At 68.0% G+C, this 56,427-nt stretch carries 54 protein-coding genes, 2 tRNA genes and 1 pseudogene (2 of these 57 running past the window's edge); 35 read left to right on the plus strand and 22 right to left on the minus strand.

The genetic code is table 11. From position 1 onward, the window contains the following. Positions 1-300: the end of a uracil phosphoribosyltransferase gene (upp, locus tag G1H11_RS11245; RefSeq protein ID WP_163818646.1), read on the plus strand. 342 nt of this gene lie to the left of the window's left edge; only the last 300 of its 642 coding nucleotides appear in the window; its start codon lies beyond the left edge, outside the window; it ends in the stop codon at positions 298-300. Positions 301-396: 96 nt separating this feature from the next. Here upp and G1H11_RS11250 read toward each other — a convergent pair whose 3' ends face one another. From G1H11_RS11250 to G1H11_RS11260, 3 genes are read right to left on the minus strand one after another with little or no spacing between them, the layout of a single operon-like run. Continuing rightward, the gene (locus tag G1H11_RS11250) at positions 397-1,767 is read right to left on the minus strand and encodes an NAD(P)(+) transhydrogenase (Re/Si-specific) subunit beta (RefSeq protein ID WP_163818647.1); all 1,371 of its coding nucleotides are present in this window, start codon (positions 1,765-1,767) and stop codon (positions 397-399) included. Then, positions 1,764-2,168, minus strand: coding sequence for an NAD(P) transhydrogenase subunit alpha part 2 (locus G1H11_RS11255; RefSeq protein WP_163818648.1), 405 nt, complete (start codon positions 2,166-2,168; stop codon positions 1,764-1,766). The genes G1H11_RS11250 and G1H11_RS11255 overlap by 4 nt, the downstream gene beginning before the upstream one ends. Further along, on the minus strand, positions 2,168-3,295 hold the full coding sequence (locus G1H11_RS11260) for an NAD(P) transhydrogenase subunit alpha (RefSeq protein WP_163818649.1): 1,128 nt from the start codon (positions 3,293-3,295) through the stop codon (positions 2,168-2,170). The genes G1H11_RS11255 and G1H11_RS11260 overlap by 1 nt, the downstream gene beginning before the upstream one ends. A gap of 177 nt (positions 3,296-3,472) precedes the next feature. Between G1H11_RS11260 and G1H11_RS11265 the strand changes: the two genes are divergently transcribed. After that, on the plus strand, positions 3,473-3,667 hold the full coding sequence (locus tag G1H11_RS11265; protein WP_163818650.1) for a hypothetical protein: 195 nt from the start codon (positions 3,473-3,475) through the stop codon (positions 3,665-3,667). A 101-nt stretch (positions 3,668-3,768) separates the two neighbouring features. On the opposite strand, the gene G1H11_RS11270 is transcribed toward G1H11_RS11265, so the two are convergent. Next, a complete protein-coding gene (locus G1H11_RS11270) occupies positions 3,769-5,310 on the minus strand; it encodes a fibronectin type III domain-containing protein (RefSeq protein ID WP_163818651.1) in 1,542 nt (513 codons plus the stop codon). A gap of 226 nt (positions 5,311-5,536) precedes the next feature. Between G1H11_RS11270 and G1H11_RS11275 the strand changes: the two genes are divergently transcribed. Together G1H11_RS11275 and G1H11_RS11280 are read left to right on the plus strand one after the other, a co-directional pair. Beyond that, complete coding sequence (locus G1H11_RS11275) at positions 5,537-5,716, plus strand: hypothetical protein (RefSeq protein WP_163818652.1); 180 nt, start codon at positions 5,537-5,539, stop codon at positions 5,714-5,716. Between the two features lie 63 nt (positions 5,717-5,779). Continuing rightward, positions 5,780-6,265 carry a hypothetical protein gene (locus tag G1H11_RS11280; RefSeq protein WP_163818653.1) on the plus strand — a complete coding sequence of 162 codons (486 nt, stop codon included), beginning with the start codon at positions 5,780-5,782 and terminating at the stop codon, positions 6,263-6,265. Between the two features lie 54 nt (positions 6,266-6,319). Here the strand turns inward: G1H11_RS11280 and G1H11_RS11285 are convergent, their stop codons facing one another. Next, positions 6,320-7,978, minus strand: coding sequence for an LCP family glycopolymer transferase (locus G1H11_RS11285; RefSeq protein ID WP_163818654.1), 1,659 nt, complete (start codon positions 7,976-7,978; stop codon positions 6,320-6,322). A gap of 168 nt (positions 7,979-8,146) precedes the next feature. Beyond that, entirely contained in the window at positions 8,147-8,836 is a 690-nt protein-coding gene (locus G1H11_RS11290; RefSeq protein WP_163818655.1) for a phosphoribosyltransferase, read from the minus strand. Between the two features lie 59 nt (positions 8,837-8,895). On the opposite strand from G1H11_RS11290, the gene G1H11_RS11295 reads away from it, so the two are divergent. Both G1H11_RS11295 and G1H11_RS11300 read left to right on the plus strand, forming a co-directional pair. Next, positions 8,896-8,987, plus strand: a tRNA-Ser gene (locus G1H11_RS11295). Positions 8,988-9,313: 326 nt separating this feature from the next. Further along, positions 9,314-9,691: a RidA family protein gene (locus G1H11_RS11300; RefSeq protein WP_163818656.1), complete on the plus strand. Its 378-nt coding sequence runs from the start codon at positions 9,314-9,316 to the stop codon at positions 9,689-9,691. Between the two features lie 179 nt (positions 9,692-9,870). On the opposite strand, the gene G1H11_RS11305 is transcribed toward G1H11_RS11300, so the two are convergent. Both G1H11_RS11305 and G1H11_RS11310 read right to left on the minus strand, forming a co-directional pair. Next, complete coding sequence (locus G1H11_RS11305; RefSeq protein WP_163818657.1) at positions 9,871-10,596, minus strand: LmeA family phospholipid-binding protein; 726 nt, start codon at positions 10,594-10,596, stop codon at positions 9,871-9,873. Positions 10,597-10,676: 80 nt separating this feature from the next. Beyond that, complete coding sequence (locus tag G1H11_RS11310; RefSeq protein ID WP_163818658.1) at positions 10,677-11,690, minus strand: substrate-binding domain-containing protein; 1,014 nt, start codon at positions 11,688-11,690, stop codon at positions 10,677-10,679. 157 nt (positions 11,691-11,847) lie between these two features. Here G1H11_RS11310 and G1H11_RS11315 point away from each other — a divergent pair, with 157 nt between their 5' ends. The 5 genes from G1H11_RS11315 (at position 11,848) to G1H11_RS11335 (ending at position 19,985) form a co-directional block, all read left to right on the plus strand. Continuing rightward, on the plus strand, positions 11,848-13,902 hold the full coding sequence (locus tag G1H11_RS11315) for a beta-galactosidase (RefSeq protein ID WP_163818659.1): 2,055 nt from the start codon (positions 11,848-11,850) through the stop codon (positions 13,900-13,902). Between the two features lie 110 nt (positions 13,903-14,012). Continuing rightward, a complete protein-coding gene (locus G1H11_RS11320) occupies positions 14,013-15,299 on the plus strand; it encodes a sugar ABC transporter substrate-binding protein (RefSeq protein WP_163818660.1) in 1,287 nt (428 codons plus the stop codon). Between the two features lie 3 nt (positions 15,300-15,302). After that, positions 15,303-16,913, plus strand: coding sequence for an ABC transporter permease subunit (locus tag G1H11_RS11325; RefSeq protein ID WP_163818661.1), 1,611 nt, complete (start codon positions 15,303-15,305; stop codon positions 16,911-16,913). Beyond that, a complete protein-coding gene (locus G1H11_RS11330) occupies positions 16,913-17,815 on the plus strand; it encodes a sugar ABC transporter permease (protein WP_163818662.1) in 903 nt (300 codons plus the stop codon). The genes G1H11_RS11325 and G1H11_RS11330 overlap by 1 nt, the downstream gene beginning before the upstream one ends. Before the next feature lie 76 nt (positions 17,816-17,891). Next, positions 17,892-19,985: a glycosyl hydrolase 53 family protein gene (locus G1H11_RS11335; protein WP_163818663.1), complete on the plus strand. Its 2,094-nt coding sequence runs from the start codon at positions 17,892-17,894 to the stop codon at positions 19,983-19,985. Between the two features lie 27 nt (positions 19,986-20,012). Here G1H11_RS11335 and G1H11_RS11340 read toward each other — a convergent pair whose 3' ends face one another. The 3 genes from G1H11_RS11340 to G1H11_RS11350 form a co-directional block, all read right to left on the minus strand. Further along, entirely contained in the window at positions 20,013-21,854 is a 1,842-nt protein-coding gene (locus tag G1H11_RS11340) for a glycoside hydrolase family 15 protein (protein WP_163818664.1), read from the minus strand. After that, a complete protein-coding gene (locus G1H11_RS11345; protein WP_163818665.1) occupies positions 21,851-22,816 on the minus strand; it encodes a TIGR03885 family FMN-dependent LLM class oxidoreductase in 966 nt (321 codons plus the stop codon). The genes G1H11_RS11340 and G1H11_RS11345 overlap by 4 nt, the downstream gene beginning before the upstream one ends. 108 nt (positions 22,817-22,924) lie before the next feature. Continuing rightward, entirely contained in the window at positions 22,925-24,763 is a 1,839-nt protein-coding gene (locus G1H11_RS11350; RefSeq protein ID WP_163818666.1) for a phosphoenolpyruvate carboxykinase (GTP), read from the minus strand. A 364-nt stretch (positions 24,764-25,127) separates the two neighbouring features. Here G1H11_RS11350 and G1H11_RS11355 point away from each other — a divergent pair. Further along, positions 25,128-25,200 (plus strand) — tRNA-Arg (locus tag G1H11_RS11355). A 60-nt stretch (positions 25,201-25,260) separates the two neighbouring features. Here the strand turns inward: G1H11_RS11355 and G1H11_RS27020 are convergent. Further along, a pseudogene (locus G1H11_RS27020) lies at positions 25,261-25,461 on the minus strand (tyrosine-type recombinase/integrase); the annotation flags it as partial. 113 nt (positions 25,462-25,574) lie between these two features. Between G1H11_RS27020 and G1H11_RS11365 the strand changes: the two are divergent. From G1H11_RS11365 to G1H11_RS11385, 5 genes are all read left to right on the plus strand, one after another. Then, the gene (locus G1H11_RS11365; protein WP_163818667.1) at positions 25,575-25,802 is read left to right on the plus strand and encodes a FitA-like ribbon-helix-helix domain-containing protein; all 228 of its coding nucleotides are present in this window, start codon (positions 25,575-25,577) and stop codon (positions 25,800-25,802) included. Further along, entirely contained in the window at positions 25,799-26,242 is a 444-nt protein-coding gene (locus G1H11_RS11370; protein WP_163818668.1) for a PIN domain-containing protein, read from the plus strand. The genes G1H11_RS11365 and G1H11_RS11370 overlap by 4 nt, the downstream gene beginning before the upstream one ends. A 127-nt stretch (positions 26,243-26,369) precedes the next feature. Further along, entirely contained in the window at positions 26,370-26,741 is a 372-nt protein-coding gene (locus G1H11_RS11375) for a hypothetical protein (RefSeq protein ID WP_163818669.1), read from the plus strand. After that, the gene (locus tag G1H11_RS11380; RefSeq protein WP_163818670.1) at positions 26,729-27,274 is read left to right on the plus strand and encodes an alpha/beta hydrolase-fold protein; all 546 of its coding nucleotides are present in this window, start codon (positions 26,729-26,731) and stop codon (positions 27,272-27,274) included. The genes G1H11_RS11375 and G1H11_RS11380 overlap by 13 nt, the downstream gene beginning before the upstream one ends. A 41-nt stretch (positions 27,275-27,315) precedes the next feature. Continuing rightward, positions 27,316-27,663, plus strand: coding sequence for an Ig-like domain-containing protein (locus G1H11_RS11385; protein WP_163818671.1), 348 nt, complete (start codon positions 27,316-27,318; stop codon positions 27,661-27,663). 100 nt (positions 27,664-27,763) lie between these two features. Here the strand turns inward: G1H11_RS11385 and G1H11_RS11390 are convergent, their stop codons facing one another. Further along, complete coding sequence (locus tag G1H11_RS11390; protein ID WP_163818672.1) at positions 27,764-28,540, minus strand: IclR family transcriptional regulator domain-containing protein; 777 nt, start codon at positions 28,538-28,540, stop codon at positions 27,764-27,766. A 143-nt stretch (positions 28,541-28,683) separates the two neighbouring features. On the opposite strand from G1H11_RS11390, the gene G1H11_RS11395 reads away from it, so the two are divergent. The 3 genes from G1H11_RS11395 (at position 28,684) to G1H11_RS11405 (ending at position 30,635) form a co-directional block, all read left to right on the plus strand. Beyond that, on the plus strand, positions 28,684-28,986 hold the full coding sequence (locus G1H11_RS11395; protein WP_163818466.1) for a hypothetical protein: 303 nt from the start codon (positions 28,684-28,686) through the stop codon (positions 28,984-28,986). A 20-nt stretch (positions 28,987-29,006) separates the two neighbouring features. Beyond that, complete coding sequence (locus tag G1H11_RS25755) at positions 29,007-30,194, plus strand: fumarylacetoacetate hydrolase family protein (RefSeq protein WP_216843670.1); 1,188 nt, start codon at positions 29,007-29,009, stop codon at positions 30,192-30,194. Between the two features lie 153 nt (positions 30,195-30,347). Continuing rightward, positions 30,348-30,635, plus strand: coding sequence for a hypothetical protein (locus tag G1H11_RS11405; RefSeq protein ID WP_163818673.1), 288 nt, complete (start codon positions 30,348-30,350; stop codon positions 30,633-30,635). Between the two features lie 94 nt (positions 30,636-30,729). On the opposite strand, the gene G1H11_RS11410 is transcribed toward G1H11_RS11405, so the two are convergent. After that, positions 30,730-31,614: a sigma-70 family RNA polymerase sigma factor gene (locus G1H11_RS11410; protein ID WP_163818674.1), complete on the minus strand. Its 885-nt coding sequence runs from the start codon at positions 31,612-31,614 to the stop codon at positions 30,730-30,732. 122 nt (positions 31,615-31,736) lie between these two features. Between G1H11_RS11410 and G1H11_RS11415 the strand changes: the two genes are divergently transcribed. After that, entirely contained in the window at positions 31,737-32,561 is an 825-nt protein-coding gene (locus G1H11_RS11415) for an SDR family oxidoreductase (protein ID WP_163818675.1), read from the plus strand. Between the two features lie 65 nt (positions 32,562-32,626). Further along, positions 32,627-33,487, plus strand: coding sequence for an undecaprenyl-diphosphate phosphatase (locus G1H11_RS11420; RefSeq protein WP_163818676.1), 861 nt, complete (start codon positions 32,627-32,629; stop codon positions 33,485-33,487). Positions 33,488-33,592: 105 nt separating this feature from the next. Here G1H11_RS11420 and G1H11_RS11425 read toward each other — a convergent pair whose 3' ends face one another. Further along, complete coding sequence (locus G1H11_RS11425; RefSeq protein ID WP_163818677.1) at positions 33,593-34,366, minus strand: TetR/AcrR family transcriptional regulator; 774 nt, start codon at positions 34,364-34,366, stop codon at positions 33,593-33,595. Between the two features lie 195 nt (positions 34,367-34,561). Between G1H11_RS11425 and G1H11_RS11430 the strand changes: the two genes are divergently transcribed. Beyond that, positions 34,562-36,805, plus strand: a complete 2,244-nt coding sequence (locus G1H11_RS11430) for an MMPL family transporter (RefSeq protein WP_163818678.1) — start codon at positions 34,562-34,564, stop codon at positions 36,803-36,805. 201 nt (positions 36,806-37,006) lie between these two features. Then, entirely contained in the window at positions 37,007-38,608 is a 1,602-nt protein-coding gene (locus G1H11_RS11435) for a family 10 glycosylhydrolase (protein ID WP_216843671.1), read from the plus strand. 39 nt (positions 38,609-38,647) lie between these two features. On the opposite strand, the gene G1H11_RS11440 is transcribed toward G1H11_RS11435, so the two are convergent. Then, on the minus strand, positions 38,648-39,115 hold the full coding sequence (locus tag G1H11_RS11440; protein WP_163818679.1) for a pyridoxamine 5'-phosphate oxidase family protein: 468 nt from the start codon (positions 39,113-39,115) through the stop codon (positions 38,648-38,650). 62 nt (positions 39,116-39,177) lie between these two features. Here G1H11_RS11440 and G1H11_RS11445 point away from each other — a divergent pair, with 62 nt between their 5' ends. Continuing rightward, positions 39,178-40,167 carry a WYL domain-containing protein gene (locus G1H11_RS11445; RefSeq protein ID WP_163818680.1) on the plus strand — a complete coding sequence of 330 codons (990 nt, stop codon included), beginning with the start codon at positions 39,178-39,180 and terminating at the stop codon, positions 40,165-40,167. A gap of 16 nt (positions 40,168-40,183) precedes the next feature. Here the strand turns inward: G1H11_RS11445 and G1H11_RS11450 are convergent, their stop codons facing one another. Continuing rightward, a complete protein-coding gene (locus tag G1H11_RS11450; RefSeq protein ID WP_163818681.1) occupies positions 40,184-40,513 on the minus strand; it encodes a DUF202 domain-containing protein in 330 nt (109 codons plus the stop codon). Beyond that, a complete protein-coding gene (locus tag G1H11_RS11455; protein ID WP_163818682.1) occupies positions 40,510-40,899 on the minus strand; it encodes a YidH family protein in 390 nt (129 codons plus the stop codon). Before G1H11_RS11455 ends, G1H11_RS11450 begins: the two co-directional genes overlap by 4 nt. Positions 40,900-41,110: 211 nt before the next feature. Here G1H11_RS11455 and G1H11_RS11460 point away from each other — a divergent pair, with 211 nt between their 5' ends. The 7 genes from G1H11_RS11460 to G1H11_RS11490 all read left to right on the plus strand — a co-directional run bounded on the left by G1H11_RS11460 (position 41,111) and on the right by G1H11_RS11490 (position 48,126). After that, positions 41,111-41,980: a glycosyltransferase gene (locus G1H11_RS11460; protein ID WP_163818683.1), complete on the plus strand. Its 870-nt coding sequence runs from the start codon at positions 41,111-41,113 to the stop codon at positions 41,978-41,980. A gap of 125 nt (positions 41,981-42,105) precedes the next feature. Beyond that, positions 42,106-43,134, plus strand: coding sequence for a glycosyltransferase family 9 protein (locus G1H11_RS11465; RefSeq protein ID WP_163818684.1), 1,029 nt, complete (start codon positions 42,106-42,108; stop codon positions 43,132-43,134). Then, complete coding sequence (locus tag G1H11_RS11470) at positions 43,131-44,351, plus strand: glycosyltransferase (protein WP_163818685.1); 1,221 nt, start codon at positions 43,131-43,133, stop codon at positions 44,349-44,351. The genes G1H11_RS11465 and G1H11_RS11470 overlap by 4 nt, the downstream gene beginning before the upstream one ends. Before the next feature lie 5 nt (positions 44,352-44,356). Then, positions 44,357-44,983: a D-sedoheptulose-7-phosphate isomerase gene (locus G1H11_RS11475; protein WP_163818686.1), complete on the plus strand. Its 627-nt coding sequence runs from the start codon at positions 44,357-44,359 to the stop codon at positions 44,981-44,983. Beyond that, positions 44,980-46,425 carry a PfkB family carbohydrate kinase gene (locus tag G1H11_RS11480; RefSeq protein ID WP_163818687.1) on the plus strand — a complete coding sequence of 482 codons (1,446 nt, stop codon included), beginning with the start codon at positions 44,980-44,982 and terminating at the stop codon, positions 46,423-46,425. The genes G1H11_RS11475 and G1H11_RS11480 overlap by 4 nt, the downstream gene beginning before the upstream one ends. Next, entirely contained in the window at positions 46,422-47,105 is a 684-nt protein-coding gene (locus G1H11_RS11485; RefSeq protein WP_163818688.1) for an SDR family oxidoreductase, read from the plus strand. Before G1H11_RS11480 ends, G1H11_RS11485 begins: the two co-directional genes overlap by 4 nt. A 16-nt stretch (positions 47,106-47,121) precedes the next feature. Continuing rightward, entirely contained in the window at positions 47,122-48,126 is a 1,005-nt protein-coding gene (locus G1H11_RS11490; protein WP_163818689.1) for a glycosyltransferase family 9 protein, read from the plus strand. Here the strand turns inward: G1H11_RS11490 and G1H11_RS11495 are convergent. Both G1H11_RS11495 and G1H11_RS11500 read right to left on the minus strand, forming a co-directional pair. After that, on the minus strand, positions 48,069-49,085 hold the full coding sequence (locus tag G1H11_RS11495) for a UDP-glucuronic acid decarboxylase family protein (RefSeq protein WP_163818690.1): 1,017 nt from the start codon (positions 49,083-49,085) through the stop codon (positions 48,069-48,071). The genes G1H11_RS11490 and G1H11_RS11495 overlap by 58 nt on opposite strands. Positions 49,086-49,157: 72 nt before the next feature. Next, on the minus strand, positions 49,158-50,147 hold the full coding sequence (locus G1H11_RS11500; protein WP_163818830.1) for a glycosyltransferase: 990 nt from the start codon (positions 50,145-50,147) through the stop codon (positions 49,158-49,160). A 142-nt stretch (positions 50,148-50,289) separates the two neighbouring features. On the opposite strand from G1H11_RS11500, the gene G1H11_RS11505 reads away from it, so the two are divergent. Together G1H11_RS11505 and G1H11_RS11510 are read left to right on the plus strand one after the other, a co-directional pair. After that, the gene (locus G1H11_RS11505) at positions 50,290-51,924 is read left to right on the plus strand and encodes a carbamoyltransferase family protein (RefSeq protein ID WP_163818691.1); all 1,635 of its coding nucleotides are present in this window, start codon (positions 50,290-50,292) and stop codon (positions 51,922-51,924) included. Positions 51,925-51,931: 7 nt separating this feature from the next. Next, positions 51,932-53,380, plus strand: coding sequence for an HAD-IIIA family hydrolase (locus G1H11_RS11510; protein WP_163818692.1), 1,449 nt, complete (start codon positions 51,932-51,934; stop codon positions 53,378-53,380). A gap of 13 nt (positions 53,381-53,393) precedes the next feature. On the opposite strand, the gene G1H11_RS11515 is transcribed toward G1H11_RS11510, so the two are convergent. Continuing rightward, positions 53,394-53,690 (minus strand): hypothetical protein, encoded by a 297-nt coding sequence (locus G1H11_RS11515; RefSeq protein ID WP_163818693.1) that lies wholly within the window; start codon positions 53,688-53,690, stop codon positions 53,394-53,396. Between the two features lie 263 nt (positions 53,691-53,953). Here G1H11_RS11515 and G1H11_RS11520 point away from each other — a divergent pair, with 263 nt between their 5' ends. Then, positions 53,954-55,810 (plus strand): transketolase, encoded by a 1,857-nt coding sequence (locus G1H11_RS11520; RefSeq protein WP_163818694.1) that lies wholly within the window; start codon positions 53,954-53,956, stop codon positions 55,808-55,810. On the opposite strand, the gene G1H11_RS11525 is transcribed toward G1H11_RS11520, so the two are convergent. Continuing rightward, on the minus strand, positions 55,776-56,427 hold the 3' end of the coding sequence (locus tag G1H11_RS11525; RefSeq protein WP_163818695.1) for a YyaL domain-containing protein. Its footprint extends 1,298 nt past the window's final position; only the last 652 of its 1,950 coding nucleotides appear in the window; its start codon lies beyond the right edge, outside the window; its stop codon occupies positions 55,776-55,778. The two genes, G1H11_RS11520 and G1H11_RS11525, sit on opposite strands and share 35 nt — an antisense overlap.

The following is a 56,427-nucleotide window of genomic DNA, read 5'->3' on the forward strand; positions in this document are numbered from 1 at the left end:
AATCGGCTGCCGGACGACCTCACCGGCCGCCAGTGCTACCTCCTGGACCCCATGCTGGCCACAGGCGGAACGCTGGCTTCATCGATCGGGTATCTCGTCAGCCGTGGCGCCGATCACATCACGGCGGTATGCCTGCTGGCGGCGCCGGAGGGACTGGAACTCGTCGAGCGTGAGACGTCGCAGTTGGGGGTGCCCGTCACCGTCGTCACGGCCGCCGTTGACGAGCGGCTCAACGAGAAGGGGTACATCGTCCCGGGTCTCGGCGACGCCGGTGACCGGCTCTACGGCGTGGCCGACTGATCGACCGCCCTATCCCAACCCCTGGCATGGGTTAAGGTCGTAAATCCGCCCGAAATATCCGATTCCAACGACCTCAACCCATGCCAGGGGTTGGGATCAGAGGGATTTGAGGGCCGCGACGATTCCGGTCAGCGAGGCCTTCGCGTCGCCGAAGAGCAACGACGTCCGCGGATCGTAGAGCAGCTCGTTCTCGATGCCCGCGAATCCCGGCCGCATCGAACGTTTGAGGAAGACGACCGCCTTGGACTGGTCGACGTCGAGGATCGGCATGCCGTAGATCGGCGAGCCGGGCGAGGTCCGGGCGGCGGGGTTCACCACATCGTTGGCGCCCACGACGAGTGCGACGTCGGTGGTGCGCAGCTGGCCGTTGGCCGTATCCATCTCGAGCAACTGCTCGTACGGGACGTTGGCCTCGGCCAGCAGCACGTTCATGTGCCCGGGCATCCGGCCCGCCACCGGATGGATCGCGTAGGTGACTTCGATGCCGCGCTGTTCGAGGAGCTCGGCCAGTTCGTGAATGGTGTGCTGGGCCTGGGCGACAGCAAGTCCGTAGCCGGGCACGATGATCACCTTCTGGGCGTAGCCCAGCATGATGGCGACATCGTCGGCACCCGCCGAGCGAACGGGCCGGTCCGACACTGTCCCGCCACCGGCCGTGGAACCGCCCTTGAACGCGCCGAACAGGATGGAGCTGATCGACCTGCCCATCGCCTGAGCCATCAGCCTGGTCAGGATGGTGCCGCTGGCCCCCACCAGCGTGCCGCCGATGAGAAGGAGGGCGTTGCCGAGGATGTACCCGCTGGCGGCGACCGCGATCCCGGTGGCCGCGTTCAACAGGGAGATGACGATGGGCACGTCCGCGCCGCCCACCGGTAGCACCAGAAGGACGCCGACGATCAGCGCCACCGCTCCGAGGACGGCGCCCAGCCAGGCGCTGGTGCCGTCGCCAGCGTAGAGGAAGCCCGCGAGGACGAGCACGGCGACGAGCGACACCGCAAGCAGCGTCGGCCCCGCCGGCGGAGTGACCGGCCGCGTGGTGATGAGTTCCTGCAGCTTGAGGAAGGTCACCACGGAACCACTGAACGCGATGGCCCCGACGGGAACCGTGAGTACCGCCGCGGCCAGTGGGAACACGGTCTCCGCATCGGAGAGCTCGAGGAAGGCGACCAGGCCGGCGGCACCGCCGCCCACGCCGTTGAACAGCGCCACCAGCTGGGGCATCGCCGTCATGGCGACGCGGCGCGCGGCGGGAATGCCGACAGCGCACCCGACGGCGATGGCCCCCAGGATCCAGGGCAGGTTGTCCAGCTCGTAGACGATGAAGGTGATGATCATCGCCGCGAGCGCGGCCACCGCGCCCAGGAGGTTTCCGGCCCGGGCGGTCTTCGGCGAGGACAACCCCTTCAGGGCCAGGACGAAGCAGACAGCGGCGACGAGATACGCCAGTTGCGCCCAGATCGGAATCACGCGGCGCCTCCCGCCGACGCACCGTGACCGGGTCCGGCCGACCCGCCCGGTCCGGTGCCGTTGCCGTTGCCGTTGCCGGTGGCTGGTGGACTCGTGGTGGCCGCATCGGCGCCCGGCGGTGTCTTCTTTCCCCGGAACATCTCCAGCATGCGATCGGTCACCACGAAACCACCGACGAGGTTGAGGGTGGCCAGGACGACGGCGAGGAGGCCGATGGCCAGTTCCACCCCGCCGTCGGCATGCCCGGTCACCAGGACAGCGCCGACCAGGATGATGCCGTGGATGGCATTGGCGCCGGACATCAGCGGCGTGTGCAGGGTCGAGGAGACCTTCGAGACCACCTCGTAGCCGGTGAATGCGGCCAGCACGAAGACCGTCAGCAGGGCGATCTCGGAATCCATCAGCCGTCCCCTCCGAGCAGTTCGCGCGTGGCCTCGTGCCGCACGGCGCCCTCATGGGTGACGCAGGCGCCGTCGATAATCTCATCGGACAGGTCGACGGTGATCTCGCCTTCGGCGGTCATCAGGAGCGTGAGGTTCACCACGTTCGCGGCGTACAGCCTGCTGGCGTGCACCGGCAGCTGACTGGGTACGTTGCGTCCGCCCCACAGCAAGGTCTGTCCTACCCTGATCTCTTCTCCTGGGACGCTGCCCTCGACGTTCCCACCGGACTCGGCGGCCAGGTCGACCACCACGCTGCCCGGCTTCATCGCCTCGAGGGCCGCGCGTTCCACCAGGAGCGGCGCCTGCCGGCCCGGGACCGCCGCGGTGGTGATGAGGACGTCGGCGGACGAGACATGCGGAGCCAGCCGGTCCCGCTGCAGTTGGGCGCGTTCCTCGGTCATCTCCCGGGCGTAGCCGCCGGCACCCTCCAGGCTGGGCAGATCGAGCTCGACGAAGCGGGCGCCGAGGCTGCGGACCTCCTCCGCGGAGGCGGCCCGCACGTCGTAGGCCTCGACCTTGGCGCCCAGCCGCTTCGCGGTGGCGATGGCCTGGAGCCCGGCGACCCCTGCGCCGAGGACAAGCACCTGTGCGGGCGGCACCGTCCCGGCCGCGGTCATGGACAGCGGGAAGAACCGGGGGAGCCGCTCCGCGGCTATGAGCACAGCGCGATAGCCGCCGACCAGCGCCTGCGACGTCAGCGCATCCATCGACTGGGCGCGAGAGATGCGTGGCACGAGTTCGACGGAGAGCGCGGTGACCCCGGCGTCGCGCGCAGCCCGCACCACATCCAGCTCACTCGATACCGGTAGGAAGGAGATGGTGACGGCGCCCGGCTTGAGCCGGGCGATCCGGTCCGGCTCCAACGGCTGTACGGAGAGGACGACGTCGGCGCTTTCCAGCACGTCGGACGGTGAAACCTCCGCACCGGCGGCGACATACTGGTCGTCAGGATGGAACGCCCACTCACCCGCGCCGGGCTCGACGACGACCTCGAGGCCGGCGCCGGTCAGCCGGCCCACCAACTCGGGTACGAGCGCGACGCGGCGCTCGTGCTCTCGGACTTCTCGAACTACGGCGGCTCTCATCGCGGCTTGACGCTAACAGAATGGATGCCCGGTCCGGTAGGCCTTCGGCGCTCTGGGTGATCGTTTCACACCGGTCGCCGCACTGATCGTCAAATCCGCATCGCGCGTCCGGATGCAATGCGGGGTGTGCATAGACTGGGCTCGACGACGCACATTTGTCGCAAGGAGAGGTCGGTCATGGCGAAGAGCACCCCGGTTGTCGTAGGCGGCATCGCCGTCGGCTTGATCCTCTTCCTTCTGCTACCCACGGCCCTGAAGTGGATCGCGATCATCGCGGTCATCGGTGTCCCGGTGGCCGGGTATCTGATGCTCGACCCGTCTCAGCGCCGCCGGCTGCGGGAGCAGCGGCGCAGGCGGCGCATAGGTCCCTGACCCAGGAGCTCCCGGCTCTCCCGCCGGTCCGTGTGCTGCGGCCGGCGGGCGGGTATGGGCCTGGCCGGGCCGTTCCCGTCCCGTTTCAGCGACGGCCGTTGTCAGATCTCGGCCTTGGTCTTGATCTCCAGCACCGCGGACGGGCTGAGGTTGCCCGCGGCGTCGTAAGCCGACACGGAGATGGTGTAGTCGGTGGCTCCTCTGAGGCCGGAGACGGTCGCCCCCGTGCCGCTGGTTGTGGTGACGCGTCGTCCGTCGACATAGACCGCATAGCCGGTGACACCCACGTTGTCGGTGGACGACGACCAGTCGAGCACCACCTGGCGGATGCTGGACCGGCCGGTGAGATTGCCGGGCCTCGTTGGCCGGACGGTGTCCAGCGTGGTGCCCTTCGCTGACGCCCGTCCGCTCGTGTTTCCGGCAGCGTCGACTGCCATGACTGAGACCTGGTAGGAGGTGGCCGGGTCCAATCCACCAACGGTGGCCGAGGTCCCGTTGACCGTCTTCACTCTCGTGCCGTCCAAGTAGACGACGTATCCCGTCACTCCGACGTTGTCGGACGCCGCACCCCAGGAAGCCGTCAGCGATGAGCCGGACCGGTCGGAGATGTCGACGCCCGAGGGCGCGGAGGGTGCCTGTGTGTCCAGCGTGGTCGCGGTGATCGAAGCCTGGGCGCTGACGTTGCCCCCGGCGTCGATCGCGGCGACGGAGATGACGTAGGACACGGCGTTCCGGAGCCCGCCGATCGTCGTGCTGGTGCCCCCGACCGTATCCGTGCGTACACCGTCGACGTACACGGCGTAGCCGGTCACGCCCAGCTCCGCCGCCGACGCACGCCACGAGACGGTGAGCGACGAGCCGGTCCGCTCCGCGACGCTGAGGCCACCGGGGGTGGTCGGCGGAGCGGGCGGTTCCGGTTCGCGCGGCGGTGGCTCGTCGTCCGTGGTGTTGTCGGTGCCCCCGCCGGGTGGCGGGGCGGTGGTGGGTGCCGATGTCGGCTCGGACGTCGGCGACGACGTCGGCGTGGCCGATTCGGTGGGGTCGGGCGTGCTTGTGGCCGTGGTGCTCGGTTCTGGCGTCGGCAGGAGCGGCGTACTCGTCGGTGGCTGCGGAGAGTCGGTGACCGGCCGCGGTATCTCCAGCGGCCCGGTGTCGACTTCGGAGCTGATGACCTGGTCGTGGTACTCGTCGGTGACAGCCGTCCCGGGACGGTCGGAACTCGTCAGGGCCAGGACGGCGATCGAGACGGCCGCAGCGCCGACAAGCCCGGAGCGCGCCACCGCGGCGCGAGGCTTCTGGCGTGCGGGCACGACGGCTCGCGCGGGGGCTGGATCGGATCCGTCCACGGTGGGGAAGCTGTCAGGCATGAACGGCCCGCCGGTCCGGCGGCCCATGGTGAGTTCTACCCGGGTAACCGTGCCGTCCGGCTCGAACTTGTGCAGGGATCGATGACCGCTGGGGTAGTGTGTGGCAGCCGTGATCGGGCGGCCCAGGTGAGCCGCGTACTCCAGCAGTATCCGGATGACCTCGGCGTTGGTGGTCGCCTCGGCGCGAGGCTCGGCAGCGGCACCGATGAACAGCGTGACCGTGCCGGCGTCGTCGACCAGGATCACAGCGTCGGCCGCACCCGAAGGATTGGTCATCACCGCCGACCTTCACCTCCCGTCCGCGTCAGCTACTTGATCGGACAACCAACGGGACACGATAGGCGTTCACGGCTGCATTGGGTACCTGCCGTTCGTGCAGTGGACGCCATGCGGTGCTGACCTGGCATGATGGCGAGCTATCGGAACAAGCTGGCATCGAGGCCCGCGGTCAGGCATTCTGAGGCGGGAGCCCAAATGGGGCACGAGGCACATGGGGGACGTCATGAGCGCACAGGTGGCTATTGTCTGCGATCGCTGTGGCGATATCGGCGGTGTGGGTGCGGCGGCGCAGGAGCTCCGAGCCAGCCTGACCGGATGGAGCTGGCGCAACGGCCTCGACACCTGCCCGCTGTGCCGGCTCGTCACGCACCGAGGCGAGGAGCGCAGCGGTACCCAACTCTAGGGTCCTGCTGCGGGATGGCCTGGTGAGGCTCACCTCGTCACCCGGGGATGGGACACTGGTCTGGTGAGTCGTTCGGTATATCGCGCCCCGGTGGCGCTGGCAGTGCGCGGGATCGGATTCGGTGCCGTCGGTCTGGGTGTGGCCCTGATCGCGGCGATATCGGTCGCCGCCGTAGACCCCGCAGGGGTGGCGGCTGTTGTCCTATGGGTGCTGGTCGCGCTGGTGGCGGCCGCGGCCGTCGTCGTCCTGGCCACGGGCGTTCTCCGGGCGGCAGGGATGCGGACGCGGCTGGTTCTCGACGACGACGGTTTCACCAACGCCACCGGCCCGCGTTCCGGAGTCCGCCGGGTGCTCTGGCGCGACGTGCGCAAGGTGCAGTCCGACGGTCCTGTCGTTCTCGTCGACCTGGCCGGCGCCAAGCAGAGCGTGATCCGGACCGAGATGCTCGACGTCGAGCCCCGTGAGCTGGCCCGGGAGCTGCGCTCGCGGCTGAACCGGGACCGCGGATACACGCCGTTCGGCACTGCCGAGGTGGACCCCCACCCATGACCATTGACGATCGGCGCTGCGATGGCAGGGCCAATCGTCTGTGATCATGGGAGTTCAGCAGATGGCGTCGGTCTCGACCGGCTCGTCGTCGGGGAGTTCATCCTCCGTTTCGCCTTCGCCGGCGGGGTTGTCGCCTGTGTCGTCCGGCGCGGTCTCGGTTGCGCTGGGTGAATCGAGGCTGCCGTCCACGCTGTTCTCGGCGCCGTCGTCGGCCTGAGGGTCGGCGGAGGCGTCGTCGCTCTCCGAGTCCTCGCCGGTGGCCCGGCTGGTGTCCGTATCCGACGCGTCATCCGGGTCTGTCGCCTCGTCCGGGTCCGAAGGCTCGAGGTACTCGGCGATGCGGGCGTGCAGCTGCTCATAGTCCGGATTCGCCGATGTGGTGCCCATGCTGCCGAAGAAGCTACGATCCAGGGTCAGGCTCTCCAGCGTGCCGCTCTGCACCGTGATCATCAACTCGATCAAGGCCGGGAAGAGTTCTTCGGGAACGTCGGTCTCCACCATGTCCTTGGTGGCGGCGGCCAGACTCTGGTATTGCGTGAGCAGCCTGGTCGGTTCGATCTTGTCCACCATGGCGCTGATGACGCACTGCTGACGCGCCATCCGGTCGTAGTCGTCGGCGCCGCACCTGGACCGTGCGAACCACAGCGCCTGAGTGCCGTCGAGGTGCTGGTTGTCCCCGGCGTGCACGTAGCCGCGGGGGGTGGTGCAGCCACCGCCAGGCAGCTCCTTGTTGCCGATCGGGATGTCGCGAGGGACGTCCATGGTCACCCCGCCGAGCGCGTCGACGATGGCCGAGAAGCCATCCAAATTGACCATCATGAAGTAGTCGATATCGATGCCCAGCGCACCCTCGACGGCCCATTTGGTGGCATCGGCGCCGCGCTTTTCACTGCCCTCGAACGCCTCCGGGTGAAGGGCCGGCAGGTTGCGGAACGTCGCGTTGAGCATGTACTCGAGGTCGTCTTCACCGGCGGGCTTGAGCCAGCCCTGGGGGTAGATCGCCGACAGAGGGCTCTCTTCAGGAAATGGGAAGCCCATGAGGTTCCGCGGGAGCGAGATGGTGGTGGTATCGCCCGTGTGGGTATCGATGCTCGCTACGATCAGGGTGTCCGGTCGGGCACCCTCGCGTCCGTCGCCGGCATCGCTGCCGAGTAAGAGCAAGTTGAGGGTGGGGATGTCCGCCCACGGATCCTTGTTGTCGGCGATCTCCGGTGTGGTGAGACTGGCTCCTCCGGAGATGGCGCCGATCAGGTCCCGTTGGGTGAACGCGTTGTTCGCCCCCACGCTCATCGGCGCGACCACCAGTGACGTCGCCATCACCACCACCAGCGCGCCGCCGAGGCGCTTGCCCGGTGGCAGCCCGTCCGGTTCCAGGAGCCGGTGGGAGATCAGCGCGACGACGAGCCAGACGAGCGCGGCGGCTACCAGTCCGGCCCCGAGCAACAGCAGCATCTGGCGGTCCCCGCCATACGAGAGCAGCCTGGTGTTCGGGATCAGGACGACGGCCATGAGCGCGGCTGCCGCAACGAAACCCAGCATGACGAGGAGGAACGTGCCGAGGCGACGTTTCCCGGCGGCGATCAGCCCTACGCCGGGAATCAGCGAGCCGAGCGCGGTGAATCCGATGAAGCGGCCATAGCGCTGCTGTCGCTGCCGTCGGCGCGACTGCAGGCGGGCTGCACGTGCCCCGCGTCGGCCCCGGGCTCGATCCACGCCAACTCGCCTTTCGGTATACGATCAACAGGCCGCGAGCCAGTCTAGAGGGTGTGCGCCAAATGTGTCCCTTGGCCCGCTCGTGCCTTTCTCAATGTCAGACGATCGACGGACCTCGAAGGTTGCACCACGGGTCGCCGCGGGCGAGACGGACAATGGGGTGGCGAGCTAACGGCGAGCCAGGAGAAGCTCCCTGACCTGGTCATCTTCCACCTGTGTGAAGTCGATGAACCATTCGCCGACCGCCATGAAGTCTTCCGGCTCCCGCATGGTCACGACGGTGTCGACGTGTCGCGAAAGGCGGCGCACAGTGCTGGGCGGTGCGACCGGCACGGCGAGGATCACGCGCGCGGGCGGCGGATCGGCGCCTGAGATCGATTGTGCCGCGGCGAGAGCCGTGGCGCCCGTGGCGACACCGTCGTCGGTGATGACGACCACGCGCCCGGCGATGCCGGCCGCCGGCCGGCCGGCCCGGAGCTCGTGCTCACGCTCGTGGGCTTCGCGTTCGGCGCGCTCGAACGCTTTCTCCAGGTCGTCGTCGGTGACGCGACTCATGGCGATGACGTCGGTGTTGTGGACCCGCATCCCGGAGGCGGTCACGGCACCGAGGGCGAGTTCACGATGCCAGGGCACGCCCGCCTTGCGTACCACGAGGACATCAAGGTCCCCATTGACGACGTCTGCCACTGCGGCGGCGACCTCCACGCCGCCTCGGGGCAGCCCCAGGACCAGGGGACGGTCTCCTGCCGGTGGGTTGGCGTCGGAGCGCTCGGCCAGGACGGTTCGCACCGCGTCTCCCAGCTCCCGGCCGGCTTCAGCGCGGTTTGCCCATGGCCCTCGGTCGGATTCGATACTCATGACTTTGCCCTGTCGTGGTTTCTACAGGTACCCTTGCGACGCTGTGACATTCACGGTGTGGAGGCGTCGCCTAGTCCGGTTTATGGCGCCCGCCTGCTAAGCGGGTTGAGGTTCACCCCTCTCGCGGGTTCAAATCCCGCCGCCTCCGCCACCACCAGCACCAACGCTGGGCCAGTGCCCTCATCGAACTGGCCCAGTACTGGTTGCAGGAGATTTCTACGGAAGGGTCTTTGCTTTCGGCGCGGGCTGGCTACCGTTCCTTGCATTCGATCAGGAGCTGTGCGGTATCCGGGCCGACCTGGGGAGCTATGGCACAGCGATGTCGACCTTGAATCCTGCAGGCCGCCGACGAGGTGCTCACCGGCATGGTCAAGGATAGATCTTTCGGATGAGCGCCCGGCATTGGGTCGCTGCAGGCAGCGGCACCAGAGCGCATCGTCCCCGCACCGAATGTCGATCACTCGCACGGAGGAAACCATGTTCCAGGCCATCAGCTCGCCCGACGCGCCACCGCCCGCGGGACCTTATTCTCCGGGGGTCGTCGTCGGGAATCTCCTGTTCCTGGCCGGACAGGGTCCCTTCGACGCGGCTGGACGCAGGGTGGGAGAGACCTTCGCGGATCAGGTCCGGCAGACGTTCCGGAATCTCGAGGCGGTGGCGAAGAACGCGGGGACGAGCCTTGAGTACACCGTCCGGTACGGCGTGTACCTTCGCTCCCTCGATGACTTCGCCGAGTTCAACGAGGTGGCTCGGGAGTTCCTGAGCGATCCGCTCCCGGCCAGAACGACCATCGAGGTTGCCCTGCGTGGCTTCGACGTCGAGATCGACGCGGTCGTCGCGGTCCCTTCGGCGTGACGCGCTGAGGCCAGGCCGAGCGGGCAGGTCCTACGCGGGCTCGGCGTCGCTGAGGTAGGCCTCCGGCGCGGCCGAGGATCTCAGCCTCGGCAGATGAACCGCGACCGGTCTCCTCGCCCGCCGGCCTCGGCGGCCGCATCGGCCCTTCGTTCCTGCGACGAGTCGACGCGGCGAAAATGTCATCGGGACAGGGGCACGTCCGTGGCGCTGAGGCTGACGGCGAGCCCCGACTCGGCCGGCCGCACCGAATCGATGGTCAAGTCGTAGGGAAGCGCCGGCAGTGGCACGTCCACGGACACAGAGCCGGCGATCTGGTCGATCTGAGCTTGAGCTGCCTGCGGGAGGCCGGCCGTTTCGTCGGAGCCCAGCTCGGTCACGCGAAGCTGGACAACGTTCCCGTCGACGCTCACGGTCGCGGCGCCTGTCAGGGTCAACGATGCTCCCAGCACGTCGACGGGCAGGCGCACCGCGACCTCGCCACCGCTTGCGGCGGCCAACTCGAGGCCCTCCATGCCGCTCAGCGCGGCGACGGTGCTGTAGTCGACGAGGCCGGTCCCGTCGAGGCGGCCAGCTCGGACCGGGCCGGAGCGTTCGATCAGTGTGGACATCGACGCGCTCACCTCGGTGGCGACAAGCTCGACGTCGCGCATCCTGACCTCGTCCGCGCGGACGTCGGGCAGTTCGATGGTGATCTCCTCGTACTCCCCGGAGACGACCTGGGTCAGGAAGGGGAAACCGCCGACGCTGGCATCCGGTGATCCGGAGTCGACGTCGTATCGGGTCAGCTCTCTGGACACCTGGTCTGCCACCATCCGGCCGGCGACCCAGGCGCCGATCCGATCGACGGCGACGGCCAGCGCCGCGAGCACCAGCAGCACGATGAGAATTCGCCGAAACGTCCGCACAGGGGACAACTCTCTCACCTGTACGTGGGTGCTCGTTCTCGGCCCTGGTGCGCCCAGCACAGGTGAGCAGGACACCGTGCTCAGGTGCTCTCTCGCACCACCAGGTCGGCCGGCAGCGTCACGGATCGGCGCGGCGCGCCGTCGATGATGTCGAGCAGCACCGTCACCATCTCGGCACTGATCCGATCGAATGGCTGGTGCATCGTGGTCAGAGGAGGGTCGAGTGCCGCGGCAAGGCCGGAGTCGTCGAATCCGGCGACGGCGACGTCCTCGGGCACCCGCCGTCCACGCTCGCGCAGCGTGGCCAGAGCTCCGGATGCCATGAGGTCGGAGGCGGCGAAGACCGCGTCGACGTCGGGCGCGCGGTCCAGCAGTTCGGCCATGGCGACGGAGCCGGACTTCGCGCTGTAGTCCCCGTACGCGACGAGCCGTTCGTCGAAGCGTTCGCCTACCTCGTCGCGGTAGCCCTGGAGTCGGTAGCGCCCCCCTGGTGTGTCGAGCGGCCCCGCGATCATCGCGATACTCTCTCGCCCGGTGGAACGCAGATGACGGATCATGGTCCGCGCACCGCCCGCCTCGTCGACCGAGACCGACGCCACCAGGTCGGAATACCCGAGCGGGATGCCGCAGGCCACGGCGGGCACGTTCTCGTCCAGAAGCCAGCCGATGAGCGGCTCGTTCTCGTGTGTGGAGATGAGCAGCACGCCGTCCACATGGCCGGCGGTGACGTAGCTGGCGACGTTCTTGCGTTCCGCCTCAGTTCCCGCGACCAGGAGGACGAGTGTCATCGAGCGGGCATCCAGCGCCGCGGCCGCACCACGCAACAGGATCGAGAACGTCGGATCCGCGAACAGCATCTGCTGCGGCTCCGTGAGCAGGAACGCAAGCGAGTTCGCTCGACCGGTGACGAGGCTGCGAGCGTGCTGGTTGGCGCGGTAGCCGGTGGTGCGGATCGCTTGGTCCACGGCGCGGCGCGCCTCGGGAGAGACCCAGTGCCCGCCGTTGATGACTCGGGAGACCGTGCCACGGGAAACACCTGCGGCGGCAGCGACGTCTCGGATGGTCGGGCGGCGCCGGCCAGGGGCGGAAGTCACGGCTCTGACTGTAGCCCAGCCTTCCCGCCTGTGCACGGTCACAGTCCAGTAACGGACTCTCCGGACATCTTGTGGCTGGCAGCTACATACTGCCTAGACTCAGCGCAACCTGGAACTGGGACCGTGCACAGTCCCGGCGACGACCCCACGGAGTGTCATGGCGGACAGAAGCACCTGGCCCACCGGTCCACAGATCGGCTACGGCGGCGATTACAACCCCGAGCAGTGGCCCCGCGAGACGTGGGACGAGGACATGGCCCTCATGCGCGAGGCCGGGGTGAACTTCGTCAGCGTCGGTGTCTTCTCCTGGGCATTGCTGGAGCCGCGCGAGGGTGAGTACGAGTTCGGGTGGCTCGACGACCTCCTCGATCTGCTGCACCGCAACGGCATCGCCGTCGACCTCGCCACCCCCACCGCGTCTCCGCCGGCCTGGTTCTTCGCCGCCCATCCCGAGGCACGCGTCGTCACCAGGGACGGGACGACGCTGAACTTCGGATCCCGTGGCATGGCCTCGCCGAGTTCGCCCGCCTACCGGACCGCCTCGCTGCGGATCGCCGACGCACTCGCGCGGAGGTATGCCGACCACCCAGCCGTCGTCATGTGGCACGTGCACAACGAGTACGGGGCACCGGTGGGGGAGGACTACTCAGTGGCGGCCGTCGTCGCGTTCCGGGAGTGGCTCCGGGAGCGGTACGGAACTCTCGACGCGCTCAACGCGGCGTGGGGCACCACCTTCTGGGGTCAGGTGTACGGCGACTGGGCGCATGTCGGTGCTCCGGCCGCGACGCCGTCGGTGGCGAACCCGGCACAGCGCCTCGACTTCGCCCGTTTCACCGACTATCAGCTACGGGCGTGCTACATCGCCGAGCGTGATGCCATCCGCGGGCACGCCCGGCAGCCGATCACCACGAACTTCATGGCGAACGAGTGTCCCACCACCGACGTGTGGGCGTGGGCGCGTGAGGTCGACATCGTCTCGAACGACCACTACCTCACCGCTGCGGACGAGCGAGGGCACGTGGGCCTGTCGCTCGCGGCGGACCTCACCCGCTCGGTGGCCGGTGGACGGCCCTGGATCCTGATGGAGCACTCCACGTCCGCGGTGAACTGGCAGCCCCGCAACGTAGCCAAGCGGCCGGGAGAGATGGCCCGCAACTCGCTGGCCCACCTGGCCCGTGGCGCCGATGTGATCGCGTTCTTCCAGTGGCGGGCGTCGCGTCGCGGTGCGGAGAAGTTCCACTCCGCGATGCTCCCGCACGCGGGGACCGGCTCGCGCGTCTGGCGAGAGGTGCGTGACCTCGGCGCGGCCGTCTCGCGGCTCGCTGAGGTCTCGGGGTCCACGGTCTCCGCCGACGTCGCCCTGCTCTGGGACACGGAGTCCTTCTGGGCGCAGGATCTGGAGTGGCGCCCATCCGCCGACGTGCGGCACCGCGAGCGTGTCCGGGCGTATTACGAGCGGCTGTGGCGCGACGGCCTGACCGTGGACTTCGCCCACCCGTCGGCCGACCTGTCGCGATACCGGCTCGTCGTGGCGCCGGCCTCGTACCTCCTCACCGCGGCGTCGGCGGAGAACCTGCACCGCTACGTCGCGGGTGGTGGCACGGTGCTCGTGTCGTTCTTCTCGGCCGTCGTCGACGAGCACGACGCCGTCCACGCCGGTGGGTTCGGTGCGCCGTTGCGAGATGTCCTGGGGCTGCTGGTCCACGAGTTCCTCCCTATGCGAGCGGGAACGACGACGCGCGTGGCGTGGGCGGACGGTGTCCTCGGAAAGGCGGGCGACGTCGTCGCGGATGTCTGGCAGGAGGACCTCGGCCTCGAGGGCGCCGAGGTGGTAGCGAGCCACCTCGGCGGTCCGGCGTCCGGCGGCCCGGCGATCACGCGGAATCAGCTCGGCGAGGGCACTGCCTGGTACGTCTCGACGCGTCTCGACATCGACGCGCTCGCGCCCATCCTGCGTGCCGTGTATCGGGACGCCGGTGTAGAGCCGCCGGGCCTGCCCGACGACGTCGAGGTCGTCGTCCGGCATGGCGAGGACGCGGACTATCTCGTGGCGATCAATCACTCGGAGGAGGGCGCCAAACTCCAGGGTGTGGACGGCGTCGAGTTGCTCGGCGACGAGCGGGTCACCGGAGGACTGGACCTGCCCGCGGGCGGCGTCGCCGTCCTGCGCACCGCTTCGTCGCGGCGATCCGGGGGTGGTCGCCGGCCCTGATGACCTTTCGACGCCAGTCAGCACACCTCTCCTTCAGCATCCAACAGGTCGCAGCGCCGCGATCGACATGTCGGACGCGCGCCGTGGCTCACGTTCGAAAGGGACATGTCATGCGCAAGACGCTTATCCGGTTCGCGCCACTTGCTATCGCTGTTCTCCTGGTCGCGTGCGGCGGTGGTGACGATGCGGGTGATGAGGCCCCGCCCGAAGACACACCCACCGAGGACGCCGGGGAGACCGGCGAGGACGACAATGAGGATCAGACGGCAGGTGGCGCGCTGACCATCTGGGTCGACGAGAACCGCGAGCCCGCTGTTGCCGCGGCGGCCGAGTTGTTCACCGACGAGACCGGCGTCACGGTCGACCTCGTCGTCAAGAACTTCGAGGACATTCGCGCTGACTTTCTCGCGCAAGTGCCAACGGGCGAGGGCCCTGACATCACGATCGGGGCGCACGACTGGCTCGGCTCCCTCATCATCAACGGCGTCGTCGACTCCGTCGACTTGGGCGCCGCGGCCTCCGAGTTCGAGGACGTCGCGATCGAGGCATTCACCTACGACGGTCAGCTGTACGGTCTGCCGTACGCGCTCGAAAGCGTCGGGCTGGTGCGAAACACCGAGCTGGCCCCAGATCCGGTCGCCGACACGTTCGACGAGATGATCGCCGATGGACGCGACATCGGCACGTCGCTTCCGTTCGTCATCAACACCAACGGAACCACCGGCGACGGCTACACCTACTACGCCTTCCAGACGTCGTTCGGCGCGCCCGTCTTCGTGCAGAACGACGACGGGTCCTACACGAACGAGGTCGGCATGGGCGGCGACGCGGGCTACGCGTTCGCGGAGTGGCTCGGGGAGAACGGCATGGCCGGGGAAGGGCTGTTCAGCACCGACTGGACGATCGACATCGCGGACCAGGAGTTCGCCGACGGCAACGCACCGTACACGGTCGCCGGGCCGTGGGCGATCGGAACCTACGTGGACGCCGGCATCGAGGTGGCGGTCGACCCGATCCCGTCCGCCGGCGGGGAGACCGCGGCGCCGTTCGTGGGGGTGCAGGGCTTCTTCGTGTCGGCGCAGAGCGACAACGCGCTGGTGGCCGCCGACTTCCTCACCAACTACGTCGCAACGCCAGATGCCATACGTGCGCTGCACGACGCCGACCCGCGCATCCCGGCGATGAGTGTCGTGGCGGAGGACGTGGCGGAGGACCCGATCGTCGCCGGCTTCCTCGAAGCCGCCCAGAACGGCGCACCGATGCCGTCGATCCCGGAGATGGCCGACGTCTGGGAGCACTGGAACGCGACCCAGGCGGCGATCATCTCCGGCTCGGCCGAACCACGGGAGGCCTGGGACAAGATGCTCGCCGACATCGACGCCACGCTCGGCGGCTAACCGATGCCCGACGCTGGCACACAGGGCTCGCCGCCACGCCTGGGCGGCGAGCCCCATGCCCGCGCCTGGCGCGGCACCGGCTGGGGTTTCATCGTCAAGCTGGTGATCATGGCGGCCATCAACGCGGTCGGCCTGGCAATCGTATGGGCCTCCTACGTCGAAGGCTCGTGGGGAATCCTCGTCGGCATGCTCGCGCTCACGGTGGCGGCGGACTGGGTGTACTTCAGCAAGCGTTCGCTGCCGTCCAAGTACATCTTCCCCGGCATGGCGTTCCTGCTGGTCTTCCAGCTCTTCACGATGGTCTACACCTTCAACGTGGCGATGACGAACTACGGGACCGGCCACAACAGCACCCAGGATCAGGCGGTCGATGCCCTTCTCATCCAGAACGAGCGTGCGGTGGACGGCTCCCCGGCGTATCCGCTGACGATTCTCCAGCGCGACGGCGAACTCGGGTTCGCCGTCGTGGCCGGCGGCCAGGTGCAGGTGGGAAGTGCCGACAGCCCGCTGGCTTCCGCGCCCGACGCGACGGTCGACGGTGACCAAGTGACCGCGGTCTCCGGGTGGGACGTGGTCGACCGGGCCACCCTGCTGGGGGATCAGGCGTTGCAGCGGCAGGTGCTCGACCTGCGGGTGCCGGTGTCCGAGGACGCCGACGACGGCTCCATCCGCACCCGTGAGGGCACCCGCGGCACCGTGTACCGGTCCATGCTGGAGTGGGATCCGCAGGCCGAGACGCTGACCGACACCGAGACCAGGGTCGTCTACCGGGCGCGTGACAACGGCCGGTTCGTCGCCGATGACGGAACCGCGCTGCCGGTCGGCTGGCAGGTATACGTCGGGTTCGACAACTTCGTGCGCGGGTTCACCGATACCAACTACGCTGCTCCGTTCTGGCGCATCGCAGCCTGGACCTTCGCGTTCGCGATCCTCACCGTCGCGACGAGCTTCCTCATGGGCCTGGTCATGGCCATCATCTTCAACGACCCTCGGGTCCAGGGGCGGAACGTGCTGCGGATGTTGTTCATCCTCCCGTACGCCTTCCCCGCATTCCTGTCCGCGCTGCTGTGGCGCGGCATGCTCAACGCGAATCCGGACTACGGGATCATCAACGACCTCTTCTTCTTCGGCACACGGATCGAGTGGTTGAACGACCCGTGGCTGGCCAAGCTCGCGATCATCGGCGTTAACCTGTGGCTGAGCTTTCCCTACTGGTTCCTCGTCTGTACCGGAGCATTGCAGTCACTGCCGAGTGATGTGCTCGAGGCAGCGCGCATCGACGGTGCCGGCCGGTGGCGGACCTGGACGTCGGTCATGCCGCCGCTGCTGCTCATCTCGACGGCGCCGCTGATCATCGCGTCCTTCGCCTTCAACTTCAACAACTTCACGATCATCTACATGCTCACCGAAGGTCATCCCCGCTTCACCGACACGTCCGCGGTGCTCGGGCACACCGACATCCTCATCACGATGATCTACCAGATCTCAGGCGTCGCCGGTGGCCGGGCCGACTACGGCCTGGCCAGCGCGCTGTCGATCATCGTGTTCCTCGTCGTCGGTGTGATCTCCGCGTTCGCGTTCCGGCGTACCCGCAGACTCGAGGAGATCCTGTGATGGCCACGACAATGCAGGCTGCCCCCGCGCGAGTCGATTCCCGGTCCGCGGCCGTGCGGCGGCGACGCTGGCTGGCAGAGGTGGGCTGGAAATATCCGGTGGGTCTATTGCTCGTGTTCTACGCGGCCTTTCCACTGGCCTACGTCCTTTCAGCGGCCATCGCCTCATCCGGGACCCTGACCGGTTCGACGGAGCTGTTCCGGTCGGTCTCCGCGGCCAACTTCACCGCACTCGGTGATACCCAGTTCTGGACGTGGATGGCCAACACCCTCATCATCGCGGGGGCGACGGCGGCCGGATCGGTGCTCATGGGAGCGGCCGCGGCCTACGCGTTCTCCCGGTTCCGGTTCACCGGCCGGCGCGGTGGGTTGACCGCATTGCTCATCATCCAGATGTTCCCGCAGATGCTGGCATTCATCTCGATCTTCCTACTGTTGCTGGCGCTCGGGAATGTCGTGCCCGCCCTCGGCCTCAACTCCAGGCTCGCCTTGATCTGCGTGTACCTCGGTGGAGCGCTCGGCACCAACACGTTCCTCATGTACGGGTTCTTCAATACGATCCCGCGGGAAATCGACGAGGCGGCCAAGATCGACGGCGCCACCCATGCGCAGACCTACTGGACGATCATCCTGCGCCTGGTCACTCCGATCCTGGCCGTCGTCGGACTGCTGTCGTTCGTCGGCGCCTTCGGCGACTTCATCCTGGCTCGCATCATCCTCACCTCCGAAAGGAACTGGACGCTCGCGGTCGGCATGTACGCGTGGGTCTCCGACCAGCTCAATGCGAACTGGGGACTGTTCGCGGCCGGAGCGGTGATCGCGAGCCTGCCGATCCTCACGCTCTTCCTGTTGCTGCAGAGATACATCGTCGGCGGACTGACTGCTGGATCTGTCAAGGGTTGATCATCGCCCCGGGAAGGAGGACCACCAGCACCAGGCGGAGTCTGTATCGAGGTCGACCGATAGGAAGCGAGAGATTATGACATCGCACCAGCGACGTGGCGTCCGTGGCCTGACTGCTACGGCCGTGGCCGGAGCACTGCTTCTCACGATTCCGGCGGCGGCCGCCCCGGATGATGGCGGACCGGTGGAGGCAGGGATCTTCGTGGAGAAAGTGCATGACCTATCTGAGGACTTCATTCATGGCGCCGACATCTCGACGGTCCTCTCACTTGAAGAGAGCGGCGTGACGTTCTACGACACGGCCGGCAACAAAGCGGATCTGTTCGCGGTGCTGGCCGACGCCGGGATCACCGACATCCGCATCCGGGTGTGGAACGACCCCTGGGACGCCGAAGGCCGGGGGTATGGAGGTGGCAACGTCGACGTGCCACGGGCGGTCGAGATCGGGCAGAGGGCTACCGCCCACGGTATGAGCGTCCTGGTCAACTTCCACTACTCCGACTTCTGGGCCGATCCCAGCAAGCAGCACGTGCCCAAAGCCTGGGAGGGCATGAGCGTCGACGAGAAGGTCGACGCGCTGGGTGACTTCACTCGCGAGGCGCTCGAGGAGTTCCGGAACGCGGGTGTGGACGTCCGTATGGTTCAGGTCGGTAATGAGACGAATCACGCCGTCTCCGGTGTGAGCGCCTGGCCCGATCGGGCCCGGATGTTCTCCGCCGGAAGCGCCGCGGTGAGGGAGGTCTTCCCGGACGCGCTCGTTGCGCTGCACTTCACCAATCCTGAGCGGGCTGGCAACTACGCCACATATGCCGCGCAGCTGGACCAGCACGGCGTCGACTACGACGTCTTCGCCAGTTCCTACTACGCGTTCTGGCACGGCACCCTGGAGAACCTCAGCGAGGTGCTGTCACACGTCGCCGAGACGTACGACAAGAAGATCATCGTCACCGAGACCTCGTGGGCTTACACGCTCGAGGACGGTGACGGCACGGGGAACATCATCAGCAGCGACCCCGGTATGGAACGGTATCCCGTGAGCGTTCAAGGGCAGGCCAACAAGGTGCGCGACGTCATCGCCACGGTGAACGACCTCGGCGATGCCGGGCTCGGCGTCTACTACTGGGAGCCGGCGTGGCTGCCGGTCGGACCGCCGGACCAGCTCGAGCAGAACCGTCTGCTCTGGGAGGAGCACGGCTCCGGTTGGGCGACGAGCTACGCCGCCGAGTACGACCCGGACGACGCCGGCCAGTACTACGGCGGGTCGGCGTGGGACAACCAGGCGCTGTTCGACTTCGAGGGGCATCCCCTCGAGTCTCTACAGGTGTTCCGGTACGTCTACACCGGAGCCGTCGCGCCGCTGGAGGTGGTGGGCGTCGAGTCACCTCAGCTGGTGGTCGTCCACGGCGACGAGATCGGCCTGCCGCCGACGGTCCGGGTGACGTTCAATGACGGCTCGGTGGAGAACCATGCCGTGGCCTGGAACGACGACGACGTCGCGGCGGTCGACGGACCGGGAACGTATGAGATCCGCGGCCTGACGGAGTCCGATCTCGAGGTGACGGCCACCGTCGTCGTCCGACCGGTCAATCATGTGCGCAACGGCAGTTTCGAGGACGCCGACCTGAGCATGTGGGCCATCGCCGGTGAAGGCGCGTCGGTTCAGGAGACTGGAGACGCCTTCGATGGTGCGCGGGCGGTGGCATTCTGGGCGCCGGATCCGTACGAGTTCACCGTCACCCAGCGCGTCGAGGGTCTGACGCCCGGCATCTACCGGCTGTCGGCCACGGCACAGGGCGGAGACAGCCCGGCGACCGATGCGCGGCGGCTCACCGCCACCACCTCCGCTGGCGAGTACGACGCTGAGTTGCGGCTCGACGGCTGGCGGACGTGGCGCACGGCGACGGTCGGGGACATAGTTGTGGGCGACGACGGCATGGTCAGTGTGGTTGCGTCGTTCACGCTGTCCGGCGGTGCCTGGGGCACGTTGGATGACGTCGTACTGGAGCGCGTGGGCGAGCCGGATCCGGCGTGGCCCGCCTGGGATCCCGCGCAGGTATACGTGGCCGGCGACCGGGTGACGCATGACGGTGACGTCTACGAAGCGTCGCGGCGCAACCGTGGCAAGGAGCCCGGCGCCAAACCGCGGGGTCCGTGGGAGCTGGTCGCCTAGGCGGCTGAGGCGGTGGCGTTGATCGCCTCAGCGTGAGACGCCACCGCGTCGGTCTGCCCAGCCATGCAGCGCGTCGGTTCGTCCGGCTTCGTCGAGGTTCAGCGCCGCCTGGATAATGCTCAGGTGGGTGAAAGCCTGCGGATAGTTGCCCAGCATTGTGCCGTCGGTGGTCATCTGCTCGGAGAACAATCCCAGGCTGCCGGCGCGTTCGCACAATGCGGCGAAGCGTCGCTCGGCTTCTGCGGCGCGGCCCGCCAAGACAAGCGCGGAGATCATCTCGAACGAGCAGAGCAAGAACGCTCCTTCTGGACTGTCCATCCCGTCCTCGGTGGCGCCCGGATCGTAGCGATGGATCAGGCCGGTGCCGTCTCCGAGCTCCGCGTCTATGCGCTCCAGGGTGGCCACGACGCGCGGATCGTCTCCGTCGAGAAATCCGAGCAGTGGCAGCCGCAAGAGGGACGCGTCGACGTTCGTCGAACCGTAGGACTGCACGAACGAACCCACCGCATCGTCGTATTCGTGGTTGAGAACGTCCTCGCGGACGAGCTCGCGTTCGCGCCGCCACCTGGTGATCGGCACCTGTGTGCTGCCCACATGTTCGGCGAGGCGGATGGCGCGGTCGAAACACGCCCACGCATAGAGCTTCGAGTGTGTCCAATGTCGCTCCGGCCCCTGTACCTCCCAGATGCCCGAATCCGGTTCTCGCCAGCGTTTCGCGTTGATGTCCACCACATGCCACAGGCGGGTCAGATCGACCTCTGTGAGCTTCCCGGTCACCTCGTGATAGGCAAGAGCGGCCTCCAGGACGTGCCCGTAGACGTCGAGCTGGTGCTGTGTTGCGGCCTCGTTGCCAGTCCGGACCGGTAACGAATCGAGATAGCCGGCGAGATGTTCCTGATTCTTCTCCCCGGCGACCTCGGCGCCATCGATACAGAACACGGGCGCCAGCCGGGCTGCGGCGTCGTCGCACCGGCTGAGGAGGAAACCGACGTAGCGGCCTGCTTCCTCCTCGTGGCCCAGTCGAAGGAGTTCAAGGACCACGAGGCCGGCGTCGCGGGGCCACATGTACCGGTAGTCCCAGTTCCGGGGACCACCTGGCCACTCGGGCAATGAGGTGGTGGGCGCCGCGATCAGCGCATCGCTCTCGTCGAACAGCATCCCCCGGAGCACTACGGCGCTGTGCCGGACCTGAGTGGCGCCCGCGCCGTCGTAGTCGGAGCGGGCGGACCAGCGTTGCCAGGCGCGGACCGTCTCGTCACGCAATCGCTCAGCGTCCGCCCGGGTGACCGGCTCGGTTGGTGTGGCTGGGTAATCCAGCGCCATCGCAACGGCCTCACCCGCGGCCAGCTCTGCGTCGACCCCGGGCAAGCCACCTTCCATGAGGGCGGGAAGCGGATCCGCGGAGAACAGGAGCCCTTCGCGTTCCATGATCTGCCGGCTGGAAGCTTCCCAGCGACCTTCCCGGACACCGTAACCCGGCCGGGCGCGCACGCGCGAGCGGACTCGGGCTCGTCCCTGATCACAGGTCACAAGCCGGACGAGGCGGCCTGTCGGTCCAACCTCGGCGGAGCCTGGAGGCGTGCGAGCGGCGAGAAAGTCGTACACGGTGACGTCGCCTTGTTCGCCGGCCCATCGACTGCGCAGCACGAGTGTGCCGGGGACATAGTCTCGTTCGACCACTCGGGTGCCGGACACCTCCAGCTCCCACGCTCCGCCCCGCTCGCGGTCGAGGATCCGAGCGAACACGCTGGGGCTGTCGAACCGCGGGGCGCACAGCCACTCCACCGCGCCATCCGGGCCTATGAGGGCAGCGGTGTGGCAGTCGGACAGGTACGCGTATTCGCCGATAGGCGGAAAGCTCTGGCTCATGGGCTTGTCCGCAACTGGGGCAAAACGTGCTCCCCGAAGGCCTCGATGAATGGGCGCTGGTCTTTGCCCACATGATGGATCATGATCCGGTCGAATCCGAGCTCGGCCTGGTGACGCAGCCAGTCCGCATGTTCGTCGAGGTCGAGGGAGACTCGGACGAAGGATTCGACCGTGTCGGCATCGATGAACCGGCCCGCACCCTCGAAGTGTTCTGGCAGGGTGAGCTCCCAGTCGACATCCCCTCCGAGGATAGGCTCCCGCCACTGGTCGCACGCGATCTCCAAGGCGGTGGCGTGGTCATTCGCCCAGGAGAGGTGAACTTGGAGCACTCCGGGACCGGTCCCTCCGGCGTCGCGGTATGCCCGCAGTGTGTCAGCCTGCGCGTCGCCGACCTGGTTGATAGTGATCAGCCCGTCCGACCAGACGGCGACGTCGGCGGCACTCGGCGGCGTGACCGCCGCCCCGAGAATCGGAGGGGGCTGCTCCGGAAGGCTCCAGAGCCGCGCCCGGTCGACCCGGACGAGACCGTCGTGGCTGACCGTCTCGCCGGCCAGTAGAGCGCGCATGACGTGTGCGCATTCGGCGAGGCGCTTGTTTCGAGTGGCCTTGTCTGGCCATCCGCGACCAGTGACGTGTTCGTTGAGGGCCTGTCCGCTTCCCAGCGCCAGCCAGAACCGCGCTGGAAACATCCTGGCCATGGTGGCCGCGGATTGGGCGAGAACGGCCGGATGATATCGATCGCCAGGCGCAGAGACCACGCCCATGCGCAGGCTCGTGGTGGCCATGGCGGCGCCGAGCCACACCCAAGCCTGACCCGAATGGCCTTGCCTCTTGCTCCACGGCGCGAAGTGGTCGGAGCACATAGCCTGGTCGAGACCGGCCTTTTCGGCGAGGCGCACGGTTTCCAGGAGAGTCTCGGGCCCGAGTTGTTCGTGCGAAGCGTGATATCCGTACTCCGTCATGTGACTCCCGTCAGGGCTGCCCGATGGTTCCCTGGCTACCCGGGCGTTGTGTCGGCAAACGTCACACGGCTGGGCACCGGTACCCCGGTGCCCAGCCTGCGTACCCGGCTACGTTATGCCGAGCCGAGTCTTCAGACCGTCGAGCTCTGCCCACAGCAGGGTGGGAAGCTTGTCCCCGAACTTTTCTAACCACGCAGTGATGTCCGGCACCTCAGCGCGCCACTCGCCTGGGTCGACGCGCAGGCAGAGCTCCAACTGCTGGGGAGTGAGGTCCAACCCGTCGACGTCGAGGGACTCCGGGGTCGGCACACGACCGATCGGCGTCTCGGTGGCCTCGGCGGTGCCATCCAGCCGCTCCACGACCCACTTCAGGACCCGGCCGTTTTCGCCGAACCCTGGCCAGGCGAAGCCGCCGTCCTCGTCCCGGCGGAACCAGTTGACGTAGAAGATCTTGGGCAACTTCTCCGCGTCGGCATCCTTGCCGAGCGAGATCCAGTGCCCGAAGTAGTCGCCGCCGTTGTAGCCGATGAACGGCAGCATGGCCATCGGGTCTCGGCGGATCACGCCCACCTTGCCGGCTGCGGCGGCCGTTGTCTCCGAGGACAGCGTCGCACCCATGAAGACTCCATGGGTCCAGTCGCGCGCTTCGGTGACCAGCGGTATCGTCGTCGCGCGTCGTCCTCCGAAGAGGATGGCCGAGATCGGCACACCGCGCGGGTCGTCGTACTCGGGGGCGATGATCGGGCACTGGGTGATGGGTGTGCAGAAGCGGGAGTTGGGATGTGCGGCCGGCTCGTCCGACTCCGGAGTCCACTCCCGGCCCTTCCAATCCGTCAGGTGCGCGGGCGCGTCCTTGGTCATGCCCTCCCACCAGATGTCACCGTCGCCGGTGAGCGCCACGTTGGTGAACAGGCTGTTGCCCTTCGCGATGGTGCGCATGGCGTTCGGGTTGGTCTTCCATCCGGTGCCGGGAGCTACGCCGAAGAGGCCGTACTCGGGGTTGAGCGCGTAGAGGCGGCCGTCGTCGCCGAACCGCATCCAGGCGATGTCGTCGCCGAGAGTCTCCACCTTCCAGCCCGGGATGGTCGGCTCCAGCATGGCGAGGTTGGTCTTGCCGCACGCGGACGGGAAAGCCGCGGCGATATAGCGCACGGTGCCGAGCGGCGAGGTCAGTTTGAGGATGAGCATGTGCTCGGCCAGCCAGCCCTCGTCGCGGCCCATGACGCTTGCGATGCGCAGGGAGTAGCACTTCTTGCCGAGCAGCGAGTTGCCACCGTATCCGGAGCCGTAGGACCAGATCATCCGTTCTTCGGGGAACTGCGTGATGAACTTCGTCTGGTTGCACGGCCAGGGCACGTCCTGCTGGCCGGGCTCGAGCGGGGCGCCGACGGAATGCAGGCAGGGGACGAAGTCCGCGGAACTGCCCATGGCCTCCAGGACGTGTGTGCCCATCCGGGCCATGATGCGCATGGAGGCCACGACGTAGGCGGAGTCGGTGAGCTCGACGCCGAACATCGGGTTGGGCGAGTTCACCGGCCCCATGCAGAACGGGATGACGTACATGGTGCGTCCACGCATGCAGCCGCGGTACAACTCCGTCATCTCGGCCTTCATCTCGGCCGGGTCGCGCCAGTTGTTCGTGGGGCCAGCGTCGGCCTCGTCCACCGAACAGATGAAGGTGCGCTCCTCGACCCTGGCGACATCCGTGGGGTCGGTGCGCGCCCAGAACGAGTTGGGCTTCGTCTCCGGATCTAGACGTACGAGTGTCCCCGCGGCGACGAGCTCGTCGGTAAGGGCGGTCCACTCCGCGTCCGAGCCGTCGCACCAATGGATGCGGTCCGGCTGAGTCAGATCGGCGACTTCCCGGATCCACGCGATCAGGCCTTGGTGCGAGGTAGGAACGTCGTCGAAGCTGTGGGAGACGTGATGATCGGCGATGGCTGTCATGGCGGTCGGCTCACCTCTTTGCTGTCACGCCGGCTATGCGGGGCCGACGGCGGATAGGCGAACGTCACCCGAGCCAGGCCATTCTGGAGCGGGCGGTGATTCGCGAATTGCTACGACAGTAGGTAGCCAATCTCACGTCTTGGAACGGCCGAAGCCGTGAACAGAGTCACAAGCAGCGCCGAAAATACGTATAAAACGGGCACTGGTAATGACCTCACCGTACCAAAATAGTTCTCGGTCCGTACCAGACGGGTTCTCTAGGGGCGTGAACCGCGCTGTAGGCATTGTCGTCCTGCCGACGTGCGGATTTCGCCTCCGGCCAGGATGGCCGGTACACTCTTCTCTGGCCCGCAAGATGGGCCACGCGCCCCTAGCTCAACGGATAGAGCATCTGACTACGGATCAGAAGGTTGGGGGTTCGAATCCCTCGGGGCGCGCGTTCCGAAAGCGGCTGGTCAGAGATTTCTGATCGGCCGCTTTCCAGTTTCACGACCACTTTACGACCATGATTCACTTCGTCGGGCTGAGTGCGGTGGCGGCGTTGGTGGAGCGACGCCGCGTCCCATGTAGACGTTCTGGGTCATGCTGGGTTCTTCGTGGCCGAGGTGGTCGGCGATCTCGCGGGCGGTGAGTCCGGCTTGGTCGAGGCGGGTGGCGACGGTTTTGCGGAAGGTGTGGGAGGTGACCCAGTCGTAGCCGCCGGTGCCGTCTCCCGCCCGAACTTATCGGCTGACCGACGTGCGTGGCAACGCGGTGGTGGCCACATTCCTGAAGTGATATCGTTAGGACGATATCGGAATGAGGTGTCTCCATGGAGCAGATCTTGATCCGCAACCTTCCAGTCGGGACCAAGGCTGCCCTTCGCGCACGCGCCGAGCAGCATCGCCGGTCGGTCGAGGCGGAAGCCCGCGAGATTCTCGCTGACGGCCTCGAGGGTGAGCCCGTCACGATCGTCGATCTGCTGAGCACGGATGAGGGCGCCGACATCGAGTTCGAGCCCGATCGCTTGGGCCTGGCCGCGCGAACTCCTGAGCTGTGAAGTACGTCCTGGACACGAATGTGGTGTCCGCGCTGCGAGTCCGAGGACGCAATCGGCCGGTGGAAGCCTGGGCGGCGTCGATCCCCGTGGCCGACCAGTTCGTGACGGCTACGACTGTCGCCGAGATCGAGCGCGGAGTCGTCGCGAAGGAGCGATCCGATTCAGCGCAGGGAGAGATCTTGCGCCGGTGGTTCGACGAGCACATGTTGCCCACGTTCGCCAACCGCGTACTGCCATTCGACCTGGCGGCCGCCCGGATCCTTGCCACGTACCGGGTTCCCGAGCACGCGCCGTTCGATGACGCGCTCATCGCCGCCATCGCACAGACCTCCGATATGACCGTCGTGACGCGCAACACCAAGCATTTCGAACCCCTCGGCGTCCGATGTCTCAACCCATGGGGCCACATGTCGGATGCGAGCTCGACGACAGCGCGCTGACGCCAAGCGCGGTTTCGATCCGCTTGGGGGTTAGTCATGCCGCGAACGACGCGGATGGATGCGCGCCGGGGACTCGGCCGCGATGAGCGACGCTGAACGCACCTCTCGGATCGGATAAACCCGGCGGATGGCGGCCGGGGATGATGGCGGCGACGCCGTGGTTGACGTTGCCGAGGAGGGGGACGACGAAATCTGGGAGATCACGGTTCCGCTGCCTGCGGGTTCGTATCGGTACGCGTTCACCTACGATTGCGCTAACGAGCTGGCGACCGGTTGCACGTTGCATCCTGATCCGGCCAAACCGTGGGAGCTGGAGCGGCCGTATCCGATTGCTCCGGGCGCGGTGCGCAGCACGACGTTCGTCCCGTCGCATCCGGACTTCCCGACCTACGACAACGACTACCAGGCGCCGGTCGAGGCGTCGAGGATGGGCTCGCTGGAGCAGGTGCGGTATCCGTCGCCGTTGTCGAACAACCCGTCGGCGGCGTGCATGACATAGTCGTGTACCTGCCGCACGGCTACGACGCCGATCGGGCTACCCCATACCCGACGCTGTACCTCAGCCACGGTGGTGGTGACCATTCCACCGCGTGGACGATGCAAGGGGTGGCTCACTACATCCTGGAGAACGCGATCGCAGCCGGCGCCGTGCAGCCGATGGTGATCATTTCCACCGACTTCAACGGCCTGCCCGGCGGCAACAACGGTTATGCGAACGAGCTGCGCGACAACGTGATCCCGTATGTGGAGGCGAACTACAACGTCGCCACTCGCGCCGAAGACCGCGCCCTCGCCGGGTTCTCCGCCGGTGGCTGCCGCGCGTTCACCATTTTCTACGACCACACCGTGCTGTTCGGCTACCACGCCCCGTGGAGTATCACCGGGCCCGTCGCGAACGCTGACCAGATCGAGCGGATGAAGGCGGTGCCAGGCGGCATCCACATTGGCACCGGCCTGCAAGACCACCTCTTCAATAACCGTGGGCAAGGCGGCACTGTCGTGGCCAACACCCGATACGGATCGAGGCTCTGAAGGAGGCAGGTGTCGATGTCACTGACTACCACGTCGATGGTATGCACACCTGGCACGTGTGGCGTCCGCTGCTCAACTTCTACCTGCGGAACGTGGCTTTCCGGACGACCACGACCGAGCTGGACCTGGACACCACGCAGGCCGGGAGCTCGCACATGGTCCGGGTGACGGCGACCGCGACGGTGGACACGGTGAACACCAGCGTGGCCGCCCCCTCGGGGACAGTCGAGTTCTACGCCGGTGAGACCTACCTCGAATCGGCGAAGGTCCGCAACGGCGTCGCCACCTTGCGCAAGGCCGTCGACGGTGCACTCCTCGACGAACCCGTCGTCGCCCAATACAAGGGCGATGAACTGTTCAACGAGTCACACAGCACACCGGCCAGCTAACCGGCCCCATAACCTGTGGTGGCGCCTCCCTCGGGGGAGGTGTCATCACAGGCACACGCCATCCGACACTGGAGCCGGTTCAGATGGCGCGTCGAGCTTCTCAGTCTTGCGGTGCGGGTGGCTGGGACTCAGTCACGTATCCGAGTTCTTTCGAGATCAGCGTCGCGGTGTTCAGCAGAAGAGGCAGCTTCTCCTTCAGCTGGTCAAGGGTGGCGATGACTTCGATCGCTGTGATGGATACGGCGGCGATCACCTGTCCTCGCGAGTCCCTGATCGGTACCGCAACGCACATGACGTACGCGTCATGCTCACCGTTGTCTGTGGCCCAGCCGCGCTCACTGACGCGGGTGAGTTCGGCCTCGAGCGATTCACGGTCAGCCAAGGTGGTATCGGTGTGTTGCTTGAACTCGACGTGTGCGAGCAGTCGGTCGCGTTCCTCGCATGAAACGTGGGCGAGGATGACCTTGCCGACAGCGCTCGCGTAGATCGAGACCGCTCGCCCGACCCGCGACGGCAGCTTCACGGCGTCGAACGCCGGGCTGTCGACCTTGTCGATATAGATGATCTCGTCACCGGTCAGCTGAGCGAGATGCACGGTGTGACCTGTCTGCTGCTGAAGCTGGCGAAGGTGCTCAGCCGCAAACTGGCGAAGATCCATTGAGCCGAGCGCGAGCTCCGACAGCTCGATCAGTCCGCTGCCGAGGACGTAGGTGCCGGCTCCTGTCCTGCGCACGAATCGCTCAGCCTCGAGCGTCTGAAGAATACGCAAGGCCGTCGACTTGTGAACACCCAGCACCTCCGCGGCGTCCGTGAGGCTCAGTGGGTGCTCGGCTGACTTACGGATGAGGCTGATCGCACGCTGGACGGTTTGCGCCACAGTTCCTCCCTGGTTGCGGTATACGCAATGTCACAAGACGTCAAATGTAACTACCACTGGACAGCGTTGCATATTTCCCTACGATCGTTGCAACATGAGAACGCCGTTCGAGTCAGCCCGTGAACTTCTTCAAAGGAGTAACGATGCGAAAGCAGCGCGTCCGCCGCAGTGTGGTGGCGGTGATCAGCATGATCGGAGCGATGGCGCTCCTCCTGACCGCCTGTGGCGCTGACAGGGAGGGTTCTGGCGGTGACGCCGACGGCGATGCCGGCAATGGATCCGAGAGCGGTGGCGTCACAACGCTCACCTTCGCGGCCTCGACCTTCGGTCAGACCATAGCTATGCATCCGTTCACGCCCCACCCCATGCGTCTCTTCCACGACGCCGTCTTCGACATCCGGCCCTCGGACGAGCGGTCGTTCTTCAACTTAGGAGACGGCACGTGACCCTCTCATCGACTGACACTGTGAATGCCGCGGCCGACTGGTACGGATGTGCCGCGGACGCGCTGCCGACCGATGCCGAGTCCACCGTCCTGGTCGGTCGTATCTGGGATCCGTCTGCCGACGGGCCGTCACCGGTGATCGTGCGCAACGGCGACGTGTTCGATGTCAGCGCGCAGTACCCAACCGTGCGGGACATTTGTGAGCAGCCGGACCCGGCGGCCGTCGTCCACGGTCTCGACGGGCCGCGCGTAGGCAGCTTCGAAGCGCTGCTCGCCAATACGGGGGCATCGAGCCGGGATCAAGGCCGGCCATGGCTGCTTGCCCCGGTCGACCTCCAGGCGCTCAAAGCCGCAGGAGTGACCTTCCCGGTTTCCATGATCGAACGTGTCATTGAGGAACGTGCTCGTGGCGACGTTGCGCTTGCGGCGGACATCCGCAGCCGTATGCTCGCCGACGTCGGTGCGGATCTGCACGATCTGCTGCCGGGATCCGAGGAGGCGGCGCGGCTGAAAGACCTCCTCGTCGCCGCGGGTATCTGGAGCCAGTACCTCGAGGTCGGGATCGGTCCTGATGCCGAGATCTTCACCAAAGGCCAGGTCCTCTCCGCCGTGGGAACCGCTGTGCCTGTCGGCGTGCTTGCCGCCTCCGACTGGAACAACCCTGAGCCCGAAGTGGCTCTCATCGTTCAGTCCAGTGGCCGGATCGTCGGTGGGACTCTCGGCAACGACGTGAACCTCCGCGATGTCGAGGGCCGATCTGCGCTCCTGCTTACTCGGGCGAAGGACAACAACGCGTCATGCGCGCTGGGTCCACTCATCCGGTTCTTCGATACGCGGTTCGACTTGGAAAGCGTGCGAGGGCTCGACGTCAGTCTGAGCATCGACGGTGAGGACGGCTTCCGCCTCGATGCGGTCTCGGAGATGGCCCGCATGTCCCGCGATCCCGAAGCGCTGGTTGGGCAGCTGATAGGCCCTCACCACCACTATCCCGACGGTGCAGTTCTGATGCTCGGCACTATGTTCGCGCCTATTCAGGATCGCGACCGGCCCGGCGAAGGGTTCACGCATAAGGTCGGTGACGTTGTGAGAATCGGCTGCCCCGCGCTCGGGACGTTGGTGAACCGTGTCCGACACGCCGAAGATTGCGAACCGTGGACCTTCGGCGTGCGTGATCTCATGGGCAATCTCGTGAAGAGGGGCCTGTTGTGAGCAGTTCATTTGTGACCGGCTGAACGCTTCGGATGACCTCCACCCCCGGGTGACGAACCATGTCGCGAAACCAGCAGGCAGTCTCTCGAAGCCACGCACGGCTCGATCCTGCTCGATCTGACCCAGGCGGTTCCGCTGTCCTCTGACATCGAGGTGCATCTGACGGTCACACACTCGTCGTTGCGCCTGATCGTTCCGCCGGGCACCACCGCTGCGGATGACGGCATCAACCTCCGGTACTCGTCCATCAGGCTGCCGGGTCTTGAGGAGGCGGCCGACGACGGCGTCGGACCCAGTACCAGCGGGGCGCGCGGCCCGGTGATGCCGCTCCGGCTCCGGCTCACCGGCGAGGCGGTGCACTCCTCCGTCACCGTCCGTCCATTCAACACCGGCTCTCTGTGGCGGCGCATTGTGCGCCGCCTGCTGGGCCGGAGCACCTGACCGCCCGGCGACGTCTTGAGCCATCGTCTGGGAGCCATCGTCGGTTGTCGCAGAAGACGTGGCGCGGTGACGTGGCCTATGCGGCAGCCGGGAATCAACTGACGAAGGCGGACACTCCGAGTTGGCCGATTCGGACCGGATCGGCAAGCACATCGATGGCGACGATCCGCCCGCCACGGACGGTGAACCCCATGATCGCCACCGGTGCGCCGCGCGGCGCGACTATGACGCCGGCCGCAGCGTTGACCAGGACGGGTTTGACGGACACGCCCAAGCGGGCGCCGATGCGAGCCTGCTCGCTCACGGCCTTGGCGCCGCGCACCACGACCGAGAGCGCCGGTCTCGCCTGGCCGCCGTCGAATCGCAGCACGACGTCGGGATCCAGCAACGAGATGAGCGCGGCGAAATCACCCTCGCGCGACGCGGTCAGGAACGCGTCGACGACCTCGCGCTGGAGCGCGAGGTCAAGATCGGGCGCCGGAGCCGCTTGCCGCACCCGGCGGCGAGCTCGGCTGGCAAGCTGCCTGGCGGCCGTCGGGGAGGACCCCACGATTGAGGAGATCTCGCTGAACGGGACGGCGAACATGTCGTGTAGCACAAACGCGAGACGTTCGGGCGGTGCCAATGTGTCGAGCACAACAAGGAGGGCAAGACCGACGGAGTCGGCGAGCATCGCTTCGTGCTCTGGGTCGGGGCCATCCGGGTGGCTGATGATCGGGTCCGGTATGTGCGCGCCGACCGGCTGCTCGGGACGGGCCTTGCGTGCACGCAACATGTTGAGGCACACCCGGCCGGTCACCGTCGTGAGCCACCCGCCGAGGTTCTCGATGTCCTCCGACGCCGAGCCGTTCAACCGGATCCATGCCTCCTGCACGGCGTCGTCGGCCTCACTCAGTGAGCCCAGCATCCTGTAGGCCACGGCCCGAAGGTGGACGCGGTGCTCCTCGAAACGCTCGGCGAGCACGTCGTCTTCGTTCACCGGTCACATTCTCTCGTCGAGGCGTGTCATGGCAGCAGACCGAAGACGCACCCGCTCCGGCGGCGGGCCGTGTGCCGTGCGACGGTCTGAACTCAGATTAAGCCCAGCGAAGAGGAGCAGACATGCAGTGGCCGGCGGAAGAGGACGGACGCGCCATCGGGCCCATACTGGTTACCGGCGGCACAGGCACGCTCGGGAGACTCGTCGTCGCTCGATTGCAGAATGCCGGATGTGCCGTGCGGGTCTTGAGCCGTCACCAAGCTGCCGATGGTTCCGACGGGGTCGAGTACGTCACCGGCGACCTGGGCAGCGGCGAGGGGGTCGATGCCGCCGTGAGCGGTGTCCGGACCGTCGTGCACTGCGCGGGCAGTGCGAAGGGCGACGACGACAAGGCCCGGCATCTGGTCTCGGTCGCATCGCGGGCCGGAGTCTCACACCTGGTGTACATCTCGGTGGTGGGTGCCGACCGGGTCCCTGTGGTCAGCCGAGCCGACCGAGCCATGTTCGGCTACTTCGCCGCCAAGCTGGCCGCAGAACGGATCATCAGCGAGTCAGGCGTGCCGTACACGATCCTGCGGGCCACCCAGTTCCACGACCTCATTTTGACCATGGCGCAGGCGATGGCGAAGCTGCCGGTGATACCGACCCTGTCCGGGGTCCGATTCCAGCCGGTCGACGCCGGCGACGTGGCGGACAGACTCGTGGAGCTGGCGTTCGCCAGGCCGGAAGGCCTGGTGGACGATCTGGGCGGCCCGCGGATCTATGACATGGCTCACCTACTGCGTGACTGTCTCCGGGCAAGCCGTAAGCGCCGGCTCGTCGTGCCGCTCCGGCAACCAGGGAAGGCCGCCGCGGCGTATCGGGACGGAGCCAACCTGGCGCCCGACCATGCAGTGGGCAAGCGGACCTGGGAAGACTTCTTGGCTGAGCGAGTGGGCCTGATCTGATCTCCGAGCTCCGGGGATAGGGTCGAGCGCATGGTTGGGCCGGAAGCTGACGGAGCAGACGAGACGTGACGTTGTGGGAGGCTGCACTTCTCGGCCTGGTGCAGGGCCTGTTCATGTTCATTCCCGTGAGTTCGACCAGCCACCTGGCCCTGACCCAGCACTGGCTGCTCGACCGGGGGTCCGCCATGGCGGACCAGGACTCGCCAGAGATGATTCTGTTCGACGTCGTCGTCCACGCCGGCACGTTGGTGTCGATCGTCGTGGTCATGCGGGTCAGCCTCGGCCGGTTGATGACCGGGATCTGGACCGACGTCCGGCAAGCGACGTCGCGGCGCGATCTGGACGGCCTGCATCACCTGCGGATGGCATGGCTCGGCATGATCACCGTGGCGGTCACCGGTGTTCTGGGGCTCGTCGTCCGAGCGGTGGGGACGGGGGCCTTCGCCAGCCCCGGCGTCATCGCGGCGGCGCTCATCGTCACCGGTGCGATCCTCTGGTGGACCGATACCGCAGGGCCGCAATGGCGGGATGCCCGGCAGCTGACCGTATGGGTGGCGATCGCGATCGGCGTGGCGCAGGCCGCGGCTCTGCTGCCTGGCCTCAGCCGCAGTGGGCTCACCATCGCCATGGCGCTCTTGCTGGGTATGCACCGCAAGCTTGCGGCTGAGTACAGCTTCTTCGTCGCCATTCCGACCATCCTTGCCGCCACCGCTGTGCAAGCTGTCGACGTCATCCGGGATCCTGACCTTTCCTTCGCCATCGGATGGGGCGAGTACGCGATGGGCTTCGTCGTCGCGGCCGTGGTGGGGGCGGGCGCTCTCGTCGCCGTGCTCAAGCTCCTCTACCAGGCGAGATTCCGCTACTTCACGGTCTACGTGGTGGCGCTCGCCATCGTCATTCTGGTGGTCCAGCCCATCCATCTCTGACGGCGGTCCATTCACATCCGCCCCCGGCGACGAACGACGGCACGGCCCTGTTTGTCGATGACGTCCGGGCATTCGTGCGGAAGGTCAGTTGACCGACGTCTGCCTCTACGACAACGCCCCGTCCGTGGGCCAGGGGAAGCCCGCGGCCGTGGCTGCGAGCCGCACGGCGGAGGTGAACAGCGCGTCGCGCGCCTCGGGCGGAACGAAGTCGAAATGCCCGTAGGTCTCCAGGGAGACGAATCCGTGCAGTGTCGCCCAGCTGTGCATGCAGGCCTGGAACGTGTCCTCCGGCAACGGCCTGAGGCTTGGGTCGCCGGCGTCCTCGTCGAACATGACGCACGCGGCCACGGCATCGTCGACGTCCTGGATCAGCGGCCGTCGCAGCTGGCCGGAGGCGGCCGCCTCGGAGAACAGCGACTTCAGCTGCCACATGGCCCGGCGGGCCGCCTCCGTGGTGGGCCCTTCTTCCGGCGCGACGTATCCCGGCACCGGCAAGCCGAAGATCAGCGCGAATTGTTGCGGCTCACGCTTGGCCCACTCGCGGTAGGCCTGGGAGACGGCGAGGAAGCGCCCGGACAGGTCGTCGCGGGGAAGCTTCTCGCGTGCGTCGGCGACCGTGGTGCCCAAGTCGTCGTATGCGTCGACGATCAGTTCGGTCAGCAACTCGTCCCGGTCGGAGAAATAGCGGTACAGCGCCGGCGCCGTCATGCCCATCTCGCGGGCGATGTCGGAAAACCGGAGGTCGGTGGTGCCGTGCTCACGCATGAGCTGCAGCGCTGTCTGCTTGATCTCCTCGATCGTGGCCGCTCGTGCGCGCTCCCGCCGGGTGGGGCGCTCAGCCTGATCGGCGTCTTTCGGCGCATGGGGCGTCGTGTTCAAACGGGGACTCAACTCCTCGGGCGGTGGCGGTTCGATCGTGCGCCGACCGCTGACTCCAGGGTAATCGTTAATCATCGTTACAGAAGTTATGCCGCTTGACAACATCCAGGTAGAGCAAGAATAGTTATGCTCCGTAACGCTCGTGACTAGACATCATGCAAGTCACGGCTCGTTCCGAGACCTTCGAGGCTTAACATGACCGAACACTCTCCGCCGGCCGATCAGCCCGCCTCCACCCCCGGACCTCTCGGCCGGCTCGCCGGTCTGGCGTTCCGCCGACGCGGCCGCGTGGTCCTCGCCTGGATCGTGGCGATCGCCGCCGCCGTCGGCCTCTCCTCGGCGTTCGGGGGTGACTTCGCGGCCGACTACTCGGCACCCGGCTCGGACTCCAAGCAAGCGCAGGACCTGCTGAATGACCGGTTCCCCGCTTTCGCGGGGGATACGGTCGACGTCGTCATCCAGGCCGACGACGTCACCGCTCCCGACGTGCAGGCCGACGTGACCGCGTTGCTCGGCGAACTGGTGGCCGCTGAGCATGTGGCCGCGGCCGACGACCCGTATGCCCAGCCGGGCGCCATCTCCGAGGATGGCCGGATCCTGTCCGCGCAGCTCCGGCTCACGTACGACAACGGCGCCAACGTTCCGCTGGAGGACAGCGAGCACCTTCTCGAACTCGCCGAGGGCGCGGAGAGGCCCGGCCTTGAGGTCGCCCTGGGAGGCATGTCGATCGAGTTCGCCGAGCAGGACGAGATCGGCTCCGAGGGCATCGCCATGGTGGCGGCCGCCATCATCCTGCTGTTCACCTTCGGCTCCGTGGTGGCCGCCGGATTGCCGCTGCTCGTGGCCCTGGCTGGGCTCGGTGTTAGCGCCATGCTGACTGGCGTGATCGCCGCGCTCATCGACGTTCCCGACTGGTCGACGGCGCTCGCCACCATGCTGGGCATCGCGCTCGGCATCGACTACGTCCTGCTGATGGTGACCCGATTCCGGGAATGGCGGGCGGTCGGCCTCGACCCGGAGCGGGCCACGATCGCGACGCTGGACACCGCCGGGCGGGCCGTTCTCGTGGCGGGGACCACCGTTGTCGTGAGCATGCTCGGCCTGTTCGCCATGGGTCTGTCCTTCATGCGCGGCGCTGCGGTGGTGACCATCGTCGCGGTGTTCATCGTGATGGCGGCCGCGACCACGCTGTTCCCCGCCATCCTCGGCTACCTCGGACGGCACGTCGATCGGCTCCGGCTGCCACGTGGTCGCGGCCGGAGGGCTGCCCTCGTCGCCGAGGGCGGACACGTCGAGCCGTCCCGCGGATGGCTGTGGTGGGGCCGGCTCGTGGACCGGCACAGCGTCATCGGCACCGTGGTGGGCGTGGCCGTCCTCCTCGCCCTGGCGGCGCCATTCCTCGGCGCCCGCTTCGGCTTCCCCGACGCCGGTAACGCGCTTGAGGACAAGTCGGTGCGGCAGGCGTACGACATGAAGGCGGAGGGCTTCGGCGCCGGATCCAATGGGCCCTTGCTCATGGTGGCCGACATGTCCGCCGCTGAAGATGCCGAGGCACTGAACCGTGTGCTGGACGACGTCGCACGCACACCGGGCGTGGCCGCCGTGACGCCGGCCATGCTCAACGACACCGGTGACACCGCTGTGTTCACCGTGGTGCCGACGACGGGGCCGCAAGACCCCGCCACCGAGGAACTCGTGCACGTCTTGCGCGACGACACTCTGCCGGACGTGGCGGCCGCCGCCGGGGTCGACGTCTACGTCGGCGGTGTGACGGCGATGTCGATCGACGGCACGGACAACGTGGTCGATCGTATTCCCGTGCTCATCGGGGGCGTTGTGGTCCTGTCGATGCTGCTGCTCCTGGTCGCGTTCCGCAGCGTGATCATTCCGATCACGGCCGCGCTGATGAACCTGCTCTCCGTCGCGGCGGCGTACGGAGTCGTAGCGCTCGCTCTCGACGGCGGCTGGTTCGGGCAGCTGATCGGTATCGAGTCAGCTACGCCGATGCCCGCCTTCATCCCGGTGCTCATCTTCGCCGTGCTGTTCGGGCTGTCCATGGACTACGAGGTGTTCTTGATCAGCCGGATGCGCGAGTCGTGGGTGCGTACCGGTGACAACGCGCGCGCGATAGTCGACGGACTGGCCGGAACCGGACGGGTCATCACAGCCGCTGCCGCGATCATGGTGGCGGTCTTCGCGGCCTTCATTCCCAGCGACGAGGTGTTCCTCAAGGTCATCGGCGTCGGTATGGCCGCGGCGATCTTCATCGACGCGACCGTGGTGCGGATGATGCTGGTGCCGGCGGTGATGCACCTCTTCGGCCGCTATAACTGGTGGTTGCCGGTGTCCTGGGAGCGACGACTGCCGCAGCTGCACGTGGAGGGCAGGCCGGATGTGCACATGCCGGCTCCGGAGCGGCGGCTCGAGCCCGTGGGTTGACCGTGAGTTCAACGTACGCGCGGCCCGTGCCGTACTCCACCGAGTGTAAGAATGAATTTCAGCTCCTGGATCTAATGACACGCTGAGGGAAATTCATTACGCTCCGGTCTACCGGATCCCGCCCGCCCACGGGTGTTGCCGTCCCATCACTCACGGCCGGGCGGGTCCGAGGCACAGATCGTCGACAAAGGAGCCTGATCCATGCTGCGTCGTCGCTCAGCTCTGATCACCGCGGCCGCGATCGCGGCCGCCTCGGCCTTGTTCACCACATCAGCCGCCATGGCTGACCACCCGGCAGAGAACACCGCCGAGCAGCCGGCCGAGCAGTGGCGTAGCTACTGGGTGGACTCGTTCCGCGACTCCATCTACACGCCGCAGAACGTGGACAAGCTCGTTGCCGACGCCCAGGCGGTGAACGCGAACGTGCTGATCGTCCAGGTCAGTCGATGGATGGACTGCTTCTGCAACCGTTCCAGCTTCCCGCGTACCCACGTCGCGATCGATCCCGGCTTCGACCCGCTCGACGACGTCATCGAGAAGGCTCACGCCGCAGGCATCGAGGTGCATGCCTGGGTCAACGCCACACCGGCGTGGAATCTGGCCGCGCCCCCGGAGAACCCGGAGCACGTCGTCAACACCCACGGGCATGACGCCGAAGGGTGGGACAACTGGCTGAACGTCCGGGTGGACGGCAAGCAGACCGCCGGAGCCAATCTCCGCAACCTCGACCCGGCCAACCCCGCGGCGGTGGACTACGTCGTCGACGGGATCGCCAGCATCGTCCGCGAGTACGACGTCGACGGGATCAACCTGGATTACATCCGGTACCCGGACGACAACACTGTCAATTACCAGAGCGACTGGGGCTACACCGCGGCCTCCATCGACCGATTCCAGGCCGCCACCGGGAGAACGGACATCCCGCAGCCCACCGACGCGCAGTTCAGCGACTGGCGTCGGGAGCAAGTCACGGGCCTGACCCGGAAGATCTTCCTGGGTATGTACGAGGTCGACCCCTCTGCCGCGCTGTCGATCAACGGCATCACCTACTGGTTCGGCCCGCAGACCGAGGGTGGCTGGGAAGAGACCCGCGCCTACGCCGAGGTCATGCAGAACTGGAAGGCGTGGCTGGAGGAAGGCATCATCGACGTCAATGTCGCCATGAACTACAAGGTGGAAACGGATGTCGGCGACCGGATCCAGATGTACGACGAGTGGAACGAGGTCCTCAAGGACTGGCAGGCCGACCGCTTCGCCGTCGTGGGACCAGCGCTCTACCTGAACACCGTCGAGGACAGCCTTGCCCAGGCCAGGCGTGCTTTGGAGCCCTCGGCCTCCGGGAACACGGTGGCCGGGTGGAGCGGATACTCTTACGCGGCTCCCAGCTCGGTGGCCGCGGCGGATCCCGGCCGGGCCGGCGCCGAGCGCGCCCGGCTTGCCCGCGCTCTGACGATCGAGGACCCGTCCGGCGCTCCGCCCCTGTTCGCGGAGCCGGCGGACGTGCCGGAGATGATCTGGAAGACGCAGCCCACCGAGGGGCACCTCGTGGGGGAGGTGGTGACCCGGTCCGGGAACCCGATCGATCAGGCCGCCGTGACGCTGACCCATCTCAAGTCTCGGAAGACCGTGACCGGGAGACTCACCGACGGGTCCGGCTGGTTTGGATTCGCCAACCTCGAACCAGGCCGGTGGCGGGTGTCGGTGGAGCTCCCGGACGACGTGACCGGCCGGCACGTCGACGTCGTCCAGGTTGAAGCAGGGGCACTCGCCACAGCTACATTCGCGCCTCTGATAGAGCGGTAGTGTCCTGGTGCGGGGCACCGCCCCGCGTCCTCGACGGTGTCACCGGGTGAAGAGCCGGACGGGCTGCCCGGGGCGCCAGAGCTGGATCTGCATCGCCGTGCGCGTCTCGTTCAGGCCGGCCAGGACGACATCGTCGATATCGAGCAGGAACAGGTGGAAGGCGCCGGGCACGTCAGTCGGCCGGTCGAGATAGTGGTCGATGCGATCCGCGGGCACCTCGATCGCCCGGCCGGAAATCTTGGCGTCGCCACCGTCCATTGAGCCGTCCCCAGGATTGGAGTGCAGGGCATAGCGCGGATCCCGCTGCAGGTCCTTCGCCTTGACCGCGTTGAGCATGGACCCGATGGTCAGGTGCTCGCCGTGGAAGGCGACTTCGGTCCCGCTGACCCTGGGTGCTCCGCCGGCACGCACGGTGGCGAGGACGTGATGCTTGGTGAACTCGAGCCGGGCTCGGACCGCCCGGGCGAGCTGGGGTTCCTCATCTGTGAACTGTTTCCAGGTTGCCATGGTCGTCATCTTTCAGGTCTCCGCTGACATCCAGTGTCAGGGATTCACGCTAGATTCGTGCCGTGCGAGCGAGCCGGCTGATGACCATACTGTTCACGCTTCAACGGCAGCGGGGTATGACCGCGTCGGAGCTTGCCGATCAGCTGGAGGTCTCCGTCCGTACGGTCTATCGGGATGTCGCCGCACTTCAGGAGGCGGGCGTGCCGTTGTGGACCGAGCCAGGCCCCGGAGGGGGCATCCGGCTGGTGGACGGGTGGCGGACCAGGCTGGACGGCTTGACGGGTGACGAGGCGGCCGCGCTGTTCCTGGCCGGCGCACCGGCGGCTGTCTCCGATCTCGGCCTCGGGGCCGTGCTGACGGCGGCCGAGTCCAAGGTGATCGCCACGCTGCCACCGGAGCTGCGCGGGAGAGCGCGCCGGTTGCGTGAACGCTTCCACCTCGACGCACCGGGGTGGTTCGGGCGGGAGGACGCACCAGTGCATCTAGGGGTGGTTGCCGACGCTGTGTGGTCGGGAAAGCGACTGGATCTCATGTACCGAAGAGCGGATCGGCGTGTCCAGCGGCGGCTCGATCCGCTCGGTCTGGTGCTCAAGGCAGGCGTCTGGTACGTCGTGGCCGCCCACGAGGGTCAGGTCCGGACCTATCGGGTGGCCCGCATCGATGACGCCGCTCTGGCCGACGAGCCGGTAGTCCGCCCGGAGGGCTTCGAACTGGCGCGCTGGTGGGCGGAGTCTGCAGCGGCGTTCGATCGGTCGCTGTTGCGGTTCTCCTGTCGGGTCAAACTGTCGCCGCATGCCATGCGGAAGCTGAAGCACGTGATGGGGCCAGTGTCCGCGGACGCTGCTCTCGGGTCGGCCGAACCGCCGGACGATGACGGCTGGCGAATCGTGACCCTTCCCGCCGAGGGCGAGGACGTGGTGGCGACCCAGCTCGTCGCGCTGGCTCCCGGTGTCGAGGTGCTGGAGCCGGTGACGCTTCGCGAAGTGCTGCGGGAGGCCGGCGCCCGGCTCGCGGAACATAACGCACCTCATGTTCGGCCGGAAGGCTGGTGACGCGCCGGCCGAAGGATCATGAGCTGAGCGCGTAGACGACCTCCACGAACGCCAGCAGGAGCGTCACCGCCGTCGCCAAGGCAGGGAGTCGCCCGTCCGGCAGCGCCCGCCCCTCGTGCAATGACCGATGCGCGACGCGGTACCGGCGGTGGGCCAGGACGAGAACGGCCACCGCGGCCGGAGCCGCCACGACGCCGAAGACCAGGGCCCCCAGACCGAGTGGTTCGGCGGTCAGCCGGCTGGCGAGGACCACTGCCAGTAGGAGGGCGAGCCCTGTTCGCGTCCAGGCCAGTGACGTCCGCTCGTTCTGGGCGCCGTCGTCGAATGCGCGGTCGGTGGCGGTCATCGCCCGGTGATCAGGACGACACTGATGACTACGGTGGCCAGGGCGAGTCCCAGGGCCAGAACCGGCGCGAGAGCCGGCGAGGGCAGAGGACGAGACTCCCGCAGGGCGCGTTCGGCGCGGGCCCAGCGGAAGAACGCGACGGAGCTGCTCGCCGCGCCGAGAAGCGCCAGCATCAGCACCAGAGCCAGGCGCACGCCCGACTGCTCCGGAATCTCCAGCGCCTCGAGCGCGATCCCCGCTGCGACGAGGGCCAGCGCGGTGCGGATCCAGGCGAGGAACGTCCGCTCGTTGGCGAACGTGAACCGCGGGTCAGGCTCCTCGCCGACGTCATAGACACGGCGTGGCCAGCGCCGGGGCGGCGCCGCATCGTCGTCCCTGTTGGTCATGGCCGGTCTGGTCACATCCTCTGCTACAGCGGTGCCGCCGGAAACCTGTGTTCCTCGGCATGACCACCTGGTGAAGAGGATTACATGCCTATCACGCTGGGCAACGTGCCGGCCCCGCGTGGGCGGTAATGACAGGGCTGACACTCGCTGACCCACCTGTCGTGGCGCAGAACCGAGGATCGAGCGTGCCGCGGACGGGTACCTGGTCGGCATGGACGAGAGCGCGCAAGATCTGGTCACCACCGTCGTCATCTCTCACAACGGCGGCGAGAGCCTGATCGAGTCGATGGCCCGGCACCGCGGCGCGGTCATCCTGGTGGACAACGCCTCGACGGACGGGGCTCCGGACGCGGTCGCCGAACGGTACCCCGACGTGCGGATCGTACGGCTGGGCTCCAATCTGGGCGCGCCCGCCCGCAACATCGGGGTATCGATGGCGGGCACGCCGTACGTCGCCTTCGCCGACGACGACTCGTGGTGGGCGCCGGGCGCGCTGGACCGAGCCTCCGAGGTCTTCCAGGCGTATCCAGACGTCGCCGCCGTAGCCGGCCGCGTGGTCATCGAGCCCGACGGCCGGCCCGATCCCATCTGCGCCCTGATGGCGGACTCGCCGCTGCCCGCCCGGCCAGACGTCGGTGGACGGGCCATCGCGGGCTTCCTGTGCTTCGCCACGGTGGTCCGCCGGGACGCGTTTCTCGGCGCCGGCGGCTTCGACGACGTGGTCTTCTTCGCGGGCGAGGAAGAGCGCCTCGCCATCGATCTGCTGAGTCAGGGCTGGGAGCTGCTGTACATTCCGGACGTCGTCGCTCACCACCAGCCGACGGCCGTCCGGGATCGCTCGCGGCGGCGACGGCTGGAGGAACGCAACCGGCTTCTCACCGCGGTGATGCGGCGCCCGTGGCCGGTGGTGATCCGGACCGTTGGGCAGGCCCTGCGGGAGGCAGAGGGACGGGGTGCCCTGGTAGACGCGCTACCTCGGCTCCCGCGTGCATGGAGATGCCGCCGGCCGTCATCGCCCCTGGTGGAACGACGACGCACCGAACTCGAGCGATCATCCGGCCAGAGCGCCGAAAGTCGATAGCCCTCCCACAAGAACCATGAAAAGCAGCTTGCCGCAAGTAGCGGCTCCGGAAAAGAAGTGTTTCTCCTCCGGAGAAGTGGGCACATGTGTGGCGCATGGCTTCTCGGGGAGGCGAGGTATAAAGCGTGAAACACCGCGTGCTCTGTGTCCGGCTCGACAATGCCGGCGACGTACTCCTGGCGGGGCCGGCGATCCGGGCGGTCGCCGCCTCCGGCGCGGCCGTCACGGTTCTGGCCGGTCCTTCTGGTGCGGAGGCCGCCCGGTTGCTGCCCGGTGTCGAGGACGTGATCGAGTGGCGATGCCCGTGGGTCGACCTCGATCCACCAGCGGTCAACTCGGGTGACCTCGCGCTGCTGAAGATGCAGCTGCGCCTGCGCGAGTTCAGCTCTGCGCTGGTATTCACCTCGTTCCACCAGTCTCCACTGCCTACGGCGCTCGTCCTCCGGCTTGCGGGAATCGACTGGATCGGCGCCCTCAGCGACGACTATCCGGGCTCCTTGCTGAACCTGCGGCATCGGCTGGAAGGAGACCACCCGGAGGCCGAGCGTGCCTTGTCCCTGGCGGAGGCTGCTGGATATCAGCTTCCTGCCGGCGACGACGGGGCGTTGCGGGTACGTTCCGGGCTGCCGGACGTTCGGGCATTGACCGGAGACGGTCCCTACGTGGTGCTGCATCCCGGCACGTCGGCGCCGGCCCGCGCCTGGCCCGAAGACCGGTTCACCGAGCTGGCCCGGATGTTGCGTGCGGCGGGGCGGCGCGTCGTCGTGACGGGCGGGCCGGGTGAGGCGTCATTGACCCGGCGGGTGAGCGCGGCGGCCGCGGTGGATCTTGGCGGCAAGACCAGCATGACGGAGCTCGCGGCCGTTCTGGGAGGAGCCCTGGCCGTGGTGGTCGGCAACACCGGTCCCGCGCATCTGGCCGCCGCGGTGGGCACCCCGGTGGTCTCGTTGTTCGCGCCGACGGTGCCGGCCGCCCGCTGGGCACCGTACCGGGTCCCGTCGCTCATCCTCGGCGACCAGTTCGCGGCCTGCCGCGATACCCGGGCCGTCGCCTGCCCGGTACCGGGCCATCCGTGTCTGTCGTCCGTTCCCGCGGCGAGGGTGGCCGACGCCGTGTCCACCCTGATCCCGAGCGCAGAAAGGATCCCGGCATGAAGATCGCGATGGTTTCCGAGCATGCCAGCCCGCTCGCCGTCATCGGGGGCGTGGACGCCGGAGGCCAGAACATCCATGTAGCGGCGCTTGCCAGCACGCTGGTCCGGCGAGGACACGATGTGACCGTGTTCACCCGGCGGGATGCTCTAGACCTCCCCGAGCGGGTCACGACGCTCGATGGGTACGTCGTCGAACACGTCCCGGCCGGTCCGCCGACGGAGGTTCCCAAGGACGAACTCCTCCCGCACATGAAGGAGTTCGCCGCGCACCTGAGCCGGAGGTGGAGCGCTGAGCCGTTCGACGTCGCCCACGCCCACTTCTGGATGAGCGGGCTGGCGGCCACCGAAGCGGCCGGGTTGGCGAAGGTGCCGGTGGTGCAGACCTTCCACGCGCTGGGCACCGTCAAGCGTCGTCATCAAGGCTCGAAGGACACCAGTCCGCCTGACCGGATCGCCTGTGAGGAGCGTTTGTGCGCGGACGTCGACCATGTCATCGCCACCTGTAGCGACGAGGTGGAGGAACTGGCAGCGATGGGGCTGAGCCGGGAGAAGGTGTCCGTCGTCCCATGCGGAGTCGACCTCAGCCGGTTCCGGCCCAATCACACGTCGCCGGCGCTGTTCGCGCCGCCCAGACTTCTCGCGGTGGGCCGGCTCGTGGAACGCAAGGGGCTGTCCGACGTGGTCGAGGCGCTGGTCGATCTGCCAGGCGTCGAGCTGGTCGTCGCGGGCGGGCCACCAGCAGAGGCACTCATGGCCGACCCGGAGGCCAACCGGGTGACGGATCAGGCCCGAGCCAACGGCACCGCGGACCGCGTGCGCTTCATCGGTTGCGTGGACCAGCAGCATATGCCAGACCTGTATGCCACCGCTGACCTCGTCGTTGCCGTGCCGTGGTACGAGCCCTTCGGCATCGTGCCGGTGGAGGCGATGGCATGCGCGCGCCCCGTCGTGGGATCTGCCGTGGGCGGCCTCCTGGACACCGTCGTTCCGGGTGAGACCGGCGAGCTGGTACCCCCGCGGGATCCGGCCCGGCTGGCCGCGGTCGTCCGCGACCTGCTGGGTGACCGCGCGCGCCGGGAAACGTACGGACGAGCGGGCGTCGAGCGGGTCCGAAGCCGGTACGGATGGGACACCGTGGCCGGGCAGACCGAGGACGTCTACACGGCAGTAGCCCGCGCGGCGAGTGCACATCCCGCAGCAAGCCACCACGCGAGGTGAGAACAATGACCTTGGCCACCCCCCATGGGCAGGAGCATCTGGATCTCCTGGCCGACACGCTTCCCCGCTTCCGGGACTGCGTCGATCTCGCCCACCGGTGGGGCACGGAACTCGCCGCGACTCTCTCCACCGGCGGCCGGCTGCTCGCGGCCGGCAACGGTGGGAGCGCGGCCGAGGCGCAGCATCTGACCGCGGAGCTTGTGGGGCGCTACCACGAGGACCGTGAACCCTACTCAGCGATCTGCCTGAGTGCGGAGACGTCGAGTCTTACCGCGATCGTCAACGACTATCCACCGGCGGAGCTGTTCGCCCGGCAGGTGGAGGCACACGGCCGGGCCGGTGATGTTCTCGTGCTCATGTCGACCAGTGGCCGGAGCCCGAACATTCTGGCGGCGGCCCAGCGGGGGCGGAGCCGCGGGCTGCGGGTGTGGGCCTTCACCGGTGCTTGGCCGAACCCGCTGGCCGAGCTCGCGCATGAGGCTTTGTGTGTTCCGGCGCCGTCCACCGCCACGGTGCAGGAGCTTCACCTGGTGGCTCTGCACATCATGTGCGCCGGTTTCGACGCCGGCCTGGGCGTGGGCCTCGGTGACGGCCGAGACGCCGTGAGCGACGAGATCGGGGTGACTCCATGAGGCCGCGCGTCGTCGTCGCCGGCGACGCGCTGCTCGACGTGGACGTCGTCGGCGTGGCCAAGCGGCTGAGCCCGGACGCGCCGGTACCGGTGGTCGACGACGTCGCCGAGCGTCTGCGACCTGGTGGCGCCGCGCTCGCGGCGTGCTTGCTGGCCGCGCGCGGCGCTGACGTCACGCTGATCGCGCCGTTGCCCGACGACGACCCCGCCCGGCGGCTGCACGCGCTGCTGGAAGAGGTGGTGGCGGTGCGGGCGGTTCCGTGTGCGGGCAGCACGCCGGTGAAGAAACGGGTCCGGGCGGGCGATCAGTCCATCGTCCGCCTCGACAGTGGCGGCGAGCCCGGCGCCATAGCTGAGCTGCCGGAGGACGCCGCCCAAGCTCTGGCGTCGGCGGACGCGGTCCTGGTGTCCGATTACGGCCGGGGCATGGCCGCCGCTCCGGACTTCCGCGCGGTCCTGCAGGCGCTGCCGCACCGCCCGCCGATCGTCTGGGACCCACACCCCCGGGGGGCGCACCCGGTGCCCGGCGTCACTCTGGCCACACCCAACGCGCAGGAGGCGACGGCGTGGATGGAGCGGTGCGGTCACTCGGTCAACGGCTCCGGCGAGGGCTGGATGACGTCGCTGCGCCAGGCCGATGCGCTCCTGCACGCCTGGCGGGCCGGCGCTGTGGCGGTGACCCTGGGTAGCCAGGGTGCGCTGCTGTCACACGGGCACGGTGCTCCGCTGATGCTGCCGGCGCCGAGGACGAGCGGCGGTGACGCGTGTGGCGCCGGCGACGCGTTCGCGGCCACGGCCACCGCATTGCTCGGCAGAGGAGAGGTCAGTGAGGAGGCGGTGCGGCAGGCTGTCGTCGATGCGAGCCAGTTCGTCGCGGATGGCGGCGCCGCCGGCTTCACCGCGCGGCTCGGCGCCCGAACCTCTCCGGACAGCGGCGAACGGCCGCAGCCGTGGCAGACCGACGCCGCCGAGGTGGCGCGCCGCGTGCACACCCGCGGCGGCGTGCTCGTAGCCACCGGGGGCTGTTTCGACCTCCTGCATACCGGCCACGTCGACTGCCTGCAAGCGGCCCGGAGGCTGGGCGACGCGCTGATCGTGTGCCTCAACTCCGATGAATCGGTGCGCCGGCTCAAGGGCTCGTCGCGGCCGATGGTCCCGGCACCGGACCGCGCCCGGATCCTGCAGGCCCTCGAATGTGTGGACGCGGTCCAGATCTTCGAGGAGGACACCCCCGCAGAGGTTCTCCGGCAGCTCCGCCCGCACGTGTGGGCCAAGGGCGGTGACTACGCCGGTGCGGAACTCCCGGAGCAGGCCGTCGTCGCCGAATGGGACGGACACGTCGTCACTCTTCCGTACATCGGCGGCTGGTCCACCAGTGCTCTCCTGGCCGCCGCCCAGTCCGCCGGCAACGACCGGTCACCGATCCAGAGGAGAAGCGCATGAATATCGGCACCGTCTTGGTCACTGGTGGCTCGTCCGGTCTCGGCGCGGCGGTCACCCAGCTCTTGCAGAAGGAAGGCGCCCGCCCCGTGGTGCTCGACCGTAATCCGCCCGAAGCGGACGTCGATCACGAGATCGTCGATCTCGCGGTCCGTGGGGCCGCCGAGGACGCCGTCGAGCAGCTAGCGGCCCGCGCCGGCGGACTCGACGCCGTGGTGACATGTGCCGGGGTGGACTCGTGCGGGCCGCTGACGGGGGTCGCCGCGGACGAGTGGGAACGGGTCATCGAGGTCAACCTCTTCGGCACGGCCCGGGTGGTGCGCGCGGCTCTGCCACATCTGGAGCGGAGCAACGGCCGGCTGGTGACTGTAGCCTCCACCTTGGGTCTGCGCGCCGTCAGCGACGCGACGGCGTACTGCGCGTCGAAGTTCGGCGTTGTGGGGTTCACCCGGGCTCTCACCGCCGAGCTGGCCGGACGGGTGTGCGTCACTCTCCTGGTGCCGGGCGGCATGGAGACGCCGTTCTTCGACGGCCGCGACGAGCAGTACCGGCCGCCGGCGGACGCCAAGCTGAATCAGCCGTCCCATGTGGCCGGTTCGGTGCTCTTCGCCCTGCAGCAGCCCGCTGGATGTGAGGTGCGAGAGATCCTCGTGACACCGTCCATGGAGAGCTCGTGGCCGTGACGTCGTGCCATTGGTCATGGCCGAGAGTTCCCTGAACCAGTCCGCAGGGGCGCACGTGGCCATCCTCGACGAGGACGAGCAAGGTGGACGGCCGGTGGCGCTGGCGTATCGTGCCCTCAACCTCGGAGACCTGCTGACGGCGGTGCCCGCGCTGCGGGGATTGCGCCGGGCGCTGCCGCGTCACCGGCTGGTGCTGGCCACGAAGCCCGGGCTGAGGCCGCTGATTCCCCTGATCGGCGCGGTGGACGAGCTGTTGCCGGCGGACGAGCTGTGCCCGCTGCGCTGGCCGTGGCCGGGCCCGGACGTGGCAGTGGACCTGCACGGCCGCGGCCCGGAGAGCCACCGTGTCCTGCTGGGCATAGAGCCGCGCCGATTGGTGGCCTTCGCCGCGCCTGAGGTGGCCGTCGAAGGACCGCCATGGCGCCCGGGCGAGCACGAGGTACGGCGCTGGTGCCGGCTGGTCGAATGGGCCTGGCCGGGCTCCGCGTTCACCCATGACCTGGCGCTCCTCCGGCCGGCTACGCCTGCGGCCGTCCCTGGCGCCGTGATCGTGCATCCCGGGGCGGCTGCGCCCGCGCGGCGCTGGCCGGTCGAGCGGTTCGCCGAGGTAGCACGCTTTCTGGCACGTACCGGGCGGCCAGTACTCATCACCGGTTCCGCCGCCGAGGTGGAGCTCGCGGAGGCAGTGCGGGCGGCAGCGGATCTGCCACGCTCCGCCGTGCTCGCCGGCGCGACGTCTCTCGACGAGCTGGCAGCACTGGTCGCGGATGCCCGGCTGCTCGTCTCCAACGACACCGGCGTGGCACACGTCGCCACGGCGTTCAGGACGCCTTCAGTGGTGTTGTTCGGGCCGACATCCGCCGCCGAATGGGGGCCCCCGCCGTCGGACCGGCACATCGCCCTCGGCGACGGTGGCGGAGGAGACCCGCACGGAACCGTCCTGGACCCGGCATTGGCCAGGATTCAGGTTGACGACGTGGTGGCGGCTGCCGAAGCCCTTCTGCGTTGCTCGGGCGGGTGAGCCTTGCCGTTGCCCGTGGCATGCCGCCCGGCGAACCAGCGCACCGTCCGCGCCACGCCGTCGGCCAGGCTCACGCGTGGCTCCCAGCCCAACTGGCAGCGCGCGAGCGTGATGTCCGGCCGCCGCACTTTCGGGTCGTCCTGAGGAAGGTCGATAAACACGATCTCGGAGCGGGAACCGGTGGCAGCCAGGACTCGCTTGGCCAGCTCCAGCATGGTGATCTCGTCGGCGCCGCCGATGTTGATGGGGCCGGCATGGGACGCGTCGGCCAGCGCCAGAATGCCGCGCACGGTGTCTTCCACGAAGCACAAGGACCGCGTCTGGCTGCCATCGCCCGCGACGGTGATCGGCTCCCCGGACAGCGCCTGATCTATGAACGTCGGGATCGCCCGCCCGTCGTTCGGACGCATCCGTGGCCCGTAGCTGTTGAAGAGCCGCACGATGCCGGTGTCGACCCCGTAGCGGTTCCGGTAGGCGAAGGTGAGCGCTTCGGCGAACCTTTTCGACTCGTCGTAGACACCACGCGGCCCGATCGGGTTGACGTTGCCCCAGTAGTCCTCCCGCTGCGGATGTTCCAGGGGATCGCCGTACACCTCGGAGGTCGACGCCAGGACGAACCGGGCGCCATGCGCCCGGGCCAGTTCGAGGGCGTTGGCGGTGCCGGCCGAGCCCACGCGCATCGTCTCCACGGGATAGCGCAGATAATCCGCCGGCGAGGCGGGCGAGGCGAGATGGATGACCCGTTCTACCGGCTCGTCGACGGGCAGCGACACCGACACGTCGCATTCCGCCAGGGTGAATCGCGGATGGCCGCGCAACTCGACGAGGTTCTCCGGCCCCGAGGTGAGGAAATTGTCCGCGCAGATCACCTGGTCACCGCGGTCCAGCAGGGCGGCGCACAGATGAGAACCGATGAAGCCGGCTCCTCCGGTCACGACGGTACGCGGTGTGGTGTGCATGGGGCCCTCCTCGTTCGACACAGAGGCAGTACCCCGCCGGAAAAGGCACAAGCGCTATACCGTGAAGACCTCTCAACCGTGCCCGGAACCGTGCCGGCCGGTATCGACGGCGTCGTGCAGCACACGGTCCCAGTCCTTGAGGAACCGGTCCAGGTTGTACCGGGCCCGGGCCACCTCGCGTGCGACCCGGCCGGCTGCGTGGGCGGCGTCCGGGTCATCGAGAAACCGGGCGGCGGCGGCATAGAGGCGGGCCGGATCGGTCGTGACACAACCAGCTTCGGGTGGGACCGCCATCGGCGCCTCCGTGCAGCCCAGGACGACCACCGGCATGCCGAGATGCATCGCTTCGAGCAGTGAGAGCCCCAGGGACGTCCAGCGGTGGGTGTGTACGTAGACCCGCCGCTGGGCCAGCTGAGCGTGCATCTCCTCCTGAGGGAGGTCGGGTATCGGCGTGCACTTGCCGGCCGGGAAGGACAACGCTTCGGGGAGCAGGTCGACGCCCATGCCGAACACGTCGATCGGGACAGCCTCGGCCAGCATGGGCAACAGATCCGTCCCCACGGCACGGCCGCGGCGGACCGGCTCGTTCACTACCACTCCCGCAGCCGCTCGTTCACCGGTGTACTGGTGTCCCGGATCGATGATGCCGTGATCGATCACGATGGTCGGTGCGGCGCCGTTGTCCCAGATCAGCTCATTGAAGTGGGTGACGTGAACGATGGGCACGGCACGCTGGTCCGCCATCGGATGCACGGTGGTGAACCCACCCGGAGGGGTGTTGTGCTCCAGGTACACCGCCGACACGTCACGACCTGGATCCCGGCGCAGCCACGTCCGGACGAGCTCGACCTCGTGGGGGCGCTGCAGCACCACCACGTCCACGTCCCGGTTGGACAGTTCGCCGAGCGGCACTTCCGCCGCGCTCTCCGGCCACGCATAGGTGCGCGCCCGGCCGCGGCCGTCCGATCCCCGGTCCGGTGAGACTGGGATCAGGTATTCGTGCTGCCCCTGAATGAACGCGGTGGTCCAGGACCCATGCAGGTGCCAGAGAAAGATGCGCATCCGCACCTGCGTTCCCTATCGGCCCACTTGTATGCGCCCGGGCCTGCGCGAAAGAGAAGTGTTTCTTCCCCGGAGAAGTGGGCACAGCAGTACCGACACCAACGAGCGCACGCCGTCGTGTAAGCAGTGCGAGGAGGCACAGATGAAGGTGCTCGGCATCAACGCCATCTTCCACGACCCGGCGGCGGCGCTCGTCATCGACGGGGAGACGGTAGCGGCAGCCGAAGAAGAACGCTTCAGCCGCCGCAAACACGGAAAGCGGCCGGTCCCGTTCTCGGCTTGGGAACTGCCGGAGCAAGCGGCTCGGTGGTGCCTCGGGGTCGCCGGGCTGGAGCCGTCGCAGCTCGACGCTGTCGGATACTCCTTCGACCCGGAACTGGCCAAACCGGCCGAAGAGATGGGGCTCGGCGACCCCTGGGACTACTTGCGGCGGATGTATGCCGAGGCTGCCCCCCGGTTCCTCGCCACCGCGCTGCCCGGCCTCGACCCCGCCGACGTCCACTACGTTCCTCACCACGTCGCGCACGCCGCATCGGCGGGCCTAGCCACACCGCTCGGGAGCAACGACGTCCTCGTGCTGGACGGACGAGGGGAGAGCGCTAGTCATCTGGCCGGGCAATATGACGACTCGGGCGCGCTGAAGGTCCTGGCCGCACAGGAGCTTCCGCACTCGCTCGGGCTGATGTACGAGGACATGACTCAGCATCTGGGATTCCTGCGCAGCAGCGACGAGTACAAGGTGATGGCGATGGCGTCGTACGGCCGTCCCAGGTTCGTGGATGTGATCCGGTCCGCCGTCTACGCCACCGGCGATGGCGGCTTCCGCACCGAGCCGGTCGACTGGGCATCCTTGGCACCCGCCCGCCGGCCCGGGGAGGAATGGACGGGCGACCATGCGGATCTCGCCGCCAGCGTCCAGCAGCGGCTCGAGGAGGTCCTCGTCGAGCTGGCCGGCTGGCTGCGAGCGAACACCGGCGGCAGCACGCTCACCATGGCGGGCGGGGTCGCCCTCAACTGCGTCGCGAACACGGTCATCGCCCAGCACAGTGGATACGACCGGGTATGGATACAGCCGGCCGCAGGGGACGCCGGCACCGCGCTCGGTTCCGCCCTCCACCTGGCGCAGCGCAACGGCGACGGCGTCCGGCCGATGCGCGGTGCGGACCTCGGCCGGTCATGGACCGACGCGGAGCTGGAGGAGCAGCTGACGACGGCGAAGCTGCCCTACGAAAGACCGGCGGACGTCGCCGAGACCGCGGCCGAGTGCCTGGCCGGCAACGGCCTGGTGGCCTGGTTCCACGGCCGCAGCGAATACGGCCCGCGTGCGCTCGGGTACCGGTCGCTGCTGGCCCACCCCGGCCATCTGGAGAACATCAGCCGGCTCAACGACGTCAAGGGCCGTGAGCAGTTCCGTCCGGTGGCACCCATGGTGCGAGCGGAGCGTGCCGCCGAGCTGTTTTCCCGCGGTCCGCTTCCCTCTCCGTACATGCTGTTCACCCATGACGTGTCCGCCGAGTGGCGGGACCGGGTCCCTGCCGCCGTCCACGTGGACGGCACCGCCCGGATCCAGACGGTCGACGAGTCCGACCACCCGCTGATGGCGCGCGTACTGAACAGCTTCGAGCTCCGCACAGGTCTGCCGGTGCTGATCAACACCAGCTTGAACACCGCCGGGCGGCCCATGGTCGACTCTCCCCGGGACGCGCTGGAGTGCTTCGGCTCCACGCCGGTGGACATGCTGGTTCTCGGCCCGTTCGTTGTGCGCCGCCCGGTCTGAGCCGGCGATGACCATCAGTCCCACCGACGTCTCCACCACCATCCCGACCACCGTGGTGGTGCCCACAGTCGGCCGGCCCAGCCTGCACGTGCTCCTGGAGCGGCTTCGCACGTGCCCCGGCCCCAGACCCGCCGGAATCCTCGTCCTTGAGGACACGGAACGCGCCGGCCCGGCTGCTACGCGTAACCGAGGCTGGCGACTGGCGCGGACCCCGTGGGTGAGCTTCCTCGACGACGACGTGGTGCCGGATGCCGACTGGCTCTACCGCCTTCAGCAGGACATCGACGCCGCGGAGGACGACGTCGTCGGTATCCAGGGACAGGTGACCGTGCCGCTGTCCCCGGACCGGCGGCCCACAGACTGGGAGCGTGCCACCGCGGGCCTGCAGGACGCGGCCTGGATCACCGCCGACATGACCTATCGGCGCTCCGCACTGGCCGCTGTCGGAGGCTTCGACGAGCGGTTCCGCCGGGCCTTCCGGGAGGATGCCGACCTCGCGTTGCGGCTCATGCAGCGTGGCCGGATGATCAGGGGCCGCCGGCAGGTCGCCCATCCCGTGCGGCCCGCGGGCTTCTGGGTCAGTGTCCGCACCCAGGCCGGCAACGCCGACGACGTCTTGATGCGCCGTCTGCACGGACCCGGTTGGCGAACCCGAGCCGCGGCCGGCCGCGGCCGTCGTCGTCGGCACCTGGCCGTTACGGCCTGCGGTGTGGCGGGCTTGGCTCTGGCCGTCCTGGGCCACCGGCGGGCTGCGGCGGCCGCGGCGACCGCCTGGCTGGCCGGCACGGCGGAGTTCGCGGCCGCCCGTATCGCGCCTGGTCCGCGGACCGCGGCGGAGATCACCCGGATGCTCGTCACCAGCGCGCTCATTCCCCCGGCGGCGACGGTGCATACCGTGCGGGGGCTCATTCGGCACCGGCAGGTGCCGGCCTGGGCGGGCGTGCCGGAGCTGGTGCTCTTCGACCGCGACGGCACCCTGGTGCGCAACGTGCCCTACAACGGTGACCCCCGGGTGGTGGAGCCTGTGCCCGGCGCGGCTGTCGCGCTGACCCGGCTGCGCTCGGCCGGAATCCGCGTGGGCGTCGTCACGAATCAGTCCGGCATCGCCTCTGGACGCCTCACACGGGACGAGGTGGAGCGGGTGAACGAACGTGTCGATCAGCTGCTCGGGCCGTTCGACGTCTGGCGGGTCTGCCCACACGGCCCGGACGAGGGATGCGGCTGCCGCAAACCCGCGCCCGGGATGGTGAGTTCAGCCTGTGCCGAGCTGGGCATCGACCCTTCGCGATGCGCGGTGATCGGCGACATCGGGTCCGACGTGGCGGCGGCGGAAGCCGCGGGTGCCTCTGGTGTCCTGGTCCCGACGGAGGAGACCCGCCCGGCCGAGATCGGCGCTGCCTCCCGGATCGCCACCGACGTGCCCGCAGCCGTGGATGCGCTAATGCGGGGCTACTGACGGACCGGCCGCCTCAGGGGATGTCGGGCCGCTCCGACTCCGGTGCCCGCATAGTCGGCTCGGAGTCCTGATCGTCGTGCTCAGCATCCTGTGCCGTGTCGTCACCGGCATCGCGGCCGGTACCCTCGGTGCCGCCGTCGAGGTCCTCGGCGTCGGGACGGCGTAACTCGCCACCGGCATCCTGCACGAGTTCGGTCTCGTCGGCACCGGCGTGCATACGTGTCTCATCCGGCACGGAGTTCACCGCCGAGGCACGTGCGCGCTCCTCCGGCGTCGTGCGCCGTTGCGGGTCGTTGCCTTCTCCAGCCATGACGTACCTCTCATTCTGCAACCGTTCCCGGAGCACGGGCCCGAACGGTTCCGGCCCGGACGTGCCGGCGACGTGTGTCGCCCGCTCACTACCCGGACCGCTGATCGGCAAACGGCAAGCACTCAACCCCGGCAGTCAGGTCAAGCCGGCCCTGCGCCCCTGGCCACCGCTCGGTTTGGCTGCTCGTTCTCCGGGTAGTGGCAGCACGAACCACCGGACGTCGAGCAAGGGAATCCGCCATGAACGACGACGGAGATCGTGCCATGACAGGACAGAACGTCAGCCAGGCCGTCCACATCGGTGAACTGGGCGACCAGCTGAGGGTCGATGCGATCCGCTGCTCCGCCGCGTCCGGCTCGGGGCACCCGACATCGTCGATGTCGGCCGCGGACCTGATGGCGACGCTCTTCACCCGCCATCTGCGCTACGACTTCGACGATCCGAGCAACCCGCACAATGATCATCTGATCTTCTCCAAGGGACACGCGTCGCCGCTTCTTTACGCGTTGTACAAGGCTGCCGGTGCGATCACCGACGAAGAACTGCTCTCCTTCCGCACCCTGGGGAGCCGGATGGAAGGGCATCCGACACCGCGCTTGCCATGGGTGGACGTCGCCACCGGCTCGCTGGGCCAGGGACTGCCGTTCGGCGTCGGTATCGCCCTGGCCGGAAAGCTCCTGGATCGCCTTCCCTATCGGGTGTGGGTCCTGTGCGGTGACAGCGAGCTGGCCGAGGGATCGATATGGGAGGCCTGCGAGCACGCCGGGTACGAGAAACTGGCCAACCTCGTCGCCATCGTCGACGTCAACCGGCTGGGCCAGCGTGGCCCGACCCGGCACGGGTGGGACACGGGCGCCTACGCGCGGCGGATGCAGGCGTTCGACTGGAACACCATCGAGATCGACGGCCACGACATCGACCAGATCGACAGTGCCTACGCTGCCGCCGCAGCATCCGACCGGCCGACCGCCATCCTGGCGCGGACGACCAAAGGCGCGGGCGTCGAAGCCGTCGCGGATCGCGAAGAGCAGCACGGGAAGCCGCTGGCCGACGCCGACGACGCCATCGATGAACTCGGCGGCGTGCGCAACGTGCGGATCGATGTGCGCCCGCCGGCGAACGAGACCGAGCCGTACCAGTTCGGCGAGCCGAGCCCTTTGCGGCTCTCCGAATACAAGGTCGGCGACAGCGTGGCCACCCGGAACGCCTTCGGCGAAGCCCTCGCCGCGCTCGGTGCGGCCCGGCCGGACGTCGTGGGGCTCGACGCCGAGGTGGGTGACTCGACCCGAATGCAGAAGTTCGCCGATGCCCATCCGGAGCGCTTCTTCCAGTGCTACATCGCCGAGCAGCAGATGATCGCGGCGGCCGTCGGCATGGGCGTTCGCGGCTGGACTCCTTACGCCGCCACCTTCGCCGCGTTCCTGACCCGCGCTTATGACTTCGTCCGGATGGCCGCGGTGAGCGGTGCCGAGTTGCGGCTCGTGGGCTCGCACGCGGGTGTGGCGATCGGCCAGGACGGGCCCTCTCAGATGGGGCTGGAGGACCTTGCGGCGTTCCGGGCGGTACACCGCAGTGTGGTGCTCTATCCCTGCGACGCGAATCAGACCGCGGCTCTGGTGGCGGCGATGGCCGACTATCCCGGCATTGCGTACTTGCGGACCAGTCGCGGCGACACGCCCGTCATCTACGGCCCGGGGGAGGAGTTCTCGATCGCCGGCAGCCGTGTGCTGCGCTCATCGGCGCAGGACGACGTGACCATCATCGCCGCGGGCGTCACGGTGCACGAGGCGTTGACGGCGGCCGACCAGCTCGGTCAGGACGGCATCAGCGCGAGGGTGATCGATCTCTACTCCGTCAAACCCGTGGACGCTCAGACGGTACGCGACGCGGCGCGCGACACCGGGCGGATCGTGACGGTGGAGGACCACTGGCCTCAGGGCGGGGTTGGCGACGCCGTGCTGGACGTCTTCGCCCAGGGAGCCGAGGGACCCATGCCCCAGGTGCTCAAACTGGCCGTGCACGGCATGCCGGCCTCGGCTACACCCGAGGAACAGTTGCGCACGGCCGGCATCGACCATCAGGCCGTCACCGAGGCTGTCCGCTCCCTTCTGCGGAGGTAGCGGACAGGATCTGTTCGCAGCCGAGCAGGAGGACGCCGGCGCTCCAGGCGTGGGACAAGGTGAGCAGCATCCCCTTCGGCTGGAAGCAGGCCGTCTGGTAATACCGCTCGGTGACCATGCCGCGGTAGGAATTGACCTCGCCGTCCTCCCGGGCCACGAGCTGGCGGAAGCAGGCCAGAGCCTCTTCGGCCCGCTCACGGTAGTGCGGGTCCCCCGACGCCTCGGAGAGCTCGAGCAGTTCCATGGTGCAGATCAGCCCGTACGCGTGCAGGTGCTGGTTGGAGGGTGAGGCCTGGTCGGCGCCGCGGCTGGCGAACCCGTAGGCCCCGAGCATGCTCCGCGCCGGGAACGCGACGTTGTAGGTGTAGCGGAAGGTGAGCATCCAGTCGGCGGCCCGCCGGGCCAGCTCGAGCCAGCGGTCCTCGCCGGTGCGGCGGTGCAGGGCGATGTAGGCCATCACGGCCGCGTAACCGTCCTCCGAGGTCGGCGCCAGGTCGACGTCCTCGGGCGCGCCGTGGATGAACTCGCGGTCGACGAACTGGGCGTAGTACTCGCCGGCTTTGACGGCGGCGTTCAGGTAGCCGCCGTCGTCGTCCAGCCGCTCCGCCTCGGCGAGC

Source organism: Phytoactinopolyspora alkaliphila (assembly GCF_010550695.1).
Lineage (GTDB): Bacteria > Actinomycetota > Actinomycetes > Jiangellales > Jiangellaceae > Phytoactinopolyspora > Phytoactinopolyspora alkaliphila.

Bases quoted from the DNA above. Each gene is read 5' to 3' on its own strand.
- G1H11_RS11430 (WP_163818678.1), top strand. From the start codon at position 34,562: ATGACCGAACACTCTCCGCCGGCCGATCAGCCCGCCTCCACCCCCGGA.
- G1H11_RS11515 (WP_163818693.1), bottom strand. From the start codon at position 53,690: ATGGCTGGAGAAGGCAACGACCCGCAACGGCGCACGACGCCGGAGGAG.
- G1H11_RS11265 (WP_163818650.1), top strand. From the start codon at position 3,473: ATGGCGAAGAGCACCCCGGTTGTCGTAGGCGGCATCGCCGTCGGCTTG.
- G1H11_RS11340 (WP_163818664.1), bottom strand. From the start codon at position 21,854: ATGAGCCAGAGCTTTCCGCCTATCGGCGAATACGCGTACCTGTCCGAC.
- G1H11_RS11350 (WP_163818666.1), bottom strand. From the start codon at position 24,763: ATGACAGCCATCGCCGATCATCACGTCTCCCACAGCTTCGACGACGTT.
- G1H11_RS11415 (WP_163818675.1), top strand. From the start codon at position 31,737: ATGCAGTGGCCGGCGGAAGAGGACGGACGCGCCATCGGGCCCATACTG.
- G1H11_RS11490 (WP_163818689.1), top strand. From the start codon at position 47,122: ATGGCCGAGAGTTCCCTGAACCAGTCCGCAGGGGCGCACGTGGCCATC.
- G1H11_RS11335 (WP_163818663.1), top strand. From the start codon at position 17,892: ATGACATCGCACCAGCGACGTGGCGTCCGTGGCCTGACTGCTACGGCC.
- G1H11_RS11270 (WP_163818651.1), bottom strand. From the start codon at position 5,310: ATGACCAATCCTTCGGGTGCGGCCGACGCTGTGATCCTGGTCGACGAC.
- G1H11_RS11385 (WP_163818671.1), top strand. From the start codon at position 27,316: ATGCACACCTGGCACGTGTGGCGTCCGCTGCTCAACTTCTACCTGCGG.
- G1H11_RS11520 (WP_163818694.1), top strand. From the start codon at position 53,954: ATGACAGGACAGAACGTCAGCCAGGCCGTCCACATCGGTGAACTGGGC.
- G1H11_RS11345 (WP_163818665.1), bottom strand. From the start codon at position 22,816: ATGACGGAGTACGGATATCACGCTTCGCACGAACAACTCGGGCCCGAG.
- G1H11_RS11440 (WP_163818679.1), bottom strand. From the start codon at position 39,115: ATGGCAACCTGGAAACAGTTCACAGATGAGGAACCCCAGCTCGCCCGG.
- G1H11_RS11500 (WP_163818830.1), bottom strand. From the start codon at position 50,147: ATGCGCATCTTTCTCTGGCACCTGCATGGGTCCTGGACCACCGCGTTC.
- G1H11_RS11505 (WP_163818691.1), top strand. From the start codon at position 50,290: ATGAAGGTGCTCGGCATCAACGCCATCTTCCACGACCCGGCGGCGGCG.
- G1H11_RS11315 (WP_163818659.1), top strand. From the start codon at position 11,848: ATGGCGGACAGAAGCACCTGGCCCACCGGTCCACAGATCGGCTACGGC.
- G1H11_RS11460 (WP_163818683.1), top strand. From the start codon at position 41,111: ATGGACGAGAGCGCGCAAGATCTGGTCACCACCGTCGTCATCTCTCAC.
- G1H11_RS11255 (WP_163818648.1), bottom strand. From the start codon at position 2,168: ATGGATTCCGAGATCGCCCTGCTGACGGTCTTCGTGCTGGCCGCATTC.
- G1H11_RS11435 (WP_216843671.1), top strand. From the start codon at position 37,007: ATGCTGCGTCGTCGCTCAGCTCTGATCACCGCGGCCGCGATCGCGGCC.
- G1H11_RS11475 (WP_163818686.1), top strand. From the start codon at position 44,357: ATGACCTTGGCCACCCCCCATGGGCAGGAGCATCTGGATCTCCTGGCC.
- G1H11_RS11510 (WP_163818692.1), top strand. From the start codon at position 51,932: ATGACCATCAGTCCCACCGACGTCTCCACCACCATCCCGACCACCGTG.
- G1H11_RS11300 (WP_163818656.1), top strand. From the start codon at position 9,314: ATGTTCCAGGCCATCAGCTCGCCCGACGCGCCACCGCCCGCGGGACCT.
- G1H11_RS11485 (WP_163818688.1), top strand. From the start codon at position 46,422: ATGAATATCGGCACCGTCTTGGTCACTGGTGGCTCGTCCGGTCTCGGC.
- G1H11_RS11330 (WP_163818662.1), top strand. From the start codon at position 16,913: ATGGCCACGACAATGCAGGCTGCCCCCGCGCGAGTCGATTCCCGGTCC.
- G1H11_RS11395 (WP_163818466.1), top strand. From the start codon at position 28,684: ATGCGAAAGCAGCGCGTCCGCCGCAGTGTGGTGGCGGTGATCAGCATG.
- G1H11_RS11320 (WP_163818660.1), top strand. From the start codon at position 14,013: ATGCGCAAGACGCTTATCCGGTTCGCGCCACTTGCTATCGCTGTTCTC.
- G1H11_RS11495 (WP_163818690.1), bottom strand. From the start codon at position 49,085: ATGCACACCACACCGCGTACCGTCGTGACCGGAGGAGCCGGCTTCATC.
- G1H11_RS11450 (WP_163818681.1), bottom strand. From the start codon at position 40,513: ATGACCGCCACCGACCGCGCATTCGACGACGGCGCCCAGAACGAGCGG.
- G1H11_RS11470 (WP_163818685.1), top strand. From the start codon at position 43,131: ATGAAGATCGCGATGGTTTCCGAGCATGCCAGCCCGCTCGCCGTCATC.
- G1H11_RS11325 (WP_163818661.1), top strand. From the start codon at position 15,303: ATGCCCGACGCTGGCACACAGGGCTCGCCGCCACGCCTGGGCGGCGAG.
- G1H11_RS11275 (WP_163818652.1), top strand. From the start codon at position 5,537: ATGAGCGCACAGGTGGCTATTGTCTGCGATCGCTGTGGCGATATCGGC.
- G1H11_RS11365 (WP_163818667.1), top strand. From the start codon at position 25,575: ATGGAGCAGATCTTGATCCGCAACCTTCCAGTCGGGACCAAGGCTGCC.
- G1H11_RS11455 (WP_163818682.1), bottom strand. From the start codon at position 40,899: ATGACCAACAGGGACGACGATGCGGCGCCGCCCCGGCGCTGGCCACGC.
- G1H11_RS11290 (WP_163818655.1), bottom strand. From the start codon at position 8,836: ATGAGTATCGAATCCGACCGAGGGCCATGGGCAAACCGCGCTGAAGCC.
- G1H11_RS11375 (WP_163818669.1), top strand. From the start codon at position 26,370: ATGGCGGCCGGGGATGATGGCGGCGACGCCGTGGTTGACGTTGCCGAG.
- G1H11_RS11480 (WP_163818687.1), top strand. From the start codon at position 44,980: ATGAGGCCGCGCGTCGTCGTCGCCGGCGACGCGCTGCTCGACGTGGAC.
- G1H11_RS11260 (WP_163818649.1), bottom strand. From the start codon at position 3,295: ATGAGAGCCGCCGTAGTTCGAGAAGTCCGAGAGCACGAGCGCCGCGTC.